Raw genomic sequence first — 56,301 nt, forward strand, 5'->3', positions numbered from 1 at the left:
TTGAACTTACGACACGCCGGTGTGAACTTGTTTTAGAAAACAGATTTGCAAAATAGAGATAAGGAAGTTATAGTGTGAGTCAACACCCCGCAAGGAACGCGGGATGGCAGCCGAACGTCGCACCACATCCGACAACACGCCTTCGTAGTGGAAGGCGGTAGAAAGGAACCATCATGAAGGCACTCGTACTCACCGGCGTCAAGCAATTTGAGATCCAGAACCTGCCCACCCCCGAGATCGCTCCGGACGAGGTGCTCGTCAACACCGCATACGCCGGCGTGTGCGGCACCGACCATGACCTGTACGCGGGTCGTCCCGGCTCCGCCGCCGCCGTGCCGCCGATCGTGCTCGGCCATGAGAACTCCGGCGTCGTCGCCGCAGTGGGCGCCGCCGTAACCAACGTGAAGCCCGGCGACCGCGTCGCCGTCGACCCGAACATCTACTGCGGCCAGTGCGACTACTGCCTCACCCAGCGTCCCGAACTGTGCGACCACCTCTCCGCCGTAGGCGTGACCCGCGACGGCGGCCTCGCCGAGCAGTTCACGGCCCCGGCTTCCGTGGTCTACAGACTGCCGGACAACGTTTCCCTCAAGGACGCCGCCGCTATCGAGCCGATCTCCTGCGCCGTGCATGGCGTCGATCTGCTCAAGCTGCGTCCCTACCAGAAGGCGCTGGTCATCGGAGATGGGTTTATGGGCCAGCTGTTCGCCCAGATCGTGCAGGCCTACGGCGTGCATCAGGTCGACCTCGCGGGTATTTTCGACGACAAGCTCAAGCGCAACCGGGAGCTGTTCGGTGTGAAGAACGTGTACAACACCACGCGCGAGTCCATTCCAGAGGAGTCCTATGACGTGATCATCGAGGCCGTGGGGCTGCCGACCACGCAGGCGCAGGCCGTAGCGGCCGCGCGCAAGGGCGCCCAGGTGCTCATGTTCGGCGTCGGACCGCAGGAGGCGCACTTCGAGATGAACACCTATGACATCTACAAGAAGCAGCTGACCATTCAGGGCTCCTTCATCAACCCGCTCACCTTCAAGGACGCCATCAGCCTGCTCGAATCCGGCAAGTTGGACGTCGCGCCGCTCATCAGCCATGAGCTCGGACTCGACGAGGTTCAGGACTTCCTCGAAGGGAAGATCAAGGGCGTCTCCAAGGCCGTCGTCAAGTTGGGCGACTGAGCTTCACCATACTTGGCCGCCGGTTTTCCCTTTTCCCGGCGGCCATCATCTTTTCCGCTGTCTGTTCTTCTCGTGATTCGTCCTTTCCATGACCCACATTCGACAACGACGTTCCTGTAAGGGTTATCTATGATTCAGTTCTTTGAAAAATTCGGAATTCCTCGTGCGCTGCTGCTTGGATTCCTCGCCGTGGCCATCTTTATGACAGGTGATGGATTCGAGCTCACCTTCCTGTCCAAATACATGGTCGATCAGGGCTTCACCGCCGCGCAGGCGTCCGGTCTTGTCACTGTTTACGGCCTGTTTGCCGCACTTGGCGGATGGACGGCCGGCGTGCTTGCCGAGATGTTCGGTGCCCGTCGCGTCATGATGTTCGGCGCCTGCTGGTGGATCGGCGTCCATCTGGTGTTCCTCGCCTTGGCGTTGCCGAGCGGCGTCTACCCGTTCATCCTGTCCGCCTACGCGGTGCGTGGCATCGGCTACCCGCTGTTTATCTACAGCTTCGTGGTACTCATGGCGCAGTACATCAGTCCCTCGCGCCTCGCCTCGGCCACCGGATTCTTCTGGACGTGCTTCTCGTTGGGCATCGGCGTGTTCGGCGCTTACCTGCCGAGCTTCATCATGCCGCACTTCGGCGAATACCGGACCCTCTGGTTCGCGCTGCCGTTCTCCATCGTCGGCACCGTCATGTGCTTCCTGGTCGTACCGAAGAACAAGATCGTCAAAGGAGAGGGGCTGAGCACCAGGGAAAAATTGAAGGAGCTCACCGACGGTGCCACCATCCTGTTCACCAACCGCAAGATCGCCGTCTGCGCCATCATCCGCATCATCAACAATCTGCTGCTGTATGGTTTCCCGGTCATCATGCCGCTCTACCTGTGCACCACGAAGTATGGCGGCATCAACATCTTCAAAACCGAGGAGTGGATGCGCATCTGGGGCTTTGTGTTCGTCGTCACCCTGATCTTCAACACATTCTGGGGCTGGTTCATGGATCGCTTCGGATGGGTGTGGCCGATGCGCTGGTTCGGCTGCGGCGTGCTCGCCGTCGGATCCGTCGCCTTCTACTACATCCCGCAGTGGTTCGGTGCGAACGCGGCGATGATGATCGTCGCATCCATCATCGTCGGCATCGGCACCTGCGCGTTCTCCTGCCTGCCGACCATCATGACGCTCGAGGCCCCGGGGAAGCAGGGTGCAGCCCTTTCCGCCTACAATCTGGCCGCAGGCCTGACCACGTTCGTCGGTCCCGGCATCGCCACGGTTCTTCTGCCGTCGATCGGCATTGAAGGCATCTGCTGGACGTATGCAGCGCTGTACGTGGTGTCGTTCCTGCTCACCTGCACTCTGCATCCGAAGCAGTCCGGCTTCGACGAGAAGGGGCATCGCATCACGGACGAAGAATCGGCCGATGATGAGACGGTGGAGACATCCGCCGACCTCGTCTCCGATATGCGTCCGGTCGAGGTGACCGTGGCGGCAAGCCGTTCCACGGTGGACCTCGTCTGAACACGGGACCGATGCGATATTTTGGACCTATCGATTCGATCACATTCAATTCAAAGGAGAACTATCATGACCAAGCCTATGACCGCATTCACCACTGATTTCCAGCATTCCGGCATGATCGCCCGGGATCTGGACGAGACCATCGCCTTCTACCGTGAGAAGCTCGGCTTCGAACTTGCCGGTCTTTATCTGAACGGCGGGAACCGCTGCGCGTTCCTGCGCTACGGCCACCTGACCATCGAGACGTGGGAGGGTGAGGAGGCTCCGATGGCCGCCGGCGCCATCAACCACTGGGCGTTCGACACCCCGGACATCGAGGCAGCGTGGGAGAACGCCAAGGAACTGGGGCTCAGATTCAAGGAGACCGGGATCCAATCGATCCCCACGTTCTGGAAGAAGGGCATCCGCTATTTCAACGTCTATGGTCCCAACGGTGAGACCATCGAATTCTGCGAGATCGTCAAGTAGATTCGATCTCGCGTCGCGTCGTGATCCATCGGCCGGTGCGCTCCATTGCGCATCGGCCCTTCGCATATGTGAGGAGGGTCAGCGCTTCTCGATGGCCTCGATGGCGTTGAGGGTGGATTCGCTGTAGCCTGCCTGGGCGAGGGCGTTCACGCCGCTGACCTCGAGTCCGCGAAGCACGGCCGCCATGATCTTCTTCTTGTTCAACATGATTGGTTCCTTTCCGTTGTTTGCATCCTGGGATGTGATCGGCCGGTGTCTTCGGTCGTCGGTGACAGCGTAACGCTTGACCGCGACTTATATGAATTGTTTTTCAAAAACGTAATTGTATTATTAATCGAATCTATTCGCTGCAGATTCCGTTCAGATAGGTCTCGACATAGCGCAATGCCGCGCCGATGATGTTCTGATCCTCCGCGCAGTGGCTGCGGCGTAACGTGAACCGTTCGGTGCCGAACGGTGTGTGATCGACGACACGGCGTTTGAGATCGTCGATGTCATCGTCCTCCAGATACTGTGCCGCCTCGCCGCCGACGATCACATCCCCGGCGACGACCGACCGCGCGTTGACGATCGCCTGCGTCACATAGTCGAGCCATTCGTCCATGCGCTCGCGGTGATGCCGTTCGCCCTGTTCGAGCACGCTGAAGAATCCGGGAATGGATTCGTAGTCCTCTGGCAGCGATTCCGGTGAGCAGTAAGGGTCCATGCACCCGCGCTGGCCGCAGTAGCATTCGCGTCCTCCCGGCACGAGTGTCATGTGCTCGATCGCTCCGTTGCACAGGTTCGGTCCCTGGTTCAGCTTGCCGTCCACGATCACCGCGCCACCGGGGCGTCGTTCGAGGTAGATGCACACGGCGTCGGTGATCGTCTTGTCGAACCACAGCTCCGCCATGGCGGAGGCGTCGGAGTCGTGAATCATCATGCATGGACGGTGTATGGACTGTGCGATGGTGTCGAGCGTAAGCCCAGTGTTGTGCATGATATTGCCGAAGACGATCGTGCTTCCGTCGCGGCAGATGATGCCTTGAATCGCAAAGGATACGCCAAGCACGGGGCCGTGCCGCTTCTCGACATCCGCCGCGAAGTTCTCGATGATGCCGCCGATGCGCTGGTAGTAGGCGTTCATGTTGCGGTAGGGGAGCGTGCGGCTGAAACGCTCGACGACGGTGCCGGCGAGGTCCACTGCGCACATGCGTACCTCGTTTGCCCGCATGGTCACGCCGATCGCGGTACGGTGGTCCGGATTGAACTCGTACGCCTGCGCTTTTCTGCCGCCTGTCGACTCGCGAAGGTCCCCTTTGCGGATGATATCGTCCTGTTCGAGGGCGCGCAGGTTCTGCGTGATGGTGGGCAGGCTCAGTCCCAACTCGCGTTCCAGCTCCTGCTTGGTGACGTGATTGTGCGCGTACAGGTATTGAGTCATCGCCTTGCGGTTGTGCGCTTTGACCGCCGTCGATGGCATCGCCCTCATGTGGTGACCTCCGCTGTGATGTCGTTCTATCCTTCGTTGGTGCAGCCATTATACAAGATTACTTTGTAAAAGCGTGTTCTCGTTCGTTGGAAGGGGATGTCCGGGGTGCAGGGCGGTAGGTGTAGGTTTCGATGAGTCGGGGACTGTGAGTCGTCGTTGACTGCCTAACTTTTTGCAATTGGTTTTCTTGAATTGTGAATGAACTGTATACATTTAGAAAACCTTTTTATAAAAGATGCCGTGGGCAATGTTTGTTTCTTGTGGTTGAATTATCAAAAAATGAACAAAAGGCATCAATATGGAGCTGGTTTTTTGATTTTGTGAGGTTTTTAGAACAGGAAATAACAAAATTCTCTCATAAACTCCCATGAAACGCCGACGATTTTGTGCGTATGCGCCACTGCGTGGTCTTCGATATATTGTGACCTAGGCCACATGCGGATGGTCGTGCGCCGGAAGCGACGGACGGGACCCGCATGCTGGAGATGTCCATACATATGACATGTTGTGCAAATACCACCGATCGAGGAGGATTCATGGCAGACGCTAAGAAGGCCGACACCCCCACCAAGCCGACTCCGGAGGAGAAGCAGGCGGCGGCTGAGGCTGAGGTTGACGCGCTGGTGAAGAAGGGCCTGAAGGCCTTGGCGGAGTTCGAGAAGCTGGATCAGAAGCAGGTCGACCACATCGTCGCCAAGGCGTCGGTCGCCGCGCTGAACAAGCATCTGGTGCTGGCTCGCATGGCGGTCGAGGAGACCGGCCGTGGTCTGGTCGAGGACAAGGCCACGAAGAACATCTTCGCGTGCGAGCACGTCACGAACTACATGGCGGGTCAGAAGACCGTCGGCATCATTCGCGAGGACGACGTGATGGGCATCGACGAGGTCGCCGAGCCGGTGGGTGTGGTCGCGGGCGTGACCCCGGTCACGAATCCGACGTCGACTGCGATCTTCAAGTCGCTGCTGGCGCTGAAGACCCGTTGCCCGATCATCTTCGGCTTCCACCCGGGCGCGCAGAAGTGCTCGGTCGAGGCCGCGCGCATCGTGCGTGACGCCGCGATCGAGGCGGGCGCTCCCGCGGACTGCATCCAGTGGATCGAGCACCCGTCGATCGAGGCGACCGGCGCGCTGATGAAGCATGATGGCGTGGCCACGATTCTGGCGACCGGTGGTCCGGGCATGGTCAAGGCCGCGTACTCGTCCGGCAAGCCGGCCTTGGGCGTGGGCGCCGGCAACGCGCCGGCCTATGTCGACTCCGACGTGGACATCGTGCGCGCCGCGAACGACCTGATCCTGTCCAAGCACTTCGACTACGGCATGATCTGCGCCACCGAGCAGGCCATCATCGCCCACAAGGACGTGTACGCGCCGCTCGTCAAGGAATTGAAGCGCCGCAAGGCCTACTTCGTGAACGCCGACGAGAAGGCCAAGCTCGAGCAGTACATGTTCGGCTGCACCGCGTTCTCCGGTGGTACGCCGAAGCTCAACTCCGTGGTGCCGGGCAAGTCCCCGCAGTACATCGCCAAGGCCGCCGGCTTCGAAATCCCCGAGGACGCGACGATCCTGGCCGCCGAATGCGCGGAGGTGTCGGATAACGAGCCGCTGACCCACGAGAAGCTCGCCCCGGTGCAGGCTGTGCTCAAGGCCGACAACAAGGAGCAGGCGTTCGAGATGTGCGAGGCGATGCTCAAGCTGGGCGCCGGCCACACCGCCGCGATCCACACCAACAACCAGGACCTCGTGCGCGAGTACGGCCTGAGGATGCACGCGTGCCGCATCATCTGGAACCAGCCGAGCTCGCTGGGCGGCATCGGCGACATCTACAACGCGATCGCCCCGTCGCTGACCCTGGGCTGCGGCTCCTACGGCGGCAACTCGGTGTCCGGCAACGTGCAGGCCGTGAACCTGCTCAACATCAAGCGCATCGCCCGGAGGAACAACAACATGCAGTGGTTCAAGATCCCGCCGAAGACGTACTTCGAGCCGAACGCCATCAAGTACCTGCGCGACATGTTCGGCATCGAGAAGGCCGTGATCGTGTGCGACAAGGTCATGGAGCAGCTCGGCGTCGTCGACAAGATCATCGACCAGCTGCGCGCCCGCGCGAACAACGTGACCTTCCGCATCATCGACTACGTCGAGCCGGAGCCCTCGGTCGAGACGGTCGAGAAGGGCGCGGAGATGATGCGCGAGGAGTTCGAGCCGGACACGATCATCGCGGTCGGCGGCGGCTCGCCGATGGACGCGGCCAAGATCATGTGGCTGCTCTACGAGCACCCGGAGATCAGCTTCGGCGACGTGCGCGAGAAGTTCTTCGACATCCGCAAGCGCGCGTTCAAGATCCCGCCGCTGGGCAGCAAGGCCAAGCTCGTGTGCATCCCGACCTCGTCCGGCACCGGCTCGGAGGTCACGCCGTTCGCGGTGATCACGGACCACAAGACCGGCTACAAGTACCCGATCACCGACTACGCGCTGACCCCGTCGGTCGCGATCGTCGACCCGGTGCTTGCGCGCACCCAGCCGCGTCGTCTGGCCTCGGACGCCGGCTTCGACGCGCTGACCCACAGCTTCGAGGCGTACGTGTCGGTGTACGCGAACGACTTCACCGACGGCATGGCATTGCACGCGGCCAAGCTGATCTGGGAGAACCTGGCCGAGTCGGTCAACGGCGAGCCGGGTCTGGCCAAGACGGTCGCGCAGGAGAAGATGCACAACGCGGCCACGATGGCCGGCATGGCGTTCGGTTCCGCGTTCCTGGGCATGTGCCACGGCATGGCCCACACGATCGGCGCCCTGTGCCACATCGCGCACGGCCGTACGAACTCGATCCTGCTGCCGTACGTGATCCGTTACAACGGTCAGGTGCCCGAGGAGCCGACGAGCTGGCCGAAGTACAACAAGTACGTGGCCGACGAGCGCTACCGCGACATCGCCCGCAACCTGGGCGTGGACACCGGCAAGACCCCGGCCGAGGCCGTGGAGAACCTGGCGCGTGCGGTCGAGGACTACCGCGACAACAAGCTCGGCATGAACAAGAGCTTCCAGGAGTGCGGTGTGGACGAGGACTACTTCTGGAGCGTGCTCGACCAGATCGGCATGCGCGCCTACGAGGATCAGTGCACGCCGGCCAACCCGCGCATCCCGCTGATCAACGACATGAAGGACATCGCCATCGCCGCCTACTACGGCGTCAGCCAGGCCGAAGGCCACAAGCTGCGCGTCGAGCGCGAAGGCGAAGCCGCCACGGAGGAAGCCTCCGAGCGCGTCTGAGTCGAGTCTGCCAGATCGCAGGCTGAGATGAGCTGATCATCGGATGAGCTGATCATCCACCGAAACAGGGTCGGTTCCCGAACATCAATCGGGAGCCGACCCTGTTGCCGTATGGTTGCCGTAAGTCCGCGTGCTTCTAGCGGTGCGTGTCGCCCTCCGCGTGCGTGATCGCCTCGCCGATGTTGTCCTGACTGAAATCGTGATTGCGGTAGTCGGGATTGTCCACCGGCAGGTGCGTGACCAGCGTGTCGAACACCTGACTCAATATCTCACCGCGCTCCAGCACCGCATCGAGCACATGTCCGCCGATCGAATGGTCGTCGGCGAGGAAATGCTCATGGAATCCGGCCACCGCGGCGCCATGGAACATGACGGGGGAGAAGTAGCCGAGCATCACGCCGCGCACGTCATGGCCCAGGAAGATCGCCTGACGGTCGGCCACCTCCTCCAGCGTGGGGTATGGGGCCTGCTGCTTGATGACCGCGCGTGTCTTGATGAAGCTGAACGTGCCGCGCACGATCACCGAGAAGAACGTGTTCGCGCGTCCGTTCGCCTCCACGATGCGCCGGTTGAGCTCCTCCAGACCGATATCGCTGCGCTCGCACTGGTATTGGAACGCCGCGCGATGGATGTTCGCGAACGGCAGCGTCAGGTCATCGGGAACCGCTTCGACCGCGCCGGTGCGTCCGACCTTCCACGCCTTGCCGTCAAGTACGATGATCTCGCCGTCGAGTCCCTCGCCGGTGCCGATACCGGTGTCGCCATGGGTGAGCAGTTCGCCCATCGTGGTGGTGCCCTCCAGAAGGCCCGGCACCAGTAGCGCCAGTGTACCGTGCTGATAGAGGACGTTCGCCCTGTGCTCGTGGATCGGCTCGATGGCCTTGCCTTTGAGTTCGCTCACAATTCGTAATATAAAGGTCTCGCGATTCGTCCCTCAAGACCTCGCGCAACGCAATGGACGTGACTTGTCTCACATGCTTGTCCGCACTCATGCCCGTGGCGTAATCCCCTGTAACGGTACAGAGGTGGGTATAGCGTATCCGAGTGCTTTCAGGAGGCGCCCGACAAGAACGCCGGTGCAATCCCGGTGCGGCACGGGAAGAAGTATGCGGCATATGGCAACCAAGCGCGGTATCGATACGGTGCTCACCAGCGAGGAATCGTACGTCGACGGCAAACTCACGCACACGGCGTTCGTCTCCCTCGCGATCCTCACGTTCATCACGTTCGTCGGCAACTTCACCCAGCTGCAGCTGAGTGCGGCCCTGCCGTCGATCGTCGACGAGTTCGGCGTCAACGTCACCACCGGCCAGTGGCTCACCTCCGTCTTCCAGCTCGTGATGGGAGTGATGGTGCCGCTGACCGCGTTTCTGACCCGTCGCTTCTCCACGCGTCAGATCGTCATCGTGTCGATGGCGGTGTTCACGCTCGGTTCGGTATGCGCGTGGCTTGCCCCGTCCTTCCTGATCCTGCTGCTCGGCCGTGTGCTCGAGGCGATAGGCACAGGAGTCATGTGGCCGGTGCTGCAGATCACGGTCTTCTCCATCTATCCGCTGTCCCGCCGCGGCGCCGCGATGGGCATGGTCGGCATCGCGATGAGCGTCGCCCCGGCCATCGGACCGACGCTCGGCGGCCTCCAGACCGACGCGAACGGATGGCGTTCGATCTTCCTGACCCTGACTGCCATCGGTGCGATCTCCCTGATCGCGGCGTGCCTGTGGCTGCACAACTTCGGCGAGCACGACGCGGCCGCCCGCGCCGACTTCTTCTCCGTGGCCCTGTCGATCTTCGGTTTCGGCGGATTGATGTTCGGCTTCACGAATATCGAGAACTATCCGTTCGTCAACCCGATGGTGTGGGGTTCGATGCTCGTCGGCATCGTCGGCATCATCTGGTTCGTGGCGCGCCAGATCCGCCGCGCTCATATATATAAGGAGTACGCCAAGGAGTACGCCAAGGAACACGTCACGCGGGAAGCCGCCGCGTCCGCCGGCGCACGTTCCGCAAACACTCCCGAACCGCCGCTGCTTGACCTCGGCGTCCTGAAGAACCGCTCGTTCACCGTCGGCACGGTGACCGCCTCGCTCGCGTTCTTCGCGTTCAGCTCGATTCTGGTCATCATGCCGCTGTACATCCAGAACGATCGCGGCTTCTCTGCGACGATGAGCGGACTGATCATGCTGCCCGGTGCGATCGGCCAGTGCATCTCCCAGCTGTTCGGAGGCAAGGCCCTCGACCGTTTCGGCGCACGCCCGGTCGCCCTGTTCGGCGCGATCGTGCTCACCCTCGGCACCATCGGCATGAGCCTGATCTCCTCCGATACGTGGATCTGGTGGGTATCGATCTGCCAGTTCATCCGCCAGATCGGCATGGGATCGCTGCTGATGCCGATCACCACTTGGTCGCTCAACTGCCTCGAGCCCGGGGAGATCTCCGCGGGATCCTCCGTGACGAACACGGTCCGACAGGTCGCCGGCGCGATGGGCGCGCCGATCCTCGTCATCCTCATGGAGACGTTCACCGCAGTCCGCCACGCCGCGGGCGTCGACGCGGTCACCGCCAACATCTTCGGCATCCAGTGGGCGCTGCGCATCTCCGCCGCGATCTGCTTCGTCATGGTGATCCTCGTGCTCGTCGGCGTGCGAGGCGACGGCGCCGGCTCCACCCGCGAAGCCACCCGCCGCGCCCTCTCCCGCATGCGTCACTAGGTCACTGTGATTTCGCGGAGCGGGTCTGAGGGGTAGTGCATGGTTGGAGCCTATGACTACCAGACACACCTATCGCACGCGATGCGCGTCGACCATCAGAACGTGGATCCCCGATCAGCCCGGCGCATGGGCCATGGCCCTGTCTCCTGCACTGTCCGGACTCATCGTGGGTGGCGCGAACATCGATTCCGTCTGGCTGTTCGTGGCATGGACCCTGTGCTACTGCGTGCAGTTCACCGCATCCCGGTGGCTGAAATCGCGGATGTCGCGCCGTTATCTCAAGCCGATGCTGGGATATCTGACGGCATTGGCCATCGTCGGACTGCCGTTCGTCATCACCCGACCGGGCATCATGCGATGGGCTCCCATATATATGGTGCTGGCCGCGCTGTCGCTCCTCGCCGCGTGGACGCGGCGCGAACGTTCGCTGTGGGGCAACGGCGTCGCCGTCGCCGCCTCGTCGCTGATGGCCGCCGTCGAGACGTCGTTCGGTACGCGCAACATCGCCGGGGCGGCTTGCGCCGTCATCAACGGCTCCCTCAATCGGTTCCTCGGCGATGGCTCGTCGACGGTTGTGGCGGCGGCTGGCAGATGCGAGACGTCGATCAACGCGGGCATGGATGCCGTCCGTTCGCTGCCCGTGCCGGGGGATTGGTGGAACGCGTATTCGCTGCCGATCGTCGGCGTGCTGCTGGCGGCGCTGTTCGCCGTCGTTCAGTTCGGTTCGGTCCTGTTCGTCAAAACGATGATCCGCGAGCGTGGCAAACGATCATATGTGGCGGCGTCGTGGATCTGGCACGGCGTGATGCTGCTTGGGGCGGGTGGTACTGCTGGCGTCTCGGTCTCGCGGGGGTGGGATCGTCTCGACGCGGCGAGCGTGCTGTTGGTGGTGCTGGTCGTGTGGCTCCTCGCCCGCGCAGTCGTGTTGCCGATCCTGGGTCGATTCAGGCCTCTGAAGCCGTTGATCGCAGGCGTCACGGAGATGATGTCGACGGTGCTGACCTTCGCCCTGTCGCTCACGCTCGGTCTGCCGTTGACCATGTGAATCGCGACACGCCGAGACATCCGTCCTGATGATTTAGTCCGGCCTCGATGCTTAGATAAACAAGTTGCCTGATTTGGGCTCGCACATTTGGAAATAACAAAGCGAGCACGGGGCCGGAACCATCCACTTGGTTTCGGTGGGCCGTGCACTGATGTCGGATGACCGCCAGAGGACGTATGTCCAAGGGAGGCCATGCGCGCCGGTGCCCTTAAGAAGCAGGCTGGTAAACAGTACACGAATCGCTAGAAAGGGCGGACGGCAATGGCGGGACAGAAAATCCGCATCAGGCTTAAGTCCTATGACCACGAGGTCATCGACCAATCGGCGAAGAAGATCGTCGAAACGGTGACGAACGCGGGCGCAACTGTTGTTGGCCCCGTTCCGCTGCCGACCGAGAAGAACGTTTTCTGTGTTATTCGTTCTCCTCATAAGTACAAGGATTCTCGCGAGCACTTCGAGATGCGCACGCACAAGCGCCTCATCGACATCGTGGACCCGACCCCGAAGGCCGTGGATTCCCTGATGCACATCGATCTGCCTGCGGACGTCAACATCGAGATCAAGCTGTAAGGGAGGAGGGAACCACTATGTCGCAAAGGAACGATTGCAAGGCTCTGCTGGGCAAGAAGATCGGCATGTCTCAGGTCTGGGACGAGAACGGTTTCTTCGTCCCCGTCACGCTGGTGGACGTTTCCACCAACGTGATCACGGCCATCAAGACCGATGAGACCGACGGCTACACCGCCGTCCAGATCGGCTACGGCCAGATCGATCCGACCAAGGTGACCAAGCCGCTCGCCGGCCACTTCGCCAAGGCCGGTGTCACCCCCCGTCGTCACCTCGTCGAGGTGCGCGAGGACAACGCCACCGAGTACACGGTCGGTCAGGAACTGACCGCCGAGCTCTTCGCCGAGGGTACCGAGGTCGATGTGACCGGCACTACCAAAGGCAAGGGCTTCGCTGGCACCATCAAGCGCTGGGGCTTCAAGTCCTACCGCCGTTCCCACGGCTCTCACAAGAACGAGCGTCGCCCCGGTTCCGTCGGCGCGTGCGCTACCCCGGGCCGTATCCTCAAGGGCAAGCGTATGGCCGGCCGCATGGGTCATGTGACCGCCACCGCGCAGAACCTCACCGTCGTCTCCGCTGATGTCGAGAACGGCATCCTCGCCATCAAGGGCGCCATTCCGGGCCCGAAGGGCGGCATCGTTCTCGTCCGTTCTGCGGTGAAGGGAGCCTGATAAACCATGGCAAACGTTACTCTGAACGTCACTGACAACGCCGGCCAGAACGCGGGCACCGTCGAGGCCCCGGCCGAGCTCTTCGGCATCTCCGCCGAGGACGTGCAGGCGCACGTCCCGCTGATCCACCAGGTCGTCGTGGCCCAGCTGGCCGCTGCCCGTCAGGGCACCCACGCCACCAAGACCCGCGCCAACGTTTCCGGCGGCGGCAAGAAGCCGTGGAAGCAGAAGGGCACCGGTCGTGCTCGTCAGGGCTCCATCCGCGCGCCGCAGTGGTACCACGGTGGTGTCGTGTTCGGCCCGCAGCCGCGCAACTACGCGCAGCGCACCCCGAAGAAGATGAAGGCCGCCGCTCTGCGCTACGTGCTGTCCGACCGCTTCAACGCCGGTCGCGTCGCCGTGGTCGACTTCGGCATCGGTGAGACCCCGTCCACCAAGGCCGCCGTCGCCGCTCTGACTCCGGTCACCAACGACAAGTTCACCACCGTCGTGTTCACCCGCGACAACGTGAACGAGTGGCTGTCCGTGCGCAACATCCCGACCGTTCATCCGATTTTCGTCGATCAGCTCAACACGTACGACGTGGTCACCGCGCAGTACGTCGTCTTCACCAAGGAGGCCCTCGAGGCCTTCGTCGCGGCGAAGACCGAGCCGAAGGAGGCCTGATTTTCATGGTCGCTATTCACAAGCCGGCACACGACGTCATCCTTAAGCCCGTCGTCTCCGAGAAGAGCTACGCCAACTCCGATCGCGGCCAGTACACCTTCGTGGTGGCCCCGTCCGCGAACAAGGTGCAGATCAAGCAGGCTATCGAAGAGATCTTCAATGTCAAGGTGACGAGCGTCAACACCCTCAACCGCGCTGGCAAGAAGCAGCGCACCCGCACCGGTTTCGGCCGTCGCGTCAACGAGAAGCGCGCGATCGTGACCGTCGCCGAGGGTCAGACGATCGACATCTTCGGTAACTGAAGGCTAGCCGAGAAAAGTTAAAGGAAGAACTATATTATGGCTATCCGCGTTTATAAGCCGACGACCGCAGGCCGCCGTAACGCGTCCGTCTCGGACTTCGCCGAGATCACGCGCTCCACGCCTGAGAAGTCGCTGGTTCGCAAGCTGTCCAAGACCGGTGGTCGCAACTCCTACGGCCGCATGACCTCCCGCCACCGCGGCGGTGGCCACAAGCGCCAGTACCGTCTCATCGACTTCCGTCGTTGGGACAAGGACGGCGTGCCCGCCAAGGTCGCCCACATCGAGTACGACCCGAACCGTACCGCCAACATCGCCCTCCTGCACTACGCCGATGGCGAGAAGCGTTACATCATCGCGCCGAAGGGCATCAAGCAGGGTGACGTCATCGAGACCGGCGCCCAGGCCGATATCAAGCCGGGCAACAACCTGCCGCTGAGGAACATCCCGACCGGTACCATCGTGCACGCGATCGAGCTCCGCCCGCTGGGTGGCGCCAAGATCGCCCGCTCCGCCGGTGCCGCCGTTCAGCTCGTCGCCAAGGACGGTGCGTACGCCCAGCTGCGTATGCCGTCCGGTGAGATCCGCAACGTCGACGCGCGCTGTCGCGCCACCGTCGGCGAGGTCGGCAACGAGGACCACGCCAACGTCCAGCTCGGCAAGGCCGGTCGCGCTCGTTGGATGGGCAAGCGCCCGATCACCCGTGGTGAGTCCATGAACCCGGTCGACCACCCGCACGGCGGTCGTACCCGCGGTGGCAAGCCGCCGGTTTCCCCGTGGGGCAAGGGCGAGGTTCGTACTCGTCGTCCGAAGAAGGCCTCGAACAAGATGATTGTTCGTCGTCGTCCGAATGGCAAGAACCGCAAGTAAGGAAGATTCGAAGAGATGACTCGTAGCATCAAGAAGGGCCCCTTCGTCGACGCCCACTTGCAGAAGAAGGTCGACGAGCAGAACGAGAAGGGCACCAAGAACGTCATCAAGACGTGGTCCCGCCGTTCGATGATCACCCCCGATTTCATCGGCCACACGTTCGCTGTTCACGATGGTCGCAAGCACGTCCCGGTGTTCGTCACCGAGGCGATGGTCGGCCACAAGCTCGGTGAGTTCGCCCCCACGAAGACCTTCAAGGGTCACGTGAAGGACGACAAGAAGGCCCGCCGCTAAAGGAGAGCATGACTTATGGAAGCTAAAGCAATCGCTCGTCACGTCCGCGTGACGCCGCGCAAGGCTCGTCGCATGGTCAACCTCATCCGAGGCAAGCAGGCGACCGAAGCCGTCACCATTCTGAAGTTCGCCCCTCAGGACGCGTCCCTGCCGGTTCGCAAGGTCCTCGAGAGCGCGATCGCCAACGCTCGTTTCCAGGCCGATAAGGCCGGCGAGCCGTTCCGCGAGAACGACCTGTTCATCAAGGAGACCTACGTGGACGAAGGCGTGACGCTCAAGCGTTTCCGCGCCCGCGCCCAGGGCCGTGCCGCTCGCATCAACAAGCGCACGAGCCACATCACGGTCGTCGTCGCCAACAAGGAAGGAGCCCGCTAAAGATGGGTCAGAAGATCAATCCGTTTGGCTACCGTCTTGGCATCACTGAGAACCACCGCTCCAAGTGGTTCTCCGACTCCAACAAGGCCGGCGAGCGTTACTCCGACTTCGTGCTTGAGGACGACAAGATCCGCAAGGAGATGAACAAGGACCTCGAGCGTGCCGGTGTGAGCAAGATCGTCATCGAGCGCACCCGTGACCGCGTCCGCGTCGACATCCACACCGCCCGTCCGGGCATCGTGATCGGTCGTCGTGGCGCCGAGGCCGAGAAGGTCCGCGCCAAGCTCGAGAAGCTGACCGGCAAGCAGGTCCAGCTCAACATCTTCGAGGTCAAGAACGCCGCGCTGGACGCCCAGCTCGTCGCTCAGGGCATCGCGGAGCAGCTGACCAACCGCGTCACCTTCCGTCGCGCCATGCGCAAGGCCCAGCAGGACGCCATGCGCGCCGGTGCCAAGGGTATCCGCATCAAGCTCTCCGGCCGCCTCGGCGGTGCGGAAATGAGCCGTTCCGAGTTCTACCGTGAGGGCCGCGTTCCGCTGCAGACCCTCCGCGCCCTGATCGACTACGGCTTCTTCGAGGCCAAGACCACCTACGGCCGCATCGGCGTCAAGGTGTGGATCTACAAGGGCGATATGACCGAAAGCGAGTTCGAGGAGCAGCAGGCTCAGCAGAACAACCGCCCCGGCCGTCGTGGCGATCGTCGTCCGCGCCGTGGCAACCGTAACGCTGGTGCCGGCCGTCAGCAGGCTGAGGCTCCGAAGGCCGAAGCCGCCGAGGCTCCCGCCGCCACGGAAACGAAGGAGTGAGCAAGAATGCTTATCCCAAAGAGGACCAAGTACCGCAAGCAGCATCGTCCGGTCCGTTCTGGCATGTCCAAGGGCGGCAACGAGATCAACTTCGGTGATTACGGCATCCAGGCGCTGGCCCCGGCCTACGTGACCAACCGCCAGATCGAGGCCGCGCGTATCGCCATGACCCGCTACATCAAGCGTGGTGGCCGCGTGTGGATCACGATCTTCCCGGATCGCCCGCTGACCAAGCACGCCCTCGGTGCCCGAATGGGTTCCGGTAAGGGTACGCCTGAGTTCTGGATCGCTAACATCCACCCCGGTCGCGTCATGTTCGAGATCGGTGGTGTGTCCGAGGATGTCGCACGCGAGGCTCTTCGCCGCGCCATCGATAAGCTCCCCATGAAGTGCCGTGTGATTGCTCGTGAAGGCGGTGACATCTGATATGGCAGTCGGAACCGAAGAGTACTCCATCAAGAACCTCAATGAGAAGACCAACGCGGATATCGAGGGCTTCCTGAAGAAGTCCAAGGAAGAGCTGTTCAACCTGCGCTTCCAGCACGCGACCGGTCAGCTCGAGAACACCGCCCGCCTCAAGGCTGTCAAGCGTGACATCGCCCGCATGTACACCGTGCTGCGCGAACGTCAGCTCGGCATCACCGTTGAGCCGGCCGCCACTGAAACCGCTAAGGAGAAGTGATCATGGCTGAAGAGCGTAACTTCCGCAAGGTTCGTCGCGGTTACGTCGTGTCCGATACCATGGACAAGACCATCACCGTCGAGCTCGAGAAGCGTTCGACCCACCCGCTGTACGGCAAGGTCGTCCGCACCACCAAGAAGGTCAAGGTCCATGATGAACACAACGAGGCCCAGATTGGCGACCTCGTGAGTATTATGGAGACTCGGCCTCTGAGCAAGACCAAGCGTTGGCGTCTCGAATCCATCATCGAGCGCGCCAAGTAAAACAAGTTCGGCAAGGCTCGCCGTCCACCGGGCGCGGTATGAATAGGTATTCTGTGCTTATTCCTCTACCGCGCCCGGTGTGCGGGGAGAACCAGCTCGGCTAAGGAGAATCAATGATTCAGCAGGAAACGCGGCTTCATGTCGCCGACAACACGGGTGCCAAGGAACTCCTTGCCATTCGCGTGCTCGGTGGTTCGAAGCGACGCTATGCCGGCCTGGGCGACGTGATCGTCGCCTCGGTCAAGGACGCGATCCCTGGCGGATCGGTCAAGAAGGGCGACGTGGTCAAGGCCGTCGTCGTCCGTACCGTCAAGGAGTACCGTCGTGTTGACGGCTCCTACATCAAGTTCGACGAGAACGCCGCCGTCATTCTCGGCTCCGGCCGTGAACCGAAGGGCACTCGTATTTTCGGACCGATTGCTCGTGAGCTGCGCGACAAGCGCTTCATGCGCATCGTGTCCCTCGCCCCGGAGGTGATCTGACAATGGCAGCCAAGATCAAGGCTGGCGACCAGGTGAAGGTCATCCGCGGTAAGGACCGCGGCAAGGAGGGCACCGTCAAGCGCGTGCTGTCCGATGACCGCCTGATCGTCGAAGGCGTTCAGATCGTCAAGAAGCACGTTCGCGCGACCCAGCAGGGTCAGCAGTCCGGCATCGTCTCCACCGAGGCCCCGATCCATCGCTCCAACGTGATGGTCATCGACCCGGAGACCAAGCAGCCGACCCGCGTGGGCATCGTCGTGAAGGAAGAGGCGCGTGACGGCAAGGTCAAGACCGTGCGCGTGCGCGTCGCCAAGAAGTCCGGAAAGGAGCTGGCATGACCGACACCACTACCGTCGAAGCGCCGGCCACCCCGCGCTTGAAGGTGCAGTACAACGAGCAGATCATCCCTGAGCTCGAGAAGGAGTTCAAGTACTCCAACCCGATGCAGGTCGCTCGTGTGCAGAAGGTCGTCGTCTCCATGGGCGTCGGCGCTGCAGCGCGTGACTCCAAGCTCATCGAGGGCGCCGTCAAGGACCTCACCCTGATCACCGGCCAGAAGCCGAAGATCACGAAGGCCAAGAAGTCCGTCGCGCAGTTCCACCTGCGTGAGGGCCAGGCCATCGGCGCGTACGTCACCCTGCGTGGCGAGCGCATGTGGGAGTTCCTCGATCGTCTTCTGACGCTGGCTCTGCCGCGTATCCGCGACTTCCGCGGTATCAACGGCCACCAGTTCGATGGTCAGGGCAACTACAACTTCGGTCTCACCGAGCAGTCCATGTTCCACGAGATCGATCCCGACTCGATCGATCACCAGCGCGGTATGGACATCACCGTGGTGACCAGCACCAAGGATGACAAGGAAGCTTACGCTCTGCTGAAGCACCTTGGCTTCCCCTTCAAGGAGAACTGATATGGCAAAAACCGCTCTTAAGAACAAGGCGGCCGGCAAGCCGAAGTTCAAGGTGCGTGCCTACACGCGCTGCCAGGTCTGCGGTCGTCCTCATTCCGTGTACCGTAAGTTCGGCCTATGCCGCATCTGCCTTCGTGAGAAGGCCCACCGCGGCGAGCTCCCCGGCGTTACGAAGTCCAGTTGGTAAACATCGACGCTGAAGGTCCGCGGCCTAGCTCCCGATAGGGGAGCGGGCGGCGGAAACCACGGCGAGAAAGGGCACTAGCCCACATGACAATGACAGATCCGATCGCAGACATGCTGACGCGTCTGCGTAATGCGAGCGCGGCGAAGCACGAGACCGTGGATATGCCGTACTCCAAGTTCAAGGCGAACATCGCCGAGATCCTCAAGCGCGAAGGCTACATCAAGGACTTCACCGCGAAGGAGGCCAGGGTCGGTCAGACCCTCGAGGTCACCCTCAAGTACGGCCCCAACGGCGAACGCTCCATCCAGGGCATCAAGCGCATTTCCAAGCCGGGCCTGCGTCGCTACGCCAAGTCCGACTCTCTGCCGATGCCGCTCGGCGGCCTTGGCATCGCCATCATCTCGACCTCGTCGGGACTGCTGACCCAGAAGGAATGCCTCGATCGAGGCATCGGCGGCGAGATCGTCGCCTACGTGTGGTGAGAAAGGAGAGCTGACACATGGCATCGCATATTGGTAAGCTCCCCATCGCCATCCCCGCTGGCGTTGAGGTCAAGATCGACGGTCAGAACTTCGAGGCCAAGGGCGCCAAGGGTTCCGACTCCTACGTCCTGCCTGAGGGCATCACCGCGGCCGTCGAGGGCAACGAGATCATCGTTACCGCTGGCGACGACCTGCGTCCGACCCGTGCCAAGCACGGTCTGGCTCGCTCCATCATGGCCGGCATGGTCAAGGGCGTTCACGATGGCTACTCCAAGACTCTTGAGATCGTCGGCACCGGTTACCGCGCCGTCGCCAAGGGCCAGGGCATCGAGTTCTTCCTCGGCTACTCGCACACCATCACCATCAACCCGCCTGAGGGCATCACGCTCAAGGTGACCGACCCGACCCACGTGGTCGTCGAGGGCACCGACAAGCAGTCCGTTGGTCAGGTCGCCGCGAACATCCGCAAGCTGCGCGCTCCGGAACCCTACAAGGGCAAGGGTGTGAAGTACGCCGACGAGCATATTCTGCGCAAGGCTGGAAAGGCTGGTAAGTGATATGAGCGTCACTATTTTCGGCAAGGGCAAGAAGGTTGCGCGCCTGCGTCGCCACGCCCGCATCCGCAAGCACATCACCGGTACCGCCGAGCGTCCGCGCCTGGTGGTCACCCGTTCCAACCGCCACATGGTTGCTCAGATCGTCGACGACACGCAGGGCAAGACCCTCGTGTCCGCTTCGACCCTGACCGCCGAGTTCGCCGGTTTCGAGGGCACCAAGGTTGAGGCCGCCAAGAAGGTCGGCGAGCTGATCGCCGAGAAGGCCAAGGCCGCTGGCATCGAGGCCGTCGTGTTCGACCGTGGTGGCAACAAGTACACCGGCCGTGTCGCCGCCGTCGCCGAGGGCGCCCGTGAGGGAGGTCTGGCACTGTGAGCGAAGAAATGAAGGAAACCCAAGTGGCTGAAGAGACTCAGAACACTCAGGCTGCTCCGGCTGAAGAGAACAACGCCAACGACGATCGTCGTGGTGGCCGTCGCGGCGAGGGCCGTGGTGGCCGTCGCGGTGAGGGCCGTCGTGGTGAGCGTCGCAACCGTCGCGAAGAGAACAAGGGCGATGAGCTCCTCGATCGCGTCGTGACGATCAACCGCGTGTCCAAGACCCACAAGGGTGGTCGTACGTTCAGCTTCGCCGCCCTCGTGGTGGTCGGCGACGGCAACGGCACCGTGGGTGTTGGCTACGGCAAGTCCCGTGAGGTCCCGGCGGCTATCGCCAAGGGCCAGCTGGATGCCAAGAAGCACATGTTCAGCGTGCCGCGCGTTCGTGGCACCGTTGTTCACCCGGTGATCGGTCACGACGCCGCGGGCACCGTCCTGCTGCGCCCGGCCGCCCCCGGTACCGGCGTTATCGCCGGTGGCCCGGTCCGCGCCGTCATGGAGTGCGCCGGCATCACCGACGTGCTGTCCAAGTCCATGGGCTCGCCGACCGCAATCAACATGGTGCGTGCGACCGTCGACGCCCTCAAGCAGCTTGAGGAGCCGGAGGAGATCGCCGCCCGTCGTGGCCTTTCCCTCGAGGAAGTCGCTCCGGACGCCCTGCTGCGCTCCCGCGCTCTCGGCATCGCCGAGGCCCGCAAGGCTCGCGAAGAGGCTCAGGCCGCCAAGGCCGCCGAAGCGAAGGACGGTGAGTGAGTATGGCCAAGAACCTGAAGATTACGCTGCATCACGGTCTCGTGAACCGTAAGCCGAACCAGCGCGCTACCGCTCAGACTCTGGGCCTGCGCAAGATCGGTCAGACGGTCGTCCGTGAGGACACCCCGGCCGTGCGTGGCATGGTGAACGCTCTGCGTCACCTGGTCACTGTCGAGGAGGTCGACTGATTATGGCAGACAACGAAATCCTGCAGATGCACGATCTGAAGCCTGCCCCGGGCGCCAAGAAGGACCGCACTCGTGTCGGTCGTGGCGAGGGCTCCAAGGGTAAGACCGCGGGTCGTGGCTTCAAGGGCCAGACCAAGCGCACGAACGTGCGTCCGGGCTTTGAAGGTGGCCAGCTCCCGCTGTACATGCGCCTTCCGAAGCTCCGTGGCTTCAAGAACCCGTTCCGTACGGTGTTCCAGGTCATCAACATCGCCAAGCTCGCCGAGATCTTCCCGGAGGGTGGCGAGGTGACGGTTGCCGACCTCGTGGCTAAGGGTGCCGTGCGCGCCAACCAGCCGGTGAAGGTCCTTGGCGAGGGTGAGACCTCCGCCAAGTTCACGCTCAAGGGCGTGAAGGCCTCCGCTTCCGCCAAGGCCAAGATCGAGGCCGCCGGCGGCAGCATCTCCGAGGACTGATCGCAATCGGTTCCGCGGAACACATGATGTGATCAATGACCCCTTCGCCCATCCGGGCGGAGGGGTCATTGTCATATTCCCCGATTTGTCATCATGATTTGTCATGTTCCGTGTCATGTCTCATGTTTTGGGGCCGATGGGCCGGTCCATTGACATTAAGTAGGCACGGTAGGATATGCTGTTGCGCTAGCGTTCAAAAACGTGCTTGTATGTGTACGCGCCATGGGGCGCGGTATGGGAGGATTTCAGGTGAGGACGTTAATCCAGGCCTTGAAGACGAAGGAACTGAGGAAGAAGATTCTCTTCGTTCTGTTCATCATCATTATCTACCGCATCGGTTCGTTCATCCCCACCCCGGGCGTGGACTACACCGTCGTGCAAAAGTGTCTGACCACCCTGCAGGGCAGCCAGGAGAACTTCATCGGACTGGTGAATCTCTTCTCCGGCGGCGCCATGCTGCAGCTGTCCATCTTCGCGCTGGGTGTGATGCCGTACATCACCGCATCCATCGTGGTTCAGCTGCTGCGTGTGGTCATCCCGCGTTTCGAGGCCCTGCACAAGGAGGGCCAGTCCGGTGAGGCCAAGCTCACGCAGTACACCCGTTACCTGACCATCGGTCTGGCCGTGCTGCAGTCCACCACCATCCTGGTGACCGCCCGCTCCGGCGCCCTGTTCAACTACGCCTGCTCGCAGGTCATCCCCGACGGCTCGGTGTGGAACCTCATCGTCATGGTCCTCATCATGACCGGTGGCACCGGCCTGATCATGTGGATGGCCGAGCTCATCACCGACAAGGGCATCGGTCAGGGCATGTCCGTGCTCATCTTCATGTCCATCTGCTCCGGCTTCCTGCCGCAGCTGTGGGAGATCGGCTGGGGCACGAACGGCACCGACGGCGACTGGGCCAAGTTCGCCATCGTCGTCTCTGTGCTTGTCGTCATCCTCATCTTCGTCGACTTCGTCGAGCTGTGCCAGCGTCGTATCCCCGTGCAGTACACCCGCCGTATGATCGGCCGCAAGATGTACGGCGGCTCCTCCACCTACCTGCCGCTGAAGATCAACATGTCCGGCGTCATCCCGCCGATCTTCGCCTCGTCGATCCTCGCCATCCCGACCCTCATCGCGCAGTTCGGCAAGTCGGACCAGAGCTGGGTCAAGTGGATCAACAGCAACCTGGCGAACACCACCAGCATCTGGTACATCGCGCTGTACGCGCTGATGATCGTGTTCTTCTGCTTCTTCTACACCGAGATCACGTTCAACCCGGACGAGACCGCGGACAACATGAAGCAGTACGGTGGCTTCATCCCGGGCATCCGTGCGGGCAACGCCACCAGCCGTTACCTGAGCTACGTCATGAACCGCCTGAACACCGTGGGTGCCGTCTACCTGCTGTTCGTCGCGCTCATCCCGACCGTGCTCATCATGGCGCTCGGCCTCAACACCCAGCTTCCGTTCGGTGGCACCACCATCCTGATCATCGCGGGCGTCGGTCTTGACACGCTGCGTCAGGCCAAGGCCCAGACCGAGCAGTTCCAGTACGCCGGATTCCTGTTCGAGAACACCGACCACAAGGAAGGCTGACACTCGTCTGGCAGATGCCAGTCGGAGTCATCCGCAATCAACCATTAGGCAACATTAGGAAGGATTGACATGCGTCTTCTTATCATGGGCCCGCAGGGCGTCGGCAAGGGCACCCAGGCCGCGCTGCTCGCCGAGCACTACGGCATCCCGGCGATCTCCACCGGCGATATCTTCCGCGCCAACATCAAGGGCAAGACCGAGCTCGGCCTCAAGGTCATCGCCTACACCGACAAGGGCGAGCTGGTTCCGGACGAGCTGACCAACTCCATCGTCAAGGATCGTCTCGCTCAGGACGATGCGAAGAACGGCTGGATCCTCGACGGATATCCGCGCAACGCGGCCCAGGTCGAGGCGCTGGATGTCATGCTTGAGGAGCTCGGCACCCCGCTCGATGCCGTTGTGGCGCTTGACGCCGATCACGATGTACTGATGCAGCGCATCGCCAAGCGCGCCGAGGAGCAGGGCCGCACCGACGACAACCCGGAGGCCATCGCCAAGCGTCTGGCCACCTATGCCAAGGAGACCGCTCCGCTGCTGGACACCTACAAGTCCCGCGGTCAGCTGGTTGAGATCGATGGCGTCGGCGAGATTGACGCGATTCAGGCCAGCATCGTCGCTGCGCTCGACGCCCGCTGAACATGATGTTCAGCCAGTCGACGGCTGACGACTAGCACATGTCACACACAAGCCGGACATGCGACACACCCATGTGTCGCATGTCCGGCTTGTGTGTATTCTAGTAGTTTGGTGTGTCTTTGGATACACATGTAATGCAACCGAGGAGTGGAAGCGGGAGTAATGGCAAAAGACGGTGTGATTGAAGTCGAAGGTAGGGTAGTCGAAGCGCTGCCGAACGCGATGTTCCGCGTTGAACTCGAGAACAAGCACATCGTGCTGGCCACCATCTCCGGCAAGATGAGGAAGAACTACATCCGAATCCTTCCGCAGGATCGTGTCGTGCTCGAGATGAGCCCGTATGATCTCAACCGCGGACGCATTACGTACCGCTATAAGTAAAGGTACAAGCAAAGGAAAACCATGAAGGTCAGCCCTAGTGTGAAGAGGATCTGCGAGAACTGCCGCGTGATCCGTCGTCACGGCCGCGTCATGGTGATCTGCTCCAACCCGCGCCACAAGCAGCGTCAGGGCTGAGAGAAGATTCTCCAGCGGCACTAATCAGGCACTTATTCACAGTGCTTCCCGCAAGGGAACGACACTGAACCACGGGCACGTAGGCCCGTGCCGGGGAACCGGACGAATGGGTGCAAGACCTACGTTAACAAGAAGGAATCGCAATGGCACGTCTTGCCGGAGTCGACATCCCCAATGAGAAGCGCATCGAGATCGCCCTCACCTACATTTTCGGTGTGGGTCGCACTCGTGCCAAGGAAACGCTTGCCGCGACCGGTATCAACCCGGACATCCGCGTCAAGGATCTTACCGACGAGCAGCTGATCACGCTGCGTGACTACCTCGAGGGCAACTACAAGATCGAGGGTGACCTGCGTCGTGAGATCGACGCGGACATTCGCCGTAAGATTCAGATCAACTGCTACCAAGGCCAGCGTCACCGTAAGGGACTTCCTGTGCGCGGTCAGCGCACCAAGACCAACGCCCGTACCCGCAAGGGCCCGAAGCGTACGGTTGCCGGAAAGAAGAAGGCCACCAAGTAGTAGGTGGCTCCGATTCGGGCCACGGGGTCACACCCATCGCCCGAATCACCATTTCACAACAATAAGTTCGTTACAAGGAAACGAGGGTCAATGGCAGCGCCTAAGCAAGCCGCTCGTAAGCCCCGTCGTCGTGATCGCAAGTCGATCCCGGTCGGCCAGGCTCACATCAAGTCTACATTCAACAACACGATCATTTCGATCACCGACCCGTCGGGCGCCGTGGTGTCCTGGGCTTCCGGTGGCGATGTCGGTTTCAAGGGCTCCCGTAAGTCCACGCCGTACGCCGCTGGCATGGCCGCCGAGTCCGCCGCCCGCAAGGCGATGGAGCACGGTCTGAAGAAGGTCGACGTCTTCGTCAAGGGCCCGGGTTCCGGTCGTGAGACCGCGATCCGCTCCCTGCAGTCCGCTGGCCTTGAAGTTGGTTCCATCACCGACGTCACCCCGCAGGCACACAACGGCGTTCGTCCCCCGAAGCGTCGTCGCGTCTGAGCACTACTAGACAATATTCATCCAACCCGCTTTATGCCCGGTGAGTGCACCACCGGTCAGAAGCTGAAAGGATACCACAGTGCTTATTGCACAGCGTCCGACTCTTACCGAGGAATCGCTGACCCCTCAGCGTTCTCGCTTCACCATCGAGCCGCTCGAACCGGGCTTCGGCTACACGCTTGGCAACTCGCTGCGTCGAACCCTGCTGAGCTCGATCCCGGGTGCCGCTGTGACGTCGGTGCGTATCTCCGGTGCTCTGCATGAGTTCACCACTCTGCCGGGTGTCCAGGAGGACGTCACTGAGATTCTGCTCAACGTCAAGGGCATCGTGCTCACCAGCGAGTACGACGAACCTGTCGTGATGTATCTGCGCAAGAGCGGAAAGGGCGAAGTCACCGCCGGTGACATCACCCCGCCTGCCGGTGTGACCATCGCCAACCCCGATATGCACATCGCCACCCTCGCCGAGGACGGCGAACTCGAGATCGAGTTCACCGTCGAGCGTGGCCGTGGCTACGTGCCGGCGGCGATGAACAAGCAGGATACCGATGAGATCGGCCGCATTCCGGTCGATTCCATCTATTCCCCCGTGCTCAAGGTGAGCTACAAGGTCGAGGCGACGCGTGTCGAACAGCGCACCGATTTCGACAAGCTCATCCTGGACGTGGAGACCAAGCCGGCCATCTCCCCGCGTGATGCGGTGGCTTCCGCCGGTTCCACCCTGGTGGAGCTCTTCGGCCTGTGCCGTGAGCTGAACACCCAGGCTGAAGGCGTCGAGGTCGGTCCCGCCCCGGTGGTGGAGGAGTCCAACCCCGAACTCGCCGTGCCGATCGAGGACCTCAACCTCACGCAGCGCAGCTACAACTGCCTCAAGCGCGAGGGTATCCACACCATCGGCGAGCTGGTCTCCCACACTGAGCAGGATCTGCTCGATATCCGCAATTTCGGTATGAAGTCCATTGACGAGGTCAAGGAGAAGCTCCAGTCCCTGGGTATGTCGCTCAAGGCCTCCCCGCTTGGTGGCTTCGATACCAACAATCTCGAAGGCGGCACCTTCTTCTCGCCTGAGGACGAGTGAGAACCCGTTAGCCGCAGTTCGACCAATCACGGGACCGGTTCGGACGTTCGGGCCACTGCCCACCTGAACCGGCCCTGCCAATAAGGAGTTACTATGCCCACACCTAAGCAGGGCCCGCGTCTGGCTTCCAGCCCGGCGCACGAGCGTCTGATGCTCGCGAACATGGCCACCAGCCTGTTCCAGAACGGCCGCATCGTCACCACGCTGCCGAAGGCCAAGCGCCTTCGTCCGCTGGCTGAGCGTCTGGTCACCTTCGCCAAGCGCGGTGATCTGCACTCTCGCCGTCGCGTGATGCGCGTCATCCGCAACAAGTCCGTCGTGCACGTGCTGTTCACCCAGATCGCCGAGCAGATGGAGCAGCGTGAGGGTGGCTACACCCGCATCGTGAAGATCGCCCCGCGCAAGGGCGATGCCGCTCCGGCCGCCATCATCGAGCTCGTCACCGAGCCGGTGAGCGCCAAGCAGGCCGTCGTGAAGGAAGCCGAGGCCGCGACCAAGGTCGCCGCTCCGGCCGAGGAGACCCCGGCTGCCGAGCTCCCGCCGAGCAGGCTCCGGTCGAGGAGACCGCCGCCGAGCAGGCCGAGTGAGTCGTTCGACACCGAGCGCTCGATAACGCGATTCGAGGACCGAAATCCCACACGGGGTTTCGGTCCTCGTCGTATATACGCGTATATACGGCATATGCCAAGCCGGCAATCCCGAACGCTCCGCCGTGCGGTATCTTGGTGACCCATGAGCGAGACGACGAACGAAACATGCAGAATACGGTTGCGCATCGATCTGGCGTACGACGGCGGCGCCTTCTTCGGGTGGGCGACGCAGCCCGCGATCCGCACCGTGCAGGGCGAGATCGAAACCGCATTGCACCGTATCCTCCACGTCGAGGCGAACGACCCCGACGAGCCGTTGCGACTGGTCGTGGCCGGACGCACCGACACCGGCGTGCATGCGAGCCATCAGGTCTGTCATCTCGACATCTCACCGGCCGTGCTGGAGCGCGCCGTCGGGCACATGCAGGTGCCAGCGACCACCGCGCTCGAACATCGTCTGCAGCGACTGCTGCCCAGTGACATCGCCATCCACCACATCGGCGTGGCTCCGTCCGGATTCGACGCGCGATTCTCCGCGCTGGAACGCACGTACGTCTATCGTATCGCCGATCGGGGGAGCGAGGTCGATCCGCGATTGGCTGGATGCGTACTGCACATCGACGACGATCTCGATCTCGATGCGATGAACCGGGCGGCGGCAGTCACGATCGGACTGCACGACTTCGGCTCCTTCGCCACCCCGAATCCGGGAGGGACGACGATCCGGGAGGTCAAGCGAGCCTTCTGGACGCGTGTGCCGTCCCGACCGCTCATCCCGGATGAGGGGCTGTCGGACACGGTGACATCGCGCGGATATATCGTGCCCACGCTCGAATCGGGACTCGTGTGCTTCACGATCGTGGCCGACGCGTTCGCCCGCAACATGGTGCGATCCCTGGTCAACGCATGCGTGCAGGTCGGCATCGGCAAACGCGATCTCGACTGGTTCCTCGGCAAGATGGCCACACCGAAGCGTGAGGGATCCACCGGACCGATCGCCCCGCAGGGATTGACGCTCGAACATGTCGCCTATCCGGCGAACGACCTGCTCGCCAGTCGGGCGCAGGCGATTCGCGCCGTACGCACGCTGCCCGAAACCGGTACGTCAGGGACGGACGACACGCAAGAGCGGTGACGCATTCGTAACATTCCCGCGCGTTTGCCGAAACGGGGTCCGCATACGTTAGTCGTCATATCGGCGAGAAGCCCTGAATCCGTGCGCGGTTTCAGGACCGCACAACCTCAAGACTGCAAGGAAGTGGCAACGATGATCGAATCGGCGGCGCAAAAGCTGGCTGCGGAACTGGTGGAACGACGAGAGGGCATCAATCGTGAGCTGGCCCGCAACGGCGTGTGTTTCGGCGTGTACAAGAACGGCGAATACCATGATCGGCTGTTCCCCTACGATCCGATTCCGCGCATCATCGAATCCGACGAGTTCGATGAGCTCGAGGCCGGTCTCAAGCAGCGCGTCAACGCGCTCAACGCCTACCTGAAGGACATCTACTCGGATAAGAACATCATCCACGACGGCGTCGTCCCCGAGGAGTTCGTCTACACGTCCGCAGGATACTATCCGCAGGTCAACGGCGTGACTCCGCCGGCCGGCGTGTTCGCGCACATCGCCGGCGAGGATCTCGTACAGGGGGAGGACGGTCGCTGGTGGGTGCTCGAGGACAACCTGCGCATCCCCTCCGGCGCCAGCTACCCGTTGTTCGCCCGCGATATCGAACGCCGCTCCAACCCGCGTCTGTTCCGCGAGGTGCGTGTGCGCGACAATCGCGACTACCCGCGCCTGCTGCGCAAGGCCATGGACTTCGTCTCCACCGAGGGCATCGCCGTGGTACTGACGCCGGGACGCTACAACTCCGCGTTCTTCGAACACGCCTACCTCGCCGAGAAGACCGGCGCCACGCTCGCCTTCCCCGAGGATCTCGAGGTCATGGAGAACAAGCTGTTCTTCCTCGACTACGCCGGCAACCGCCATCGCGTCGGCGTCGTCTACCGTCGTCTCGCCGACGACTATCTCGATCCGTTCGCGTTCAACCCCGACTCCGTGATCGGCGTGCCAGGGCTCCTGTCCGCATACCGCGCCGGCAACGTGGCCATCGTCAACGCGCCGGGCAACGGCGCCGCCGACGACAAGGCGATCTACTACTTCGTGCCCCAGATGATCAAGTACTATCTGGACGAGGAGCCGATCCTGCACAATGCGCCCACCTACATGCCGATGTTCGAGAAGGACCGCAAGGAGGTCCTGAGCCGCATGGACGAACTCGTCATCAAGGACGTGGCCGAGGCCGGCGGATACGGCGTGGTGTTCGGACGCGACCTCGACAAGCAGCATCGCGAGGAGCTCGCCGACCGCATCAAGGAGGATCCTCGTCGTTTCATCGCGCAGGAGATCATCCAGTTCCGCGACATCGACGTGGTCGACCCGGCCACCGGCGAACACAGTCCGCGCAAGGCCGATCTGCGCGCGTTCGTCGTGACCGGTCAGAACACGCACGTATGGTATTCGGGTCTGACCCGCTACTCGTCGGTGCCCGGCCAGATGATCGTCAACTCCTCCCAGGGCGGCGGTTTCAAGGACACGTGGGTGCTCGCCCCCAAGAACCGCACGATCCCGAACCACGGCGAGGAGATTGAATCGGTCAACCTCATGCCGCATGCGCGCAAGCATTCGCTGCAGCTGGTCACCGCGTCCAAGGCCGACAACCTGTACTGGCTGGGCCGCTACACCGAGCGTGCGTTCACCACGCTGGTCCAGTTCTACCCGTTCTACGACCGTGTGATGGATGACAATCCGGACGCCTTCCGTCCGTTCGCCCGCGCGCTCGACCTGCCCGAGGACTTCGAGGACTTCGATACGTTCATCCACTCGTTCCTCTACGACGGCACGAACCCCGATTCGGTGCGCAGCGCCATCGTCTCCGCGTTCAACAACGCGGTCGTGCTGCGCCCGGAGCTGTCGTCGCGTCTGCTGCAGTACGTCGAACTGGCGGTGACGAACATCACGAACGCCGCCGAACGCTCCGCCAGCTCCTCGGACATCTACTCTCAGCGCGACATCGCCGACGATATGCTGGCCTTCTGGGGCGGCATCGAGAACTCGGCCGCCGACATGACGCTGAAGGCGTTCATCTTCATCGGCAAGTACATCGAGCGCCTCGACCTGTACACGAGGTTCGGCATGCCCATCGAGGAGATGGAGGCGCCGTTGAGGAAGCTCAGCTCGTACTCGCATGCGCTGGACGGCATGCCGCTGCCGCAGTGCTTCGCCGAGGGCATCGGCTGGCTGCTCGGTCAGCTGCCGCAGCGTGGCTACCCCGAGCTGACGGCGCGGCTGCAGGAGTTCCTCGACGACTTCGGCAAGCGTTCGATCACCGGGGACCGCAAGGATCCGGGATCGTTCAGCGCGATGAATATGGACGCGCGCCGTCCGTGAACCGAGACGAAGCTGGTAAGGTGGAAAGAGATTCATCACATCTTACGGAGCCCTGATTCATGAAAAAACTGGTGTTTGACTACGAGATGAAGCTCAGCTTCAGCTCGCCCGTCACCGACCACCGTTTCCAGCTGCGGTGCATCCCCTCGACCGGTCCGCGTCAGCAGGTCGTTGATGTGGAGATCGACATCGAGCCTCAGGTGGAGTTGGAAACGACCATCGACTCCTTCGACTCGGTGGTGAAGACCGGCTATATCGCCGAGCCCCATGATGTGTTCAACTACAAGGTGACCGGCATCGCGTTCGTCGACAATGAGCACATCAAGACTGAGATCTACAAGCCCTTGTACCGCTTCGACTCGGCGCTGACGATCCCCGGGCCCGCGGTCGATGCGCTGACCGACATCTGTCGTCGTCGTCTCGAGGCGCTGCCCGAGGATGCGTCGCCGGTCGACAAGGCGCGCGAGATCATGGACGAGGTGTACAAGGCGTTCGTCTATACTCCCGGATCCACCACCATCCGCACCACCGCTGAGGAGGCGCTCGCCCAGCGCAAGGGCGTATGCCAGGATTATGCGCATGTGATGCTGTCCGTGTGCCGTCACTGCGGTCTGATCGCCCGATACATCGCCGGCCTGCTCGGCGGTGAGGGGGCCACGCACGCGTGGGTGGAGATCTATCAGGGGCATCGATGGATCGGTCTTGACCCGACGCACAACCGCATGGTCGACGACAACTACATCACGATCGCCCACGGACGTGACTACCGTGACTGCATGCTCGACATCGGCATCTTCTCCGGATACAACGTCCAACAGCACCAATGGGTCAACGCCTCCGTCCACGAACAGGCGCTGTAGCCGCCATGATGAGGAGGCTCCTGATCTGCGACGCGCCCGACTTGCGTCGGTCGTGTTGATGCTTATAATGAACAGGTTGCGTTTTCGCAACGAATGGATGAATGTCCGAGCGGTCTAAGGAGCACGCCTCGAAAGCGTGTGAGGGCAACCCCCTCCGCGAGTTCGAATCTCGCTTCATCCGCCCACAGGGTTTCAGGTCAATCGCCTGAAACCCTTTTTTCATGCTTAAAAGCGTTGGAATTCCACCGTTGGAATTCCGCCATTCTTGGCACTTTTTGCCGTTTCGTCCGTCTGTGCGTGCATGTGCGGGGACATGCGGATAAGTGGCCCGTGTGCGTGCGGTGTTGTGCTGCTAGACTGAGGCGCGACGCCGTAACATACGGCGTCCCCGTTGATATGACGGGCCGACCGGCGTGAGCCGGTATGAGAAAAGGCCCGACGTTTGCAGCATCGGGCCTTAGCGTTGATTACCGGCTTGCGCCCATAATCAACAAAGGGTTCAAGATGAAGCATATCACGGTGCACGGCAGTCTGTGCGTGAACGGACGCTCCGTGGTCGTCCGGATGGGCGACGGCGAGATGTCCGCCACGGTTGACGGCACGCGGTTCAACGTGTGCAGTCTGTGGCAGCTCTATCAGCTGCTGAGACTGCTCGTGTAGCGGTCATCCGCAGGGCGTGGCGCTCCCCGAGTGGGGTGTCATGCCCGAACCCTGACAACGACCTGACAAATAAGGCGTTTCGGGTATGGTCGCGGAATCTCGCTTCATCTGCCCCTGAGGGGTTCGAGTGGTTCACTGGGAACCCTTTTTCATATCGAAACCGATGACGGACACCGTCGTTAGTTGGAGTATGGGTCACCGCACGGGGCGGTACACTTCCATTAATCAGTGTTGGAATTCCAGGGTTAAGTAAGTCCGAGCCGTTCTACCAATCCGCCCGTGTGCTTTGTCAAGTTGGGTAGGGCCACTTCCAATTGAACACACACGCCCGCTCTTCCGTAGTGACCCGTCTCGATAGCCTGCGGGGGATTCAGCGCAGCTAAGACCGGTTCCGGCCCTGAATCCCGCAACAACGCCCGTCCACACCGTCATCGGACCGGAGGTGACCAGACGATACCACCATAAAACGGCGGAATTCCAATGATTCCCGATCCACGACCAACAGGTAGCCGCAGGATAGGCGTCCAAGTCGCGGGATTCAACGAGGAAACCATCCACAACCGTGCTGAATCCCACGAATCCGGGGATCCAACGCGACCTTGACTGGGCATACGCGACCTTGACTGGGCATAAGAGAATCCCGACGTTCTGAGCGTCACTTATTCCCGAAATCACCCCATTGCGCGGGAATAAGTGACGTTGAGAAATGGCCAGCGTCACATATTCCCGCGCAATGGGGTGATTTCGGAAAAATGTGACGCTGAGGAGAGAGCGGGGGTGAGGGGCGTTGTGTCGGTCGGTTTGACGGGTGTCGGTTGGTTGAACGGTGTCGGTTGGTTGAACAGAGAGGTCGGTTGAACAGAGAGGTCGGTTGGTTGAGAGGTCGGTTGAACAGAGATGTCGGTTGGTTGAGAGGTCGGTGGTTGGTTGAACGGGGATATCGGTCAGTTGAACAGGGCGGCGTCGAAGGTGGGGTAGCCGAGGTCGAAGGCGCGCCAGGCGCGGGCCGTTGCGACTCGGGACAGCCATTTCAGGGTCTTGGCCGAGGCACGGATCGCGGCGTCCGATTCGTTGCCCGTAGTGGATGCGCTGGATGACGTGGATTCGCCGAGGGCTCCGCTGATCGCGTCGAGATATTCGCGGGCGCAGTTCATCTCCACGACGGAGACGGTGTTCGCGGTGATTCCCGTGGCGGGATCGCTGATCGAATCGGGGTGACTGATCAGATCGTCGACGGTGTAGACCTTGCGGCGTGGGTCCTTGTCCGTACCGGAGAGCGAGAACAGGTGCTGTGCGGCGGTTTTGTGGTTGTCGGACATCGCGAGCGTGGCGCCGTTCACCTTGCGGGCGGCGAGGACCTCGATGGAGAATCCGGCGCGATCCTCGGCCAGGGCGATCGCGTCGAGTGCTTTGTCGGCGATATCCAGCTTCACGACGTCGCCGTAGTCAACGGTGGCGGGGGAGAGCGCGGGCAATCCCAATCGGGAGGCTAGCTTCTGCGCGGCATACGATGTCTGTGCGGCATGAAGCGTGCCTTCGGCGAATCGCCCCGTGCAGTTGACGGCCACGTCGGTCCACGCATCGGCGGCGGTGCGGGCGGCGAGGTAGCGCATCATCATCGGCCGGCCGTCGGCTCCTTCCCCTCCGGAGGTGGCGGCCAGATAGGAGCTTTCGCAGACGCTCAATGCGGTCGCGTCGTCGACCTGAGCCTGAAGATGGGGCAGACCGGAGGCACAGCCGGAAAGTGAGGCGATCATGGCGAGCGAGACTGCCGCCGCGGTCCATACGCGTGCGTGGCGTGCGCGAAGTATGCGGTGCGTACGACGAACGTGCATCGCGCATACGCCGAGGGCCGAACCGGCATGGGTGTCCGAATCCCGAAGTGTCTGCATAAAACAGTAGAGTAAACACCGACTATGACCATATCGGCCGAAGACGGGCCAATCGTCGCGACAAGCCGTAATAACTTAAGGGAGGTCTTGCGAAATGGAACTGGACCTGACGTCAATCCACAAGCTCGCAGCGGAGCAGAACATCGATGCGGAAACGCTTGATGCCGCTCTTTCGGAGGCGCTCCGACTCGCGTATCTCAAGACCCCGCATGCGGCCAAGCACGCCCGCGTCGAACTTGACGAGCGTGCCGGCACCCTCACCATCTGGGCGGCGGACGAGATTCCGGGCACGCCCACCGAGGACGATCCTCATCCGGCCCCGACGATCGGCGAGGAGTACGATGACACGCCGAAGGACTTCGGACGTCTCGCCGCCTCCACCGCCCGTCAGGTGCTGTCCCAGCTGTTCCGCCATGCGGAGGACGAGCGCGTGCTCGGTGCCTTCGCCGATCAGAAGGGCAAGCTCATCACGGGCATCGTCCAGCAGGATGCGAAGGACCCGTCCAACGTGCATATCGCCGTGGGCGACGTCGAGGCCCTGCTGCCGCGTCGTGAGCAGGTGCCCGGCGAACGGTACCGTCACGGCGAGCGTCTGCGCGTGTTCGTCGTGAACGTCGGTCGCGGCGTGAGAGGTCCGGAGGTCGTCGTCTCCCGTTCCCACCCGGATCTGGTGCGTTGCCTGTTCGAGCGTGAGGTCCCGGAGCTGGCGTCCGGTGCGGTGTCGATCATGGCGATCGCCCGTGAGGCCGGCGCCCGAACGAAGATCGCGGTGAAGGCCAACACCGATGGAGTGAACCCCAAGGGTGCGCTCATCGGACCGGGAGGCGCGCGAGTGCGTGCGGTGATGGAGAACCTCGGCCCGGAGAAGATCGATATCGTCGACTACTCCGAGGATCCGGCCAAGTTCGTCGCATCCGCCCTCTCGCCCGCAGTGGCGACCGGCGTGCAGGTCATCAGCGAGAAGAACAAGACGGCCATCGCCTTCATCCACGACGACCAGCTCTCCCTCGCCATCGGCAGGGAGGGGCAGAACGCCCGTCTTGCCGCCAAGCTCACCGGCTGGAAGATCGGCATCGAGTCCGCCGAGGCTCATGCCAGGAAGGTCGCCGCCGAAAAGGCCGACTGATCCGAATACATGACCACGCCCGGCGGCGCAATCGCCGGGCGTGGCACATCCAGCGTACTGAGTATGCTTGTTGCGGTATGCCGGGCGCAAGCATGCCCGGCCGAAGAATGAGGAATTCACAATCATGGTCGTACGATGAACAGGCTCGCCGTCATCGAGATTTGACCGCGCCGGCGCGTGGTCACGATAAGGAGAACAAGTAGTGGCGAAACCACGCGTTTATGAAATTGCCAAGGCCCTTGGCGTCGACAGCAAGACCGTGCTGGAGAAGCTCAAGGATATGGGGGAGTTCGTCAAGTCCGCCTCCTCCACCGTCGAACCTCCGGTGGTTCGCAAATTGAAGTCCGCCTTCGCCGACCAGAATGGTCACGGCGACAAGGGCGGCAAGCAGGGTCAGGGCGCGCGTCCCGCGACCCCGGGTCCGAGGCCCTCTAGGCCGGCAGCTCCTGCGCCGCACGCCCCGCACGATAATTCGCATACGCACGATGCTGCGCCGAAGCCGGCAGCACCGTCCCCGGCTCCAATGCCGGGTCCGTCCCACGCCGCACACGCCGGCGCGGAGAACCGTCAGTATGCGACGCCGACCCCCGGCGCCCGTCCCGGTCCGCGTCCGGCCCGTCCCGGCCAGCAGCACGATCAGCAGTCCGGACAGCGTCGTGACCGTCAGGATCGCGGTGAGCGCGGCGAACGCGGAGATCGTCAGGATCGTCGCGATCGTCAGGATCGCGGCCGTCGTTCCCCGATGCAGGGCCGTCCGTCCCGTCCGGGTGCACGTCCGCAGGGCGATCATCGCGGCGGCCAGAACGGTCAGGGACAGAACCCGGCCGGCGGCCAGCACACCTCCGCCACCCCGTCCGCGCCGACTCCGCATACGCCGGGTCCGCGTCCGGGCAACAACCCGTTCAGCCGCAAGCAGGGCATGCATACCCCGACTCCCGGCGACATCCCGCGTCCGCACCCGATGGCCCGTCCGACCGTGAACGACAACCGCGGCGGCGGCCGAGGCCGTGGTGGTCAGGCACAGCGCGGCGGTTTCCGCAACGGTCGTCCCGGTCAGGGCGGCGCTGGTGCACAGGGCGCACGTCCGGGTCAGTGGGGCCACAATCGTCCGGGTCAGGGCGGCGGCCAGCAGGGTACGGGTGCGCAGCAGGGCGGTTTCCGTCCCGGTCAGGGCGGTGGCTTCCAGAACAACGGTCCGAGCAGCGGCAACAATGGTCCCGCGCGCGGCGGCCGTGGCGGTCGCGGCGGTGCGGCAGGCGCGTTCGGTCGTCAGGGCGGCAAGAGCTCCAAGGCCCGTAAGAACAGGCTGGCGAAGCGCCGCGAGTACGAGGAGATCAAAGCGCCGACCATCGGCGGCGTGCGCATCCCCCGCGGCAACGGCCAGACCATCCGTCTGCGTCAGGGCGCGTCTCTGGCCGATCTGGCGGAGAAGATCAACGTCAATCCGGCGGCCCTCGTGACCGTGATGTTCCATCTCGGCGAGATGGCCACGGCCACGCAGTCCCTGGACGAGTCCACGTTCCAGATCCTGGGCGAGGAGATCGGCTGGAACATCCAGATCGTCTCCGCCGAGGAGGAGGACAAGGAGCTGCTCCAGCAGTTCGACATCGATCTGGACGGCGAGGAGCTGCAGGAGGACGAGGATCTCAAGCCCCGTCCGCCGGTCGTCACCGTCATGGGCCATGTCGATCATGGTAAGACCCGACTGCTGGACACCATCCGCAAGACCAACGTCATCGAAGGCGAGGCCGGCGGCATCACCCAGCGTATCGGTGCCTACCAGGTGACGGTCACGCTGGAGGGCGAGCAGCGCAAGATCACGTTCCTCGATACCCCTGGCCATGAGGCGTTCACCGCCATGCGTGCCCGTGGTGCCGAGCTCACCGACGTCGCGATCCTCGTGGTCGCGGCCGATGACGGCGTGATGCCGCAGACCGTCGAGGCCATCAACCACGCGCAGGCGGCCAAGGTGCCGATCGTCGTGGCGGTCAACAAGATCGATAAGCCGGGCGCGAACCCCGAGAAGGTGCGCGGCCAGCTCACCGAGTTCGGTCTGGTGCCGGAGGAGTACGGCGGCAACACGATGTTCGTCGACATCTCCGCCAAGCAGAACATCAACGTGGACAAGCTCCTCGAGGCGGTGCTGCTCACCGCCGACGCGGATCTCGATCTGCGCGCGAACCCGAACATGGACGCCCGCGGAGCGACCATCGAGGCCAGGCTCGACAAGGGCCGCGGCGCCGTGGCCACCGTGCTCGTCCAGCAGGGCACCCTGCACGTGGGCGACGCGATCGTGGCCGGCACGTCCTACGGCCGTGTGCGCGCCATGCTCGACGAGAACGGCAAGCACATGGAGGAGGCCGCTCCGTCCACGCCGGTCCAGGTGCTGGGTCTGACCTCCGTGCCGACCGCAGGCGACCTGTTCCTGGTGGCCCCGGACGACCGCACCGCGCGTCAGATCGCCGAGAAGCGTCAGGCCACCGAGCGTGCCGCTCAGCTGGCCAAGCGCCGCAAGATCGTCTCCCTCGAGTCCCTCAAGGAGCAGTTCGCCAAGTCCGAGGTGGATATGCTCAACATCGTCATCAAGGGCGATTCCTCCGGCTCCGTCGAGGCGCTTGAGGACTCCCTGATGAAGATCGAGGTGTCCGATGAGGTCGGTATCCAGGTCATCCACCGCGGCGTCGGCGCGATCACCCAGAACGACGTCAACCTCGCCACGGTCGACAAGGCCGTCATCATCGGCTTCAACGTGCGTCCGAACCGTCAGGTGCAGGACCTCGCCGACCGCGAGGGCGTGGAGATCAAGTACTACTCGATCATCTACAAGGCCATCGAGGACATCGAGGCGGCCCTCAAGGGCATGCTCAAGCCGGAATACGAGGAGGTCGTCACCTCCCACTCCGAGATCCGCGAGATCTTCCGCTCCTCCAAGTTCGGCAACATCGCCGGCGTCATGGTGCAGGACGGCGAGGTCAAGCGTGGTACGAAGTGCCGTATTCTGCGCAACGGCGTCGCCACGGTCAACGATCTGGAGATCTCCTCGCTGCGTCGTTTCAAGGACGACGTCCAGTCGGTCAAGGAAGGCTACGAGGCCGGTATCAACCTCGGCTCCTTCAACGACATCGAGATCGGCGACATCATCGAGACCTTCGAGATGCGCGAGATCGAGCGCAAGTAAGCGCACACACAGGTGCGTACACACAGGTAATCGGAAACCGGTTTTCCGTCCCAGCCGATGGCCCCCTCCTCTCGAGGGGGCTTCGGCCGTTTGAAAGGAACTTCCATGGCAGGATCCAACCCCCGCGCCGCGAGGATCGCGGCCCTGATCCAGCGTGTCATCGCCTCGTCGATCGAACGTGAGCTGCATGACAAGCGTCTGTTGAACATCACCATCACCGAGGTTCGTGTGACCAACGATCTGCAGATCGCCAAGGTCTACTGGACCCAGTACGGCCACGAGGGCCGCGAGCAGGGCGAGCGCAAGCGCGCCCAGCAGGCACTCGATCAGGCCAAGGGCCATCTGCGCACGCTCGTCGGCCACAAGGCCGGCCTGCGCCTGACCCCGCAGCTGCAGTTCGTCTTCGACGAGGTGCCCGGCGAGGCCCACGAGATCGAGGACATCCTCGCTCTGGCCCGCAAGCGCGACGAGGATCTCGCCCGCGCCCGCGCGAACGCCCAGTACGCCGGTGACGCGGATCCGTACAAGCACGACGATGAGCCCGCGGACGATGCGTCTGATGGCTTCGACGACGACGGCTTCGGTGACGACGACGGTTTCGACGATTATGACGAGACCGACGAGACCGGCGAGACCGACGACGAGACCGGCGACGAAACCGCGAATAATTCCGACGCGGACGACGCGGACGACGCGGACGGTGGCCGCGCGTGAGTGACGGTCTGCTCATCGTCGACAAGCCGCTGGGCGTGACCAGCTTCGACGCGGTCGCCGCCGTGCGTGGCGCCCTGCACACGAAGAAGGTCGGGCACGCCGGCACGCTCGATCCGATGGCCACCGGCATGCTGGTCATCGGGTTCGGTCGCGCCACGCGTCTGCTCCAGTACATCGTCGAACATGACAAGACCTACGAGGCGACGATCCGTCTCGGCATGCGCACCACCACCGACGACGCCGAAGGCGAGACGATCATCGACCCCGAGGCATCCGAGCGATGGGCGGCACTGTCCGAGCGAGTCGTCGAGTCGAAGACGGAATCGGGCGATCCGGCGCAGGCTGTCGCGCCCTCGACTACCTCCACGTCCGTGCAGACATGGCGAGGTCTGATCGAACGCACCATCGCCGAGCGGTTCCTCGGCGACATCGAGCAGGTGCCGAACACCTTCTCCGCCATCAAGATCAACGGCAAACGCGCATACGACCTCGCCCGCGAAGGCAAGGAGGTCGAACTCAAGGAACGCCCCGTGCATATCGCCGAATTCGCGGTGCTGGACGTGAGACCCGGCCGCACGTCGTCCGCACTCGCCGGTTCCCCGTTGACCGCCGCGGCTGATACCGATGCCACTGACAGTACGCCGGGCGATGCCGACGCGACGATCACGGTCATCGACGTGGACGTGCGCGTCAGCTGCTCGTCGGGCACGTATATTCGCGCGCTGGCTCGCGATCTGGGCGAGACGCTCGGCGTCGGCGGTCACCTGACGCGTCTGCGCCGCACGCGCGTCGGACGGTTCGCCCTGTCCGACGACCATTCCGGACTCGGCGCCACGGTGCAGGCGATCACCGCGCACGCCGAGGCGAGGACCTTCACCAATCGCGAGGGGGAGGCGATCACCCGCTCCCGCTGCGTGCTGGACACGCCCGAAGGGATGTCCGGCGAGGAACGGACCGACTGGCTTCTCGCCCGATCCGTGCCCATGGGCGATGCCGCACGCGGTGCGATGCCCGTCATCGAGATCGACGATGTCGAGGCGCGCGAACTGCGGTTCGGCCGTCGTCTCGAACGCCGACTCGCCAAGGACGTCATGCAGGCGGCCGCCATCGTCCCGGCCACGGCAGGCACGTCCGAGACGCAGACGCAGGACGACGTCGTGGCGATCGTCGAACGGGCCAACGCGCACCAGATCAAACCGAGCGTCGTCTTCCCCGCCGAATAGCTAGCCACTGAACCCATATGACCCATAGCCCCGCGTAACCGCCCGCATAACCCGCCCGACCGCGAGCCACCACTGCTGCTAGAGTGGACGCGGGCGGCGACGGGAATAGCGCGGAACATCCCCGACCCCTTGAAAACACTGGAATCCCCGAGGAACGACCATGGCAATGAACATCACGCATCTGACCCCCGACGAGAACGGCGACGTCGCATGGCCCGCCTTCGACAACGACAAACGCGCCGTGGTCACGTTGGGTGCGTTCGACGGCATGCATCTGGGGCATCAGGCGGTCATCCGCCGCGTGGTCGAACTCGCGCACCGGCATGACGCGTTCTCCGTGGTGATCCTGTTCGATCCGCGCCCTGCGTTCGTGCATCGCTGGACCGCCGCGCACGACGGCGAGGAGCCCGGCGAGGGCGTCATCGACGCGAACGCCCTGAACGGCATCGACGACCGGCTCAAGACGCTGGAGGAGCTTGGCGTCGAGCATGCGCTCGTCGTGCGATACACGATGGCGTTCGCCGCGAAATCGTACATCTTCTTCCTCGGCCAGCTCACCGGCAAGCTCGGCATGCGCACGCTCGTGCTTGGCTCCGACGCCGCGATGGGTGCCGGACGCAAGGGCGACGTCAAGGCGATCGCCAACCTCGCAGCGGCCACCGGTGTGTTCGAACTCGACGTGGTCGACGACCGCGGTCCCGGCGAGGTGCGCATCCCGCTGGACTGGCAGCCCGAGATGCCGGGGGAGTGGGGCGAGCCCGCCGACCCGCTCGCCTCGATGAGCAAGGCCGAACGACGCGCGTGGAGCAAGCGCCATCAGGCCAGGGCCACGCGCGCGTGGAGCTCCAGCAACGTGCGCTACCTGCTCGGGCACGGCCGCATCAAGGACGCGAACGCGATTCTCGGCCGTCCGCACGCGGTCGAAGGCGTCGTCGTCCACGGCGAGGAGCGCGGACGCACGATCGGTTTCCCGACGGCGAACCTCTCCGAGGACGTCATCGGCTATCTGCCGGTCGACGGCGTGTACGCCGGATGGCTCATCGACGGCGAGATCCGTTGGCCCGCCGCGATCTCCATCGGTACCAAGCCCACGTTCAGCGAGAAGACGGGCCTCAACGAGCGGGTCGTCGAAGCGTATGCGATCACCGACGACTGGCTGGAGCTCTACGGTCATAGGGTGCGTGTCGAATTCGTCGGCTTCCTGCGTCCGCAGGTCAGGTTCGACGGCGTCGACGAGCTCACGGCCGAACTGAAGCGCAACGTCGAGGAGACCAAGAGGATCCTCGCCTGACGGCAGTCAGCGCTACAGCAGCGCGTCCAACGCCGCCTTGAGCGACGACACCTGCACGATCGCGAGCCCCGGAATCGTCATGTGCTTGCGTAGGCGTGGCACCACCGCCGTCGTGAACCCCAATCGCGCCGCCTCTCGCAGCCGGTACTCCAACCGGGGCGCGGGGCGCACCTGACCGGTCAGGGAGATCTCGCCGATCGCACAGGTCGTACGGGCGATCGGCGCATGCTTCGCGGCGCTCGCCAACGCGGCGACGATCGCAAGATCGCAGGCCGGTTCCTTTGCCAACCCGCCGGCGATCGTCGAGACATACAGATCGTTCGACAGCAGATTCACCCGTCCGTGACGGTACAGCACCGCCACCAGCATCGCGATGCGATTGGCGTCCACGCCGTTGACGGCGCGGCGCGGCGTCGGCAGCACCGAATTCGTCACCAGCGACTGGATCTCGATCGGCAGCGAACGATGCCCGTCCAGCGTGAACGTCACGCAGGTGCCCTCCACGGGGGCGTCGGCCTGCGCATCGCCCGCCGTGTCCCCCGTTGCATTCCCCGTCGACTCGGCCCCCGCAGCGGTGGACAGGAACAGGCCGGCCGGATCGGTCACCTCCTCGATGCCCTCGCCGCTCATATCGAAGCAGCCGACCTCGTCGGTCGGGCCGAAACGGTTCTTCACCGCGCGCAGCATTCTGAGCGCCGTCTCCGCATCGCCCTCAAACTGGCAGACCACATCCACCAGATGCTCCAACGTGCGAGGGCCGGCGATCGAACCGTCCTTCGTGACATGTCCGACGAGCAGCACCGGCACGTCCAGTGTCTTGGCCACGTCGATCAGGGCGCTCGCCACCTCGCGCACCTGCGTGGACCCGCCGGAGATGCCGTCGACGTCCTGCGAGACGATCGTCTGCGCCGAATCGACGATCGCGAGCGTGGGCCGTTCCTGCTCGATCAGCCCCAGCACGGTGGCGAGGTCCGTCGTGGCGGCGAGCAGCAGATTCGGTTCGACCGCGTTGATGCGGGAGGCGCGCAGCCGCACCTGCCCCTGCGATTCCTCTCCGGACACGTACAATACGCGTCCGCCCTCCGCCGCATGCGTCCGGGCGATGTTGCCGGCGGTCTCCAGCAGCAGCGTCGACTTGCCGATGCCAGGCTCGCCGGCCACCAGCACCACCGAACCGGGTACGATGCCCCCGCCGAGCACGCGGTCGAATTCGGAGAAGCCCGTGGGAATGCGCGTCACGTCATCGGTGCCGATCTCGGTGATCGGACGGGCCGCTCCGGCCGCCACCGCCACCGACCGCGTGCGGGATACGCGCCCGTCCGCACCGATGCCCGTTGCGGCGCCCGCGGTGCCCGATGCACGGCGGGCGGCCGAGGTGCGAGTCGCCGCCGCGGGGCGTGCCTCATGGAATTCGTCGATGGTGCCCCATTGCCCGCACTCGGGACATTTGCCGAACCATTTCGCGCCGGTCCACCCGCATTCGGAGCACAGGTAATGCACATTCGTTTTTGCCATATTCCGACGCTAACGCCGCAAAGCGACAGCGTGCGATAAGTGTGCGGCGCGTCAGGCGGATGTGCCACAATCGGAGTCATGTCGAAGTCGAATATCCGTCCGAAAAACCGTCCGCAATCCGGCAGGAATGCGCGTGGCCTGGCGAGTGGATCGCACGCCAAACTGTTCGCCGTCGTCGTGGCGGCGGCCGTGGCGATCATCCTGGCGTTCCTGTCCGCGTTCGTATGGCCCGGATGGGCGCTCAACAAGGACGTCGCGCCGAAGGTGGACCAATCCCAGAGCGCGGAGCCGACCACGCCGAGCATCAAGGCCGAGGCGCTGCCGTCGGATGCGACCGAACTGCTCAAGGCCATGCCGGACAGCGTGCTGAACTTCGCGCGCACCAAGGCCGAGGATTCGACCACATGGAGCTCCTCCTCTCCGCTCGAGGAGTACACGCTCACGTATTCGACCGGCAAGAAGGCCGAGAACGTCACGCTGGTCGTGGCGCAGTGGAGCACGTCCACGCCCGCGAAGACGCAGTACGATGCGCTCGCCAAGGCGCTGGGCGGCAAGACGATCGCCTCCGGATCGGTCAAGGTGCAGGGCAACGCCACCGGCGACTACGTCGTCAAGGGCGGCAAGGAGGACGGGGCTCAGGCCACGGCCGTGTGGCGCAACGACACGGTGGTGTTCCAAGCCACCGGTGCGAAGTCCTCGGTGCAGCGGTTCTACCAGAAGTTCCCGCTGTAGGTTCCTGGGCCCAGAGTCCTTTGTCGTCCCCGTCGACTGCCGCAACGCGTGGCCTTCCCGGAACACCTCGTGTATGGACGCTCGATGAACCTTTGGTGACCGTTGCGGGTGGCATCGTCCGAGATCATGTGTATACTCGTGCGAGTTGCAACTTTTACGATTAATCGGAATGGAGGCTTCAGATGGGTTCCGTCATCAAGAAGCGCCGCAAGCGGATGAGCAAGAAGAAGCACCGCAAACTGCTGCGTAAGACCCGCCACCAGCGTAGGTAGTCTTACCTGCTTTCACGGCGTGAAAACCCCGTGAACCGTAAGGTTCCGGGGTTTTTCTTATATGCGCCATCCGTACCGAATCGGTGCGATCGTCTCGAATCGGTGCATACTACGAAGGACGGGTCCTTTCCCGTGGGTTGCGCCCAAGGGAAAGGACCCGTCCTTCGTGAATATCCGCGATCTACGACGCGATCACTTGTTGGAGTTGGTCAGCACGCGCGGGCCGTTCGGGTCGCCGACGATGACGGTGTCGACCATGTTGAGGAACAGGCCGTGCTCGACGACGCCCACCGTGTTGATGAGGTCCTCGGCCAGATCGAACGGGTGGTCGATGCGCTCCAGGTGCAGATCCACGACGAAGTTGTTCTCGTCGGTGCGCACCTCCTTGCCGTCGGCGTCGAGACGCAGCACCGGCTTGTAGCCCTTGGCCTCGAACTTCTTGACGACGTGGCCGGCGCCGAACGGGATGACCTCGACCGGCAGCGGGAACTTGCCGATGGTGTCGACGACCTTGGACTCGTCGACGATCCACACGATCTTGTTGGAGTTGGTGGCCACGATCTTCTCCCACAGGAGGGCCGCGCCGCCGCCCTTGATGCCGTTGAAGTTCTTGTCGACCTCGTCGGCGCCGTCGATGGTCACATCGATGTGGTCCACGTCATCGATGTCGACGATCTTGATGCCGTAGCTTTCGGCCTGAGCCTGGGTGCGGCGGGAGGTCGTCACGCCGGTGAACTGAAGGCCCTCCTCCTGAACGCGGCGGCCGAGCTCGTCCACGAGGAACTTAACGGTCGAACCGGTGCCGAGGCCGGCGATCATGCCGTTCTCGACGAGCTTGGCGGCCTCGATGCCGGCGGCCTTCTTCAGGGCGTCCTGCTGTGCCTTATCCATGGTGGTGATTCCTTTCCTGACCTGTTGAAAGTCCGCTTCCATCCTAACGCGGATGGGAGATTGTGTGCGGTCGTGTCCACTCGTGTTCGCCGGCTGTTCAGCTTCGTCGGGCATGACGGACTATCTCAGGAAGTCCGCATCGGTGATGGTGAGGTTGCCGTCGCCGTCCACGAATCCGTCCACCGCGATGTAGCCGCGTACGTGCATGCTCTCGCCGGTGAAGTACGGGCTGGTCTTCGGGGCGGGGGAGAAGCGCACCGTGCCCGAGACCCTGAGGCCGCTCGGAGTCGGTGTGTTCGCGGGTTGTGCGGGTCCCACAGGCTGATGTTCCTTGCCTGACCGTGCGGTCGCGTGCTGCGTATCGGCGTCTGCCGGCCGACTCTCCGACATCTCCGTGGTTTCGGTCGATGCGATCGGTGTGACTGATGCGACCGGCGCGATCGATGCGATCGTCGATGATTCCCGCTCTTGCAGGTCATTGCGTCCTGCCGGGTCCGTCTTGTCCCTGGACGCGGACCTGTTTCTACGCGGCAGCCCTCTGGCTCCGTCACGATCGATCGTCGTCTCATGTCGTTCGTCGACGGGTTTGAGTCCTGCGGCGGCGCGATCCAGCATCAGCTGCGCGTCCGGCGGCACATCGGTGCCCTTCGCATATGGCGAGTTGAGCAGCGACTGCCATCCCTCGAGCGGCAGATAACCGTCCTGTGACCCCTTGCGGCATTCCTGCGCGTATGTCCTCGCCAGCTCGTCCACGAGCTCGTTGCCCGCATTACCGGCGTGTCCCTTGACCCATTTGAAGTCGACCGGGCCGGGGCGCTTGGCGATCTCGGCATCGATGGCCTTGATGACCTCGACGTTCTTCACCGGCTGCTTCTGGGAGTTCCTCCAGCCGTTCTTCTTCCAGCCCTTGAGCCATTTGGTCGAGCAGTTGATCGCATACTGCGAGTCCGATTCGATGAGCAGCGGTTCGGGCCCGGGGTGCGCACGCAGCACCTGCAGCACCGCGCACAGTTCGCCGATCTGGTTCGTGCCGTTCGTGGCGCCGCCGGCGTCGTACCCTCTGGAATCGTGTTCATGACCGGGAATGCGGCCGTCTCCGGCGTTCGTGTCATGGTCGGCCCACGCCCATCCCATCGGCCCGTTCGGATTGCCCAACGCCGATCCATCGGTGGACACCACAATCTTCTTACCCATGCCCACCACCATACAAAAGGGGATTCCCGCGGTTCAACATTCCGCGGGAATCCCCTTGCCTAATCGATGTGTCGGTGTCGACTAGCGACTAGCGCCGATTCACTCGGCCAGTGCCTTGTCGACGACGACCTCGGCCTCGGCGAGGACCTTGTCGAGGGCCTCCGGGCTCTCGAAGGACTCGGCGTAGACCTTGTAGATGTTCTCGGTGCCGGAAGGACGGGCGGCGAACCAGTTGTCCTTCGTGGTGACCTTCAGACCGCCGATCTTGGCGTGGTTGCCCGGCGCCTCGGTGAGCTTGGCGGTGATGTCCTCGCCCGCGAGCTGCGTGGCGGTGACGTCGTCGCCGGTGAGCTTGCCGAACTTCTGCTTCTGCTCGAGCGTGGTCGGGGTGTCGACGCGCTTGTACCAGGACTCGCCGAAGCGGGCCACCTGGTCCTTGTGCAGCTCGGCCGGGTTCTTGCCGGTCTTCGCGGTGATCTCCGCGGCGAGCAGGTCGGGGATGAGGCCATCCTTGTCGGTGGTCCAGATGCGGCCGTCCTTGCGCAGGAAGGACATGCCGGAGCTCTCCTCGCCGCCGAACGCGACCTCGCCCTTGAACAGCGGGTCGACGAACCACTTGAAGCCGACCGGGACCTCCATGACCTTCGCGTTGATCGACGCGGCCACGCGGTCGATCAGGGAGGAGGAGACCAGCGTCTTGCCGACGGCGGCGCCCTCGGGCCAGCCCGGACGGTTGCCGCCGAACAGGTACTCGACGCACACGGCGATGTAGTGGTTCGGGTTCATGACACCCCAGTCGGGGCACACGATGCCGTGACGGTCGGCATCCGGGTCGGTGCCGCCGACGAGATCGTACTTGTCCCACGCGCCGGCGTTGAGCTCGTCGACGAGGCCCTTCATCGCGTACGGCGAGGACGGATCCATGCGGATCTTGCCGTCGTGGTCGATGGTCATGAAGCGCCAGGTCGGGTCGACCTCGGGGCGCACGACGCCGATGTTCAGGTTGTACTTCTCGTTGATGAGCGGCCAGTAGTTGACGGACGCGCCGCCGAGCGGGTCGATGCCGAGACGCACGCCGGAGGAGCGGATCACATCGAAATCGATGACGTTGCCGAGGTCGGCGACGTAGTGCTCACGGAAGTCGAAGGGCTCGACGTACTCGGACTTGATGGCCTCCTCGTACGGCACGCGCTTGACGTTCTTGTAGTCGGCGAGCAGCTCGTTGGCGCGGGCGGCGATCGCGTTGGTGGTCTCGGCCGGGGCCGGGCCGCCGGTGACCGGGTCGTACTTGAAGCCGCCGTCGGTGGGCGGGTTGTGCGACGGGGTGACGACGATGCCGTCGGCCAGACCCTCGCCCTCGAAGCGCTGGGTGCCGTCGGCCGCACGGTTGTGCGTCAGGATGGCCTGGGAGACGACCGGCGTCGGCACGAAGTCGCCGCGGGAGTCGACGCGCACGTGCACACCGTTGGCGACGAGCACCTCGATGGCGGTCTTGCGGGCCGGCTCGCTCAGGGCGTGGGTGTCGGAGCCGAGGTACAGCGGGCCGGTGACGCCGGCCTTCTTGCGGTATTCGGCGATGGCCTGGGAGATGGCGACGATGTGGGCCTCGTTGAACGAGGTCTTCAGGGACGAACCGCGGTGGCCGGAGGTGCCGAAGATGACACGCTGCTCCGGAACGGCCGGGTCGGGGACGAGGTCATAGTACTTGCCGATGACCTCATCGACGTTGATCAGATCTGCTGGGGTGGCGGGCTTGCCCGCATTGTTAGCTACCATGCCTCCATTCTACGGCGTCCGACATGTACGGTGAGTAACATTTTGTGCTCAATTGTTCTGAAATGTGAGTGAATGGATGTTGAATTGTATGACCGTGGCGATGACGGGATGGCGCCGGGATGGCGCAAGGGGCGGTAGGATGCGGCATCCGGGCATCGTCGGATCGTCCGCGCGCATATCGACGGATCGTCGTGAGGGCGGCGGTCGCCGCGTGTCGTGCCGCGACACGCGGCGATCAGTAAACGTTTGCTCGATATTTTGAGGCATGGTACACTGACCTCCGTCAGTTTCCTTAGCAGGGTTGCTACTCAAGATTTCGAGGCAAGACCTGAGACATGGACTCGCCGTAGGTGTATTCGCCCCACGGCTCCATATGGTCCTTGTCTCGGGTCTTTTCTGTTATCTGGGGTCGATGACGATCACGCAAGGTGACTAGAAACAGTGGAAGAACAGTAGGAAATGGAGAATCCGATGTCGCATCAGGACGATGTCAAGGCGATCATCACCGCCGTCGGCGGCGCCTCCAACGTCAAGTCGCTGACGCACTGCGCCACTCGACTGCGTTTCGAGTTGAAGGACAACGGCAAGGTCGATCAGGCCTCGCTCGATGCCAACAAGGTCGTGCTCGGCGGTGTGCCGCAGTCTGGTAATCGTTATCAGGTCGTCATCGGCGGTCAGGTGGCCACCGTGTACGACGAGATCATGCATCTGCCCGAGATGGCGGGCGTCGGCGCCGGCAGCGTCGACGCCGACGCTGCCGACGGCGAGATGAGCGACGCCGAGCTCAAGGCCGCTAAGCGCAACGAAGGCGTGCGCGGCAAGGTCGCGTGGCTCGACAACTTCTTCGAGTATCTGGCCGACTCCTTCCGCCCGATCCTGGGCGTCCTGCTCGGCGCGTCCATCATCATCGCGCTGGTCAACCTGTTCATCTCGATCGGCGTGATCCCGAACGACGAGGCGAACACCGGCCTCATGTTCATCAAGGCGCTGTGGAAGGGCGTGTTCTACTTCCTGCCCATCATGGTCGCCTACAACGCCGCCAAGAAGCTCAAGGTCGACCCGTGGCTGGGCGGCGCCATCATGGCTGCGCTGATGACCCCGCAGTTCACCGCGCTGTCCGACACCAAGACGTGGGGCGACGCCGTGCAGTGCGTCACCAACGAGACCCTCGGCACCTCCTCCTGCACCGCGACCGTCTTCGGCCTGCCGATGCAGCTGTCCGACTACTCCGGCAACGTGTTCGTGCCGCTCATGATGGCCGCCGTGCTGGCCCTCGTCTACCACGGCATGAAGAGGATCATCCCCGAGAGCATCCAGCTGGTCTTCCTGCCGTTCTTCTCCATGATCATCGTCGGCGCCCTGACCGCCTTCCTCATCGGTCCGCTGGGCGTGTGGGTCGGCAACGGCCTCGGTGTCGGCCTCGCCTGGATGAACGGCCACGCCCCCTTCATCTTCGCCATCGCGATCCCGCTGCTCTACCCGTTCCTCGTGCCGCTCGGCCTGCACTGGCCGCTCAACGCCCTCATGCTCATGAACATCCAGTCGATGGGCTACGACTTCATCCAGGGCCCGATGGGTACGTGGAACTTCGCCTGCTTCGGCGCCACCGCCGGCGTGCTGTTCCTCTCCATCCGTGACAAGGACGACCAGATGCGCCAGACCTCGATCGGTGCGCTCGCGGCCGGCCTGCTCGGTGGCGTCTCCGAGCCGAGCCTCTACGGCATCCACCTGCGCTACAAGCTCATCTACTCCCGTATGCTCGTCGGCTGTGGCGTCGGCGGTGTCGTGATCGCCGTCCTCGGATGGCTGTTCCCGTCCACCATCGCCTCCGGCGAGACCGTCCACGGCGTGACCACCACCGCGTTCGCCTTCACCTCCCTGCTGACCATCCCGGTCTTCGACCAGATGTGGGTCTACGCCATCGCCATCGCCGCCGCGTTCATCACCTCCATGGTCCTGATCATCACCTTCGACTACCGCACCCCGGAGCAGAAGGCCGAGGTCAAGGCCCGCGTTGCCGCCGCCGCGGTCGCCGCCAAGTCCGATGCGGGCTCCGTCGAGTCCGCCGCCGCCCCGGCCCCGGTCGCCGCTCCGTCCGCTCCTGCTGCCGAAGCCGCTCCGTCCGCTCCGGCCTCCCAGAGCGAGCCGACCACCGCCGTTCTGTCCCCGGTCAACGGCCACGTCGTCTCCCTGGACGACGCCGGCGATCCGGTGTTCGCCTCCCGCGCCCTCGGTGAGGGCGTCGGCGTCCAGCCGACCGACTCCATCGTCAAGGCTCCGGTCTCCGGCGTCCTGCAGACCGTCGCCGAAACCGGCCATGCATTCGGTCTCAAGACCGATGACGGCGTCGAGGTGCTCGTCCACGTCGGCATCGACACGGTCAAGATGAACGGCGAGGGCTTCGCCGTGGCCGTTGCCAAGGGCGATCGCGTCAACGCCGGTGACACGCTGGTGACCGTCGACTTTGATAAGGTCAAGGCATCCGGTTACAGCACCACCACCCTGATGACGGTGCTCAACACCGCAATGCTCACGGCGGTCACTCCGAAGACGGATGTGGACGTCAAGGCCGGCGACGAGGTCATCGCCATCGAGAAGTAATCCGGGATTCGTCCCGGGATCGGGAGGAACGCCATGGAAGTACTTCGCGTCTTCAACAACAACGTCGTTCTGGCGAAGGACGGGAGGCGCGAAGTCATCCTCACCGGGCGCGGCCTTGGCTTCAAGGCCAAACCCGGCATGAAGGTCGACGCGACCAAGGTGGCACGCGTGTTCGTGCCCGCCGACGGTCGCGATCCCGACCACATGGCCCAGTTGTTGGGCGACATTCCCCCCGAGATCATCAGACTGGTCTCCGACGCCATGGACGAGATCGGACTCGGCGCCCAAGCGGCGCAGAATCCGACGCTCGTCATGGCGCTCGCCGACCACGTATGCGGCGTGTTGCGCCGCGTCAGGAACGGCATCCCCGCCGTTGCCTACCCATTGAGCGAAGAAGTGAGTTCCCTCTACGAGCGTGAATACACGCAGGGACGGGAACTGCTCGTCTCCCTTAATCGCAGACTTAACGGAGCGTTACCCGACAGCGAGGCCGTGGCGTTCGCGCTCCATCTGGTCAACGCCGGATTCGCGACCGGCGACCTCTCCCGCACGTATGCGATGACCGGCGTCATCCAACAGCTGCTCGCCGTCATCGAAGGCACCTACGACATCAAGCTTGATGAGCATTCGGTCAACGTCGGCCGATTCATCACCCATCTGCGCTACCTGTTCGTGCGCATCCACCAGCACAACCAGCTCGAGCGCGAACCCGAGGCGATCGTCACGTCGATCACCCAGTCCTATCCGAAGGCGTTCGACTGCGCCCGACGGATCGCCGCACTCATCGAACTGCGTCTCGACACCACACTCACCGAGGACGAGATCGCCTATCTCACCCTCCACGTGGCCCGAGTCACCGCCGCATAGCGGCATTGGATTCACTTCACCGGCGGGATCGTGCCCGTCGCCGACAGATCCGGCGTCACCTCCGGCACGCGTACGATCAGCGCCCTGCGCTCCACATCGAAGCGGATGTGACGCGTCTCGGGCAGCATATCGCCGTCCACCTGCGCGAGAGCCGGCTTCTCCAGCGTCAGCTCGGCGCTCACGCCCTGGATCTGGTCGATCGTCGAATTCGTCGACAGCGGATTCTGCTCCGCACGGCCCGTGATCGTCTGATGCACCACGTCGCCGAACAGGTTCGCCCAGCCGAGGATGCCGCCGGTCGTGTCGATGATCTCGAAATCAAGCAGGCCGTCGTCGTACGAGGCGTTCGGCATCAGCGAGAACACGGGGATCTGCCCGCAGTTGCCGGCCATGAACGTGCGGAAGATGAGACCACGCGTCGAATGGGTGCTGCCGTCGCGGCTGGTGATCGTCACGTTCGCGTGATATCGCGGCGTGAACAGGTTCTTGACGCCACCCACGAAGTAGGCGAGCCAGCTGATGTTCTTCTTGAGCTGGGGATCCGTGTCGTCGATCATCGCCGCGTCGAAGCCGACGCCGGCGATAATAAGGAACGCGTGCCCGTGATCCTCCTCCGGATGGTCCAGCAGCGTGAGCCTACCCATATCCACCGTGCGCGAGCCATGCGAGGTGGCCACCGTCAGCGCCGCGTCGATGTCGTCCACCGGAATGCCCATGTTGCGGGCGAACAGGTTGCCGGTGCCGATCGGCACGATGCCCAGCGCGTGACCGGTGCCCGAGACGGCGGAGGCCACCGTCCTCACCGTGCCGTCGCCGCCGACCGCGATCACCACGTCAGCGCCGTGCCTCAGCGCCTCCAGCGCGCATGCGCGGCCGTCCTTGTCCAGCTGCGTGTCGATGAACTCGACCTCCGTCAACCCCTTCGATGCGCAGAACTCCTCGATATGCTGACGTCTCACCTCGGCCTGCGGCTTGGACGGGTTGATGATGAACGCGTAATGCACCTGATCGTCGTCGCGCTCGACAAGCTTCTCGGCGAGCAGCTGACGGCGGTACGAACGGTACGCCAAGGCCGCCGCCACGAGGATGGCGACACCGATGATGACTGCAATGACGATGATGACGGCTGTGGGCATGACTCCCATTGTTCACGCAAACCCCACCGCGACATGCAACGCCACGACGAAATTCGACGATTCCTCTACGTCGGACGTCTCGGCTCCCCGTCAGGCCTCCCCGTCCCGCTATGATCGGATGTCATGCTTGGTTCCGAAGTACGCAACAAAATCGACCGTGTCTGGGACGCCTTCTGGTCCGGCGGCATCTCCAATCCGCTCGAGGTGATCGAGCAGATCACCTACCTGCTGTTCATGCGCCGACTCGACATGAACCAGCAGCGCGAGGAGAACAAGGCTCGCCGGCTCCATCGCCCGATCGAGCACGCGGTGTTCACCGAGGATCAGCGGAACCTGCGCTGGAGCGTCTTCTCGCAGAAGGACCCGGAGACCATGTACGAGATCGTCTCCGAACAGGTGTTCCCGTTCCTGCGGACGATGGGCGGCGCGGAATCCTCCTACGCGGAGCAGATGAAGGATGCGCGATTCACGATCCCCACGCCGCTTCTGCTCGCCAAAACCGTCGACATGCTCTCCGACATCGATATGTCCAACACGGACGTGAACGGCGACCTCTACGAATACCTGCTCTCGAAACTCTCCAGCTCCGGTGTGAACGGACAGTTCCGCACGCCGCGACACATCATCCAACTCATGGTCGCGATGATGGCGCCGACCCCTCGCGACACCATCTGCGATCCCGCGTGCGGTACCTGCGGCTTCCTCGTCGCATCCGCCGAATACGTGCGCGAACATCACCCGGAGGTATACAGCGACCCGCTGCTGCGAGAACGGTACGCCACCGACATGTTCCACGGCTACGACTTCGACCGCACCATGCTGCGCATCGGCAGCATGAACCTCATGCTGCACGGCATCGACGATCCCAACGTCCACTACAAGGACTCGCTGAGCGCATCCGGCGACGAGGACGAAGACCGCTATTCGCTGATCCTCGCCAACCCGCCGTTCTCCGGCAGCCTCGACTACGAGACGACCAGCGCGAAACTGCTGCGCCAGGTGAAAACCAAGAAGACGGAGCTGCTGTTCCTCGCGCACTTCCTGCGCATGCTCGAACCGGGTGGACGCGCGGCCATCATCGTGCCCGAAGGCGTACTGTTCGGCTCGACCGGCGCACACAAGAAACTGCGCAAGGCGCTCGTCGAGGAGCAGAAGCTCGAAGCGGTGGTCAAACTGCCGTCCGGCGTTTTCAAACCGTACGCCGGCGTCAGCACCGCGATCCTCGTGTTCACCAAAACCGACGGCGGCGGCACCGACGACGTATGGTTCTACGACGTGCGCGCCGACGGATACTCCCTCGACGACAAGCGCTCGCCGATCGAGGCCAACGACCTGCCGGATGTGCTTGAACGCTGGACGCATCGACGTGGCGAGTCCGAGCGATCCCGGGCGCGGACGGAGCAGTCGTTCTGCGTACCGAAGGAGGAGATCGCCGGACAGGAGTACGACCTGAGCCTCAATCGGTACAAGGAGATCGAGTACGAGGAGGAGGAACATCGGTCGGTCTCGGAGATCCTGGACGACATCGACTCGCTTGATTCCGGGATCGCGGCCGATGTCGCGGCATTGCGGGAGCTGCTTTCGTGACGGGTGTGATTCCGGCTCCCTCTGATGAGGGAGCTGTCGCGCGAAGCGTGACTGAGGGGGAGATCTCCTTCGACGTCAGCCGTGTCGGTGTTGGTAGTGTCGGTGTTGGTAGTGTCGGTGTTGGTAGTGTCGAGGCGGCGTATGCGATGCTCGACACACTCAAGGCCGTTCGGCCAAGCCCACGGTCGAGCATCGCATACGCCGCCCCGACACTCGTTGCGTGGGGATGTTGTTTTCTCTCGGCTCCCCTTGTCAGGGGAGCTGGCCCGCGAAGCGGGACTGAAGGGTAGTTCGGTTGGTTGAGAAATGTGCGGTGCGGAATAATGGTTCGTGGGTGTTGAAAGGGTTATTCGATGACTGATTCCATGAGTGAACCCTCAAAGATGAAGGTGAATATGTCGCGAAACGGTGACGGAGAAAAACCACGTATGGTGAAGTTGGGGGAGTTGCTGACTCTCGATGCCGAGCCGGAGCGTATTGATAATCCCGCCGATGAGACGTTTGTGACTGTCCGTACTAAGTGCGGTGGAGCTGTGGAACGCGTCATCAAAGACGGGAAAATTCCAGTTGCTTTTACAGGTTACCGGATTCATGAAGGGCAGCTGATTTACTCTCGCATCGATGCTAGAAATAATGCATTCGCCATTGTCCCTAGTGAGCTTGATGGCGCTGTTGTGAGTAAGGATTTTCCGGTATTCCGGGTTGATGATCGGAAGGTACTCAAGAGTTATCTGATGCACTTTTTCCGTTCCGGTCGATTGCAGTACGCTATCCAGCAGTATAGCAAGGGGATTACGAACAGGCAGAGAATCAAGGAGGAGGTGCTGCTTTCGTTTTCTATTCCTCTGCCATCATTGGAGGAGCAGAGGCGGATTGTGGCCGTGCTTGATCGAGCCGATGCCATTCGCGCCAAGCATCGTCAGATCCTTGTAGATCTTGACGAGCTTAAGCAGTCATTTTTTGATGAAATGTTTTTGAGTGATGATTTCCCGATTGTTGAGTCGGGTGATCTGATGCCAGTGATGCGTAATGGACTATCTCCTTCAAAAAGTGGAACTGTAAGCGCTCGGGTTCTTACCTTATCGGCAATTACTCAAGGGAAGTTTGATGTGAGCGCTGTAAAAGAAGGAACTTTTGATACTGAGCCTCCTGCTGATAAGCGTGTAACCGGTCAAGATTTCATGATGTGCCGAGGGAATGGTAATAAATCACTAGTTGGTGTTGGCGCATACAGTAATAAGGATTGTCCGGATCTTGTTTTCCCTGATACGATTATTGCAGGACGAGTGAATACGGACAAAATATTATTGCCTTATTTGGAAATAGTTTGGCATAGTGGGTCAGTTCGTAGTCAAATTGAGAGGTCGGCGAGGACAACGAATGGAACATATAAGGTCAATCAGCAGGCGCTTTCACAAATAAATATCCCCCTGCCGCCGATTGAGTTGCAAAAAGAGTTTGCTCGGCGGGTGGAGGCGATTGCGGCGGTTCGGGCCAAGGTCGAGCGGGCGCTGGCCTTGGACGACGAGCTGTTTGCCGCCTTGCAGTCCCGGGCCTTCCGTGGCGCCTTGTGACAGGGGCGGATCTGATATATGGGCATGGTGAGTCGGCAGCGGCCATCTCACCATGCCGAGGGGCGCAACATACAAGGTGATTCGCTCACGCGGAACACCGGATGTCGCCGTCAGGAAATCGTCGCTGATACGGTGTGGTCACAACGTGCGGTCACAACGTGATTCCGGCTCGCTTTTTGACGTGTTGTGACAAGAACGGAGGATTGACGACGGTCGACGACCGAGACCGGATCGTCAGAACGCTTGGAATTCCGCCATTTCATAGACTGCGTCATTTGTGTGATCGCATTCGTTGCCGGTGATCCGTGTCACAACTCGAAAAAATCGACGTGAATCGCACGTCGTGACAGCTTTTCTTGTCACAACGTAACCGGAACTGGTGTGAATCGCACGTTGTGACAATTCTCTCCGCCTTTCTCCCGCCGTGGAGTCCACCGATGGTCGCGCCGTGTGCATACAGAGCGTCGCAGGGCATACGCAGGCTGGCCTCCTTGATCGAAATCGACGGAAGCGATTCACCGGGGGAACAGTTCGAGGTACTGACGGGCGGTCATGCTCTTTACCGATGAATGGGCGAACGCCCCGGAATCGCGGGTGATGATGAAATCGATGTCATTGCGTTCGGCGACGGCGCGGATCAGACCGTCCTCGAAATCGGGTTCGTCGGAGTAAGCGGAATCGTCACATTCCCGCTGACCGACGGGAAGAACATCCAACAGCACCAGAAAATGACGGATGAGCTGTCTGCACGCGGGCTCGCCCAGCGGCTTCCTGCACAGGTAGTAGAAGTCCTTCAGGGAACCGGAGGTCACGTATCCGG

General features: G+C 62.8%; 59 protein-coding genes, 1 tRNA gene and 1 pseudogene (1 of these 61 only partly in view). 51 read left to right on the forward strand and 10 right to left on the reverse strand.

Annotated elements, in window-relative coordinates; translation table 11 throughout:
* Nucleotides 1–173 precede the first annotated feature (173 nt).
* The 3 genes from BCAL_RS04735 to BCAL_RS04745 all read left to right on the forward strand — a co-directional run bounded on the left by BCAL_RS04735 (nt 174) and on the right by BCAL_RS04745 (nt 3,155).
* Entirely contained in the window at nt 174–1,178 is a 1,005-nt protein-coding gene (locus BCAL_RS04735) for a zinc-dependent alcohol dehydrogenase family protein (protein ID WP_043164538.1), read from the forward strand.
* A gap of 129 nt (nt 1,179–1,307) precedes the next feature.
* Nucleotides 1,308–2,687, forward strand: a complete 1,380-nt coding sequence (locus BCAL_RS04740; protein WP_043164536.1) for an MFS transporter — start codon at nt 1,308–1,310, stop codon at nt 2,685–2,687.
* A 66-nt stretch (nt 2,688–2,753) separates the two neighbouring features.
* Entirely contained in the window at nt 2,754–3,155 is a 402-nt protein-coding gene (locus tag BCAL_RS04745) for a VOC family protein (protein ID WP_043164534.1), read from the forward strand.
* 78 nt (nt 3,156–3,233) lie between these two features.
* On the opposite strand, the gene BCAL_RS13935 is transcribed toward BCAL_RS04745, so the two are convergent.
* The gene (locus BCAL_RS13935; protein ID WP_258184490.1) at nt 3,234–3,362 is read right to left on the reverse strand and encodes a hypothetical protein; all 129 of its coding nucleotides are present in this window, start codon (nt 3,360–3,362) and stop codon (nt 3,234–3,236) included.
* 133 nt (nt 3,363–3,495) lie between these two features.
* A complete protein-coding gene (locus BCAL_RS04750) occupies nt 3,496–4,626 on the reverse strand; it encodes an ROK family transcriptional regulator (protein ID WP_043164532.1) in 1,131 nt (376 codons plus the stop codon).
* 536 nt (nt 4,627–5,162) lie between these two features.
* Between BCAL_RS04750 and adhE the strand changes: the two genes are divergently transcribed.
* Nucleotides 5,163–7,895, forward strand: coding sequence for a bifunctional acetaldehyde-CoA/alcohol dehydrogenase (adhE, locus tag BCAL_RS04755; protein ID WP_043164530.1), 2,733 nt, complete (start codon nt 5,163–5,165; stop codon nt 7,893–7,895).
* Between the two features lie 136 nt (nt 7,896–8,031).
* Here the strand turns inward: adhE and budA are convergent, their stop codons facing one another.
* Nucleotides 8,032–8,796 (reverse strand): acetolactate decarboxylase, encoded by a 765-nt coding sequence (gene budA, locus BCAL_RS04760; RefSeq protein ID WP_043164528.1) that lies wholly within the window; start codon nt 8,794–8,796, stop codon nt 8,032–8,034.
* A 214-nt stretch (nt 8,797–9,010) separates the two neighbouring features.
* Here budA and BCAL_RS04765 point away from each other — a divergent pair, with 214 nt between their 5' ends.
* The 36 genes and pseudogenes from BCAL_RS04765 to BCAL_RS13470 all read left to right on the forward strand — a co-directional run bounded on the left by BCAL_RS04765 (nt 9,011) and on the right by BCAL_RS13470 (nt 31,912).
* The gene (locus tag BCAL_RS04765; RefSeq protein WP_043164525.1) at nt 9,011–10,603 is read left to right on the forward strand and encodes an MDR family MFS transporter; all 1,593 of its coding nucleotides are present in this window, start codon (nt 9,011–9,013) and stop codon (nt 10,601–10,603) included.
* 52 nt (nt 10,604–10,655) lie between these two features.
* Entirely contained in the window at nt 10,656–11,648 is a 993-nt protein-coding gene (locus BCAL_RS04770; protein ID WP_052119009.1) for a YwiC-like family protein, read from the forward strand.
* A gap of 261 nt (nt 11,649–11,909) precedes the next feature.
* Nucleotides 11,910–12,218 carry a 30S ribosomal protein S10 gene (gene rpsJ / locus BCAL_RS04775; RefSeq protein ID WP_003827292.1) on the forward strand — a complete coding sequence of 103 codons (309 nt, stop codon included), beginning with the start codon at nt 11,910–11,912 and terminating at the stop codon, nt 12,216–12,218.
* Nucleotides 12,219–12,235: 17 nt separating this feature from the next.
* Nucleotides 12,236–12,886 (forward strand): 50S ribosomal protein L3, encoded by a 651-nt coding sequence (gene rplC / locus BCAL_RS04780; RefSeq protein WP_043164521.1) that lies wholly within the window; start codon nt 12,236–12,238, stop codon nt 12,884–12,886.
* A gap of 6 nt (nt 12,887–12,892) precedes the next feature.
* Nucleotides 12,893–13,552, forward strand: a complete 660-nt coding sequence (gene rplD / locus BCAL_RS04785) for a 50S ribosomal protein L4 (protein ID WP_043164519.1) — start codon at nt 12,893–12,895, stop codon at nt 13,550–13,552.
* A 5-nt stretch (nt 13,553–13,557) separates the two neighbouring features.
* On the forward strand, nt 13,558–13,854 hold the full coding sequence (gene rplW, locus BCAL_RS04790) for a 50S ribosomal protein L23 (RefSeq protein ID WP_043164517.1): 297 nt from the start codon (nt 13,558–13,560) through the stop codon (nt 13,852–13,854).
* Between the two features lie 36 nt (nt 13,855–13,890).
* Nucleotides 13,891–14,721 carry a 50S ribosomal protein L2 gene (gene rplB, locus BCAL_RS04795; protein WP_043164515.1) on the forward strand — a complete coding sequence of 277 codons (831 nt, stop codon included), beginning with the start codon at nt 13,891–13,893 and terminating at the stop codon, nt 14,719–14,721.
* Between the two features lie 15 nt (nt 14,722–14,736).
* Nucleotides 14,737–15,015: a 30S ribosomal protein S19 gene (rpsS, locus tag BCAL_RS04800; RefSeq protein WP_003814508.1), complete on the forward strand. Its 279-nt coding sequence runs from the start codon at nt 14,737–14,739 to the stop codon at nt 15,013–15,015.
* 15 nt (nt 15,016–15,030) lie between these two features.
* Nucleotides 15,031–15,390 carry a 50S ribosomal protein L22 gene (gene rplV / locus BCAL_RS04805; protein ID WP_043164513.1) on the forward strand — a complete coding sequence of 120 codons (360 nt, stop codon included), beginning with the start codon at nt 15,031–15,033 and terminating at the stop codon, nt 15,388–15,390.
* 2 nt (nt 15,391–15,392) lie between these two features.
* Nucleotides 15,393–16,196 carry a 30S ribosomal protein S3 gene (gene rpsC / locus BCAL_RS04810; RefSeq protein ID WP_043164511.1) on the forward strand — a complete coding sequence of 268 codons (804 nt, stop codon included), beginning with the start codon at nt 15,393–15,395 and terminating at the stop codon, nt 16,194–16,196.
* A gap of 6 nt (nt 16,197–16,202) precedes the next feature.
* Nucleotides 16,203–16,622: a 50S ribosomal protein L16 gene (rplP, locus tag BCAL_RS04815; protein WP_043164509.1), complete on the forward strand. Its 420-nt coding sequence runs from the start codon at nt 16,203–16,205 to the stop codon at nt 16,620–16,622.
* Between the two features lies 1 nt (nt 16,623).
* Complete coding sequence (rpmC, locus tag BCAL_RS04820) at nt 16,624–16,878, forward strand: 50S ribosomal protein L29 (RefSeq protein ID WP_043164506.1); 255 nt, start codon at nt 16,624–16,626, stop codon at nt 16,876–16,878.
* Between the two features lie 2 nt (nt 16,879–16,880).
* Nucleotides 16,881–17,141: a 30S ribosomal protein S17 gene (gene rpsQ / locus BCAL_RS04825; RefSeq protein WP_043164504.1), complete on the forward strand. Its 261-nt coding sequence runs from the start codon at nt 16,881–16,883 to the stop codon at nt 17,139–17,141.
* A 113-nt stretch (nt 17,142–17,254) separates the two neighbouring features.
* On the forward strand, nt 17,255–17,623 hold the full coding sequence (rplN, locus tag BCAL_RS04830; RefSeq protein WP_043164503.1) for a 50S ribosomal protein L14: 369 nt from the start codon (nt 17,255–17,257) through the stop codon (nt 17,621–17,623).
* A gap of 2 nt (nt 17,624–17,625) precedes the next feature.
* Nucleotides 17,626–17,961, forward strand: a complete 336-nt coding sequence (rplX, locus tag BCAL_RS04835; protein WP_043164502.1) for a 50S ribosomal protein L24 — start codon at nt 17,626–17,628, stop codon at nt 17,959–17,961.
* Entirely contained in the window at nt 17,958–18,533 is a 576-nt protein-coding gene (rplE, locus tag BCAL_RS04840) for a 50S ribosomal protein L5 (RefSeq protein ID WP_043164500.1), read from the forward strand. The genes rplX and rplE overlap by 4 nt, the downstream gene beginning before the upstream one ends.
* Before the next feature lies 1 nt (nt 18,534).
* A complete protein-coding gene (locus tag BCAL_RS04845; RefSeq protein ID WP_003814530.1) occupies nt 18,535–18,720 on the forward strand; it encodes a type Z 30S ribosomal protein S14 in 186 nt (61 codons plus the stop codon).
* An 83-nt stretch (nt 18,721–18,803) separates the two neighbouring features.
* Nucleotides 18,804–19,202 carry a 30S ribosomal protein S8 gene (rpsH, locus tag BCAL_RS04850; protein ID WP_043164495.1) on the forward strand — a complete coding sequence of 133 codons (399 nt, stop codon included), beginning with the start codon at nt 18,804–18,806 and terminating at the stop codon, nt 19,200–19,202.
* Nucleotides 19,203–19,219: 17 nt separating this feature from the next.
* A complete protein-coding gene (gene rplF / locus BCAL_RS04855) occupies nt 19,220–19,759 on the forward strand; it encodes a 50S ribosomal protein L6 (RefSeq protein ID WP_043164493.1) in 540 nt (179 codons plus the stop codon).
* Between the two features lies 1 nt (nt 19,760).
* Complete coding sequence (gene rplR / locus BCAL_RS04860) at nt 19,761–20,132, forward strand: 50S ribosomal protein L18 (RefSeq protein ID WP_043164490.1); 372 nt, start codon at nt 19,761–19,763, stop codon at nt 20,130–20,132.
* A complete protein-coding gene (gene rpsE, locus BCAL_RS04865; RefSeq protein ID WP_043164488.1) occupies nt 20,129–20,887 on the forward strand; it encodes a 30S ribosomal protein S5 in 759 nt (252 codons plus the stop codon). The genes rplR and rpsE overlap by 4 nt, the downstream gene beginning before the upstream one ends.
* Nucleotides 20,888–20,889: 2 nt before the next feature.
* Entirely contained in the window at nt 20,890–21,075 is a 186-nt protein-coding gene (gene rpmD / locus BCAL_RS04870) for a 50S ribosomal protein L30 (protein ID WP_043164486.1), read from the forward strand.
* A 2-nt stretch (nt 21,076–21,077) separates the two neighbouring features.
* Nucleotides 21,078–21,530 (forward strand): 50S ribosomal protein L15, encoded by a 453-nt coding sequence (gene rplO / locus BCAL_RS04875; protein WP_043164484.1) that lies wholly within the window; start codon nt 21,078–21,080, stop codon nt 21,528–21,530.
* Nucleotides 21,531–21,779: 249 nt separating this feature from the next.
* Nucleotides 21,780–23,114, forward strand: coding sequence for a preprotein translocase subunit SecY (gene secY, locus BCAL_RS04880; protein ID WP_043164715.1), 1,335 nt, complete (start codon nt 21,780–21,782; stop codon nt 23,112–23,114).
* Between the two features lie 69 nt (nt 23,115–23,183).
* Nucleotides 23,184–23,750 (forward strand): adenylate kinase, encoded by a 567-nt coding sequence (locus tag BCAL_RS04885; protein ID WP_043164482.1) that lies wholly within the window; start codon nt 23,184–23,186, stop codon nt 23,748–23,750.
* A 162-nt stretch (nt 23,751–23,912) separates the two neighbouring features.
* Nucleotides 23,913–24,131, forward strand: a complete 219-nt coding sequence (infA, locus tag BCAL_RS04890) for a translation initiation factor IF-1 (protein ID WP_004268611.1) — start codon at nt 23,913–23,915, stop codon at nt 24,129–24,131.
* A gap of 21 nt (nt 24,132–24,152) precedes the next feature.
* Nucleotides 24,153–24,266: a 50S ribosomal protein L36 gene (gene rpmJ / locus BCAL_RS04895; protein ID WP_043164480.1), complete on the forward strand. Its 114-nt coding sequence runs from the start codon at nt 24,153–24,155 to the stop codon at nt 24,264–24,266.
* Nucleotides 24,267–24,409: 143 nt separating this feature from the next.
* The gene (rpsM, locus tag BCAL_RS04900) at nt 24,410–24,787 is read left to right on the forward strand and encodes a 30S ribosomal protein S13 (RefSeq protein ID WP_003808138.1); all 378 of its coding nucleotides are present in this window, start codon (nt 24,410–24,412) and stop codon (nt 24,785–24,787) included.
* Nucleotides 24,788–24,877: 90 nt separating this feature from the next.
* Nucleotides 24,878–25,276 carry a 30S ribosomal protein S11 gene (rpsK, locus tag BCAL_RS04905; RefSeq protein ID WP_043164473.1) on the forward strand — a complete coding sequence of 133 codons (399 nt, stop codon included), beginning with the start codon at nt 24,878–24,880 and terminating at the stop codon, nt 25,274–25,276.
* 79 nt (nt 25,277–25,355) lie between these two features.
* Nucleotides 25,356–26,354, forward strand: coding sequence for a DNA-directed RNA polymerase subunit alpha (locus tag BCAL_RS04910; protein WP_043164471.1), 999 nt, complete (start codon nt 25,356–25,358; stop codon nt 26,352–26,354).
* Nucleotides 26,355–26,447: 93 nt separating this feature from the next.
* A pseudogene (gene rplQ, locus BCAL_RS04915) lies at nt 26,448–26,941 on the forward strand (50S ribosomal protein L17).
* A 145-nt stretch (nt 26,942–27,086) separates the two neighbouring features.
* On the forward strand, nt 27,087–28,079 hold the full coding sequence (locus tag BCAL_RS04920) for a tRNA pseudouridine synthase A (RefSeq protein ID WP_052119008.1): 993 nt from the start codon (nt 27,087–27,089) through the stop codon (nt 28,077–28,079).
* A gap of 132 nt (nt 28,080–28,211) precedes the next feature.
* On the forward strand, nt 28,212–30,392 hold the full coding sequence (locus BCAL_RS04925; protein ID WP_043164467.1) for a circularly permuted type 2 ATP-grasp protein: 2,181 nt from the start codon (nt 28,212–28,214) through the stop codon (nt 30,390–30,392).
* Nucleotides 30,393–30,451: 59 nt separating this feature from the next.
* Nucleotides 30,452–31,252, forward strand: a complete 801-nt coding sequence (locus BCAL_RS04930; RefSeq protein WP_043164466.1) for a transglutaminase family protein — start codon at nt 30,452–30,454, stop codon at nt 31,250–31,252.
* A 95-nt stretch (nt 31,253–31,347) separates the two neighbouring features.
* Nucleotides 31,348–31,433 (forward strand) — tRNA-Ser (locus BCAL_RS04935).
* Between the two features lie 323 nt (nt 31,434–31,756).
* Nucleotides 31,757–31,912 (forward strand): hypothetical protein, encoded by a 156-nt coding sequence (locus tag BCAL_RS13470; RefSeq protein WP_162834847.1) that lies wholly within the window; start codon nt 31,757–31,759, stop codon nt 31,910–31,912.
* A gap of 944 nt (nt 31,913–32,856) precedes the next feature.
* Here BCAL_RS13470 and BCAL_RS04940 read toward each other — a convergent pair.
* Complete coding sequence (locus BCAL_RS04940; protein ID WP_152600303.1) at nt 32,857–33,804, reverse strand: hypothetical protein; 948 nt, start codon at nt 33,802–33,804, stop codon at nt 32,857–32,859.
* A gap of 94 nt (nt 33,805–33,898) precedes the next feature.
* Between BCAL_RS04940 and nusA the strand changes: the two genes are divergently transcribed.
* The 5 genes from nusA (at nt 33,899) to ribF (ending at nt 41,336) form a co-directional block, all read left to right on the forward strand.
* Nucleotides 33,899–34,930 carry a transcription termination factor NusA gene (gene nusA, locus BCAL_RS04945; protein WP_043164464.1) on the forward strand — a complete coding sequence of 344 codons (1,032 nt, stop codon included), beginning with the start codon at nt 33,899–33,901 and terminating at the stop codon, nt 34,928–34,930.
* Nucleotides 34,931–35,132: 202 nt separating this feature from the next.
* Nucleotides 35,133–38,108 carry a translation initiation factor IF-2 gene (gene infB / locus BCAL_RS04950; RefSeq protein WP_043164463.1) on the forward strand — a complete coding sequence of 992 codons (2,976 nt, stop codon included), beginning with the start codon at nt 35,133–35,135 and terminating at the stop codon, nt 38,106–38,108.
* A 105-nt stretch (nt 38,109–38,213) separates the two neighbouring features.
* Nucleotides 38,214–38,822 (forward strand): 30S ribosome-binding factor RbfA, encoded by a 609-nt coding sequence (gene rbfA / locus BCAL_RS04955; protein WP_043164461.1) that lies wholly within the window; start codon nt 38,214–38,216, stop codon nt 38,820–38,822.
* A complete protein-coding gene (locus BCAL_RS04960) occupies nt 38,819–40,045 on the forward strand; it encodes a tRNA pseudouridine synthase B (protein WP_043164459.1) in 1,227 nt (408 codons plus the stop codon). The genes rbfA and BCAL_RS04960 overlap by 4 nt, the downstream gene beginning before the upstream one ends.
* A 166-nt stretch (nt 40,046–40,211) precedes the next feature.
* Nucleotides 40,212–41,336: a bifunctional riboflavin kinase/FMN adenylyltransferase gene (gene ribF, locus BCAL_RS04965; RefSeq protein WP_043164458.1), complete on the forward strand. Its 1,125-nt coding sequence runs from the start codon at nt 40,212–40,214 to the stop codon at nt 41,334–41,336.
* 12 nt (nt 41,337–41,348) lie between these two features.
* On the opposite strand, the gene radA is transcribed toward ribF, so the two are convergent.
* Entirely contained in the window at nt 41,349–42,851 is a 1,503-nt protein-coding gene (gene radA, locus BCAL_RS04970) for a DNA repair protein RadA (RefSeq protein WP_043164456.1), read from the reverse strand.
* Nucleotides 42,852–42,929: 78 nt separating this feature from the next.
* Here radA and BCAL_RS04975 point away from each other — a divergent pair, with 78 nt between their 5' ends.
* Together BCAL_RS04975 and BCAL_RS12645 are read left to right on the forward strand one after the other, a co-directional pair.
* Nucleotides 42,930–43,583, forward strand: coding sequence for a hypothetical protein (locus BCAL_RS04975; RefSeq protein WP_238549621.1), 654 nt, complete (start codon nt 42,930–42,932; stop codon nt 43,581–43,583).
* A gap of 182 nt (nt 43,584–43,765) precedes the next feature.
* On the forward strand, nt 43,766–43,855 hold the full coding sequence (locus BCAL_RS12645; protein ID WP_081887254.1) for a 30S ribosomal protein bS22: 90 nt from the start codon (nt 43,766–43,768) through the stop codon (nt 43,853–43,855).
* Nucleotides 43,856–44,047: 192 nt separating this feature from the next.
* Here BCAL_RS12645 and rpiA read toward each other — a convergent pair whose 3' ends face one another.
* From rpiA to pgm, 3 genes are all read right to left on the reverse strand, one after another.
* Entirely contained in the window at nt 44,048–44,746 is a 699-nt protein-coding gene (gene rpiA, locus BCAL_RS04980) for a ribose-5-phosphate isomerase RpiA (protein ID WP_043164454.1), read from the reverse strand.
* A gap of 120 nt (nt 44,747–44,866) precedes the next feature.
* Complete coding sequence (locus tag BCAL_RS04985) at nt 44,867–45,880, reverse strand: ribonuclease H family protein (protein ID WP_043164711.1); 1,014 nt, start codon at nt 45,878–45,880, stop codon at nt 44,867–44,869.
* Between the two features lie 159 nt (nt 45,881–46,039).
* Nucleotides 46,040–47,716 carry a phosphoglucomutase (alpha-D-glucose-1,6-bisphosphate-dependent) gene (gene pgm, locus BCAL_RS04990; RefSeq protein ID WP_043164453.1) on the reverse strand — a complete coding sequence of 559 codons (1,677 nt, stop codon included), beginning with the start codon at nt 47,714–47,716 and terminating at the stop codon, nt 46,040–46,042.
* 471 nt (nt 47,717–48,187) lie between these two features.
* Here pgm and BCAL_RS04995 point away from each other — a divergent pair, with 471 nt between their 5' ends.
* Together BCAL_RS04995 and BCAL_RS05000 are read left to right on the forward strand one after the other, a co-directional pair.
* Nucleotides 48,188–50,317: a glucose PTS transporter subunit IIA gene (locus BCAL_RS04995; protein WP_043164710.1), complete on the forward strand. Its 2,130-nt coding sequence runs from the start codon at nt 48,188–48,190 to the stop codon at nt 50,315–50,317.
* Nucleotides 50,318–50,350: 33 nt separating this feature from the next.
* On the forward strand, nt 50,351–51,184 hold the full coding sequence (locus BCAL_RS05000; protein WP_043164451.1) for a PRD domain-containing protein: 834 nt from the start codon (nt 50,351–50,353) through the stop codon (nt 51,182–51,184).
* 11 nt (nt 51,185–51,195) lie between these two features.
* Here the strand turns inward: BCAL_RS05000 and BCAL_RS05005 are convergent, their stop codons facing one another.
* On the reverse strand, nt 51,196–52,320 hold the full coding sequence (locus BCAL_RS05005; protein ID WP_193350931.1) for a diacylglycerol/lipid kinase family protein: 1,125 nt from the start codon (nt 52,318–52,320) through the stop codon (nt 51,196–51,198).
* A 123-nt stretch (nt 52,321–52,443) separates the two neighbouring features.
* Here BCAL_RS05005 and BCAL_RS05010 point away from each other — a divergent pair, with 123 nt between their 5' ends.
* Together BCAL_RS05010 and BCAL_RS05015 are read left to right on the forward strand one after the other, a co-directional pair.
* Nucleotides 52,444–53,907, forward strand: coding sequence for a type I restriction-modification system subunit M (locus BCAL_RS05010; protein WP_043164447.1), 1,464 nt, complete (start codon nt 52,444–52,446; stop codon nt 53,905–53,907).
* 353 nt (nt 53,908–54,260) lie between these two features.
* Nucleotides 54,261–55,481: a restriction endonuclease subunit S gene (locus tag BCAL_RS05015; protein ID WP_081887255.1), complete on the forward strand. Its 1,221-nt coding sequence runs from the start codon at nt 54,261–54,263 to the stop codon at nt 55,479–55,481.
* A 515-nt stretch (nt 55,482–55,996) separates the two neighbouring features.
* Here the strand turns inward: BCAL_RS05015 and BCAL_RS05020 are convergent.
* Nucleotides 55,997–56,301: the 3' portion of a type II toxin-antitoxin system VapC family toxin gene (locus BCAL_RS05020; protein WP_043164443.1), read on the reverse strand. Its footprint extends 115 nt past the window's final position; 305 of the gene's 420 nt are visible here — the last part of the coding sequence; the start codon falls outside the window, past its right edge; its stop codon occupies nt 55,997–55,999.

Source organism: Bifidobacterium callitrichos DSM 23973 (assembly GCF_000741175.1).
Taxonomy (GTDB): Bacteria; Actinomycetota; Actinomycetes; order Actinomycetales; family Bifidobacteriaceae; genus Bifidobacterium; species Bifidobacterium callitrichos.

Coding starts and splice junctions, on each gene's coding strand:
- BCAL_RS04735 (WP_043164538.1), top strand. CDS start 174: ATGAAGGCACTCGTACTCACCGGCGTCAAGCAATTTGAGATCCAGAAC.
- BCAL_RS04740 (WP_043164536.1), top strand. CDS start 1,308: ATGATTCAGTTCTTTGAAAAATTCGGAATTCCTCGTGCGCTGCTGCTT.
- BCAL_RS04745 (WP_043164534.1), top strand. CDS start 2,754: ATGACCAAGCCTATGACCGCATTCACCACTGATTTCCAGCATTCCGGC.
- BCAL_RS13935 (WP_258184490.1), bottom strand. CDS start 3,362: ATGTTGAACAAGAAGAAGATCATGGCGGCCGTGCTTCGCGGACTCGAG.
- BCAL_RS04750 (WP_043164532.1), bottom strand. CDS start 4,626: ATGAGGGCGATGCCATCGACGGCGGTCAAAGCGCACAACCGCAAGGCG.
- adhE (WP_043164530.1), top strand. CDS start 5,163: ATGGCAGACGCTAAGAAGGCCGACACCCCCACCAAGCCGACTCCGGAG.
- BCAL_RS04765 (WP_043164525.1), top strand. CDS start 9,011: ATGGCAACCAAGCGCGGTATCGATACGGTGCTCACCAGCGAGGAATCG.
- BCAL_RS04770 (WP_052119009.1), top strand. CDS start 10,656: ATGACTACCAGACACACCTATCGCACGCGATGCGCGTCGACCATCAGA.
- rpsJ (WP_003827292.1), top strand. CDS start 11,910: ATGGCGGGACAGAAAATCCGCATCAGGCTTAAGTCCTATGACCACGAG.
- rplC (WP_043164521.1), top strand. CDS start 12,236: ATGTCGCAAAGGAACGATTGCAAGGCTCTGCTGGGCAAGAAGATCGGC.
- rplD (WP_043164519.1), top strand. CDS start 12,893: ATGGCAAACGTTACTCTGAACGTCACTGACAACGCCGGCCAGAACGCG.
- rplW (WP_043164517.1), top strand. CDS start 13,558: ATGGTCGCTATTCACAAGCCGGCACACGACGTCATCCTTAAGCCCGTC.
- rplB (WP_043164515.1), top strand. CDS start 13,891: ATGGCTATCCGCGTTTATAAGCCGACGACCGCAGGCCGCCGTAACGCG.
- rpsS (WP_003814508.1), top strand. CDS start 14,737: ATGACTCGTAGCATCAAGAAGGGCCCCTTCGTCGACGCCCACTTGCAG.
- rplV (WP_043164513.1), top strand. CDS start 15,031: ATGGAAGCTAAAGCAATCGCTCGTCACGTCCGCGTGACGCCGCGCAAG.
- rpsC (WP_043164511.1), top strand. CDS start 15,393: ATGGGTCAGAAGATCAATCCGTTTGGCTACCGTCTTGGCATCACTGAG.
- rplP (WP_043164509.1), top strand. CDS start 16,203: ATGCTTATCCCAAAGAGGACCAAGTACCGCAAGCAGCATCGTCCGGTC.
- rpmC (WP_043164506.1), top strand. CDS start 16,624: ATGGCAGTCGGAACCGAAGAGTACTCCATCAAGAACCTCAATGAGAAG.
- rpsQ (WP_043164504.1), top strand. CDS start 16,881: ATGGCTGAAGAGCGTAACTTCCGCAAGGTTCGTCGCGGTTACGTCGTG.
- rplN (WP_043164503.1), top strand. CDS start 17,255: ATGATTCAGCAGGAAACGCGGCTTCATGTCGCCGACAACACGGGTGCC.
- rplX (WP_043164502.1), top strand. CDS start 17,626: ATGGCAGCCAAGATCAAGGCTGGCGACCAGGTGAAGGTCATCCGCGGT.
- rplE (WP_043164500.1), top strand. CDS start 17,958: ATGACCGACACCACTACCGTCGAAGCGCCGGCCACCCCGCGCTTGAAG.
- BCAL_RS04845 (WP_003814530.1), top strand. CDS start 18,535: ATGGCAAAAACCGCTCTTAAGAACAAGGCGGCCGGCAAGCCGAAGTTC.
- rpsH (WP_043164495.1), top strand. CDS start 18,804: ATGACAATGACAGATCCGATCGCAGACATGCTGACGCGTCTGCGTAAT.
- rplF (WP_043164493.1), top strand. CDS start 19,220: ATGGCATCGCATATTGGTAAGCTCCCCATCGCCATCCCCGCTGGCGTT.
- rplR (WP_043164490.1), top strand. CDS start 19,761: ATGAGCGTCACTATTTTCGGCAAGGGCAAGAAGGTTGCGCGCCTGCGT.
- rpmD (WP_043164486.1), top strand. CDS start 20,890: ATGGCCAAGAACCTGAAGATTACGCTGCATCACGGTCTCGTGAACCGT.
- rplO (WP_043164484.1), top strand. CDS start 21,078: ATGGCAGACAACGAAATCCTGCAGATGCACGATCTGAAGCCTGCCCCG.
- BCAL_RS04885 (WP_043164482.1), top strand. CDS start 23,184: ATGCGTCTTCTTATCATGGGCCCGCAGGGCGTCGGCAAGGGCACCCAG.
- infA (WP_004268611.1), top strand. CDS start 23,913: ATGGCAAAAGACGGTGTGATTGAAGTCGAAGGTAGGGTAGTCGAAGCG.
- rpmJ (WP_043164480.1), top strand. CDS start 24,153: ATGAAGGTCAGCCCTAGTGTGAAGAGGATCTGCGAGAACTGCCGCGTG.
- rpsM (WP_003808138.1), top strand. CDS start 24,410: ATGGCACGTCTTGCCGGAGTCGACATCCCCAATGAGAAGCGCATCGAG.
- rpsK (WP_043164473.1), top strand. CDS start 24,878: ATGGCAGCGCCTAAGCAAGCCGCTCGTAAGCCCCGTCGTCGTGATCGC.
- BCAL_RS04920 (WP_052119008.1), top strand. CDS start 27,087: ATGAGCGAGACGACGAACGAAACATGCAGAATACGGTTGCGCATCGAT.
- BCAL_RS04925 (WP_043164467.1), top strand. CDS start 28,212: ATGATCGAATCGGCGGCGCAAAAGCTGGCTGCGGAACTGGTGGAACGA.
- BCAL_RS04930 (WP_043164466.1), top strand. CDS start 30,452: ATGAAAAAACTGGTGTTTGACTACGAGATGAAGCTCAGCTTCAGCTCG.
- BCAL_RS13470 (WP_162834847.1), top strand. CDS start 31,757: ATGAAGCATATCACGGTGCACGGCAGTCTGTGCGTGAACGGACGCTCC.
- BCAL_RS04940 (WP_152600303.1), bottom strand. CDS start 33,804: ATGCAGACACTTCGGGATTCGGACACCCATGCCGGTTCGGCCCTCGGC.
- nusA (WP_043164464.1), top strand. CDS start 33,899: ATGGAACTGGACCTGACGTCAATCCACAAGCTCGCAGCGGAGCAGAAC.
- rbfA (WP_043164461.1), top strand. CDS start 38,214: ATGGCAGGATCCAACCCCCGCGCCGCGAGGATCGCGGCCCTGATCCAG.
- ribF (WP_043164458.1), top strand. CDS start 40,212: ATGAACATCACGCATCTGACCCCCGACGAGAACGGCGACGTCGCATGG.
- radA (WP_043164456.1), bottom strand. CDS start 42,851: ATGGCAAAAACGAATGTGCATTACCTGTGCTCCGAATGCGGGTGGACC.
- BCAL_RS04975 (WP_238549621.1), top strand. CDS start 42,930: ATGTCGAAGTCGAATATCCGTCCGAAAAACCGTCCGCAATCCGGCAGG.
- BCAL_RS12645 (WP_081887254.1), top strand. CDS start 43,766: ATGGGTTCCGTCATCAAGAAGCGCCGCAAGCGGATGAGCAAGAAGAAG.
- rpiA (WP_043164454.1), bottom strand. CDS start 44,746: ATGGATAAGGCACAGCAGGACGCCCTGAAGAAGGCCGCCGGCATCGAG.
- BCAL_RS04985 (WP_043164711.1), bottom strand. CDS start 45,880: ATGGGATGGGCGTGGGCCGACCATGACACGAACGCCGGAGACGGCCGC.
- pgm (WP_043164453.1), bottom strand. CDS start 47,716: ATGGTAGCTAACAATGCGGGCAAGCCCGCCACCCCAGCAGATCTGATC.
- BCAL_RS04995 (WP_043164710.1), top strand. CDS start 48,188: ATGTCGCATCAGGACGATGTCAAGGCGATCATCACCGCCGTCGGCGGC.
- BCAL_RS05000 (WP_043164451.1), top strand. CDS start 50,351: ATGGAAGTACTTCGCGTCTTCAACAACAACGTCGTTCTGGCGAAGGAC.
- BCAL_RS05005 (WP_193350931.1), bottom strand. CDS start 52,320: ATGCCCACAGCCGTCATCATCGTCATTGCAGTCATCATCGGTGTCGCC.
- BCAL_RS05010 (WP_043164447.1), top strand. CDS start 52,444: ATGCTTGGTTCCGAAGTACGCAACAAAATCGACCGTGTCTGGGACGCC.
- BCAL_RS05015 (WP_081887255.1), top strand. CDS start 54,261: ATGACTGATTCCATGAGTGAACCCTCAAAGATGAAGGTGAATATGTCG.